Source organism: Nocardioides ginsengisoli, from assembly GCF_039537225.1.
GTDB lineage: Bacteria > Actinomycetota > Actinomycetes > Propionibacteriales > Nocardioidaceae > Nocardioides > Nocardioides ginsengisoli.
This window is the reverse complement of the sequence record NZ_BAABAC010000005.1, coordinates 1-54,747: the sequence shown is the minus strand read 5'-3', so window position 1 is coordinate 54,747 and position 54,747 is coordinate 1. Positions and strand designations below refer to the sequence as shown.

The 54,747-nt window shown below is 72.3% G+C and carries 61 protein-coding genes and 4 tRNA genes (1 of these 65 only partly in view); 24 read left to right on the top strand and 41 right to left on the bottom strand.

From position 1 onward, the window contains the following. From AB4880_RS01935 to AB4880_RS01920, 4 genes are all read right to left on the bottom strand, one after another. Positions 1–255, bottom strand: partial view of a single-stranded DNA-binding protein gene (locus AB4880_RS01935; protein ID WP_367917510.1) — the 5' portion only. It extends 153 nt beyond the left edge of the window; 255 of the gene's 408 nt are visible here — the first part of the coding sequence; its start codon is at positions 253–255; its stop codon lies off the left edge, out of view. Positions 256–415: 160 nt separating this feature from the next. Then, positions 416–2,017 carry a GTPase gene (locus tag AB4880_RS01930; RefSeq protein ID WP_367917509.1) on the bottom strand — a complete coding sequence of 534 codons (1,602 nt, stop codon included), beginning with the start codon at positions 2,015–2,017 and terminating at the stop codon, positions 416–418. Further along, complete coding sequence (locus tag AB4880_RS01925) at positions 2,014–3,768, bottom strand: GTPase family protein (RefSeq protein WP_367917508.1); 1,755 nt, start codon at positions 3,766–3,768, stop codon at positions 2,014–2,016. The genes AB4880_RS01930 and AB4880_RS01925 overlap by 4 nt, the downstream gene beginning before the upstream one ends. Next, positions 3,765–4,886, bottom strand: a complete 1,122-nt coding sequence (locus tag AB4880_RS01920; RefSeq protein ID WP_367917507.1) for a PrsW family intramembrane metalloprotease — start codon at positions 4,884–4,886, stop codon at positions 3,765–3,767. The genes AB4880_RS01925 and AB4880_RS01920 overlap by 4 nt, the downstream gene beginning before the upstream one ends. A gap of 73 nt (positions 4,887–4,959) precedes the next feature. Between AB4880_RS01920 and AB4880_RS01915 the strand changes: the two genes are divergently transcribed. The 3 genes from AB4880_RS01915 (at position 4,960) to AB4880_RS01905 (ending at position 8,418) form a co-directional block, all read left to right on the top strand. Beyond that, positions 4,960–6,378, top strand: coding sequence for an aminopeptidase P family protein (locus tag AB4880_RS01915; protein ID WP_367917506.1), 1,419 nt, complete (start codon positions 4,960–4,962; stop codon positions 6,376–6,378). A 98-nt stretch (positions 6,379–6,476) separates the two neighbouring features. Continuing rightward, positions 6,477–6,917, top strand: coding sequence for a universal stress protein (locus AB4880_RS01910; protein WP_367917505.1), 441 nt, complete (start codon positions 6,477–6,479; stop codon positions 6,915–6,917). Between the two features lie 160 nt (positions 6,918–7,077). Next, a complete protein-coding gene (locus tag AB4880_RS01905) occupies positions 7,078–8,418 on the top strand; it encodes an NAD-dependent malic enzyme (RefSeq protein WP_367917833.1) in 1,341 nt (446 codons plus the stop codon). Positions 8,419–8,430: 12 nt separating this feature from the next. On the opposite strand, the gene AB4880_RS01900 is transcribed toward AB4880_RS01905, so the two are convergent. After that, positions 8,431–8,940, bottom strand: coding sequence for a DUF4396 domain-containing protein (locus tag AB4880_RS01900; protein ID WP_367917504.1), 510 nt, complete (start codon positions 8,938–8,940; stop codon positions 8,431–8,433). 105 nt (positions 8,941–9,045) lie between these two features. Here AB4880_RS01900 and AB4880_RS01895 point away from each other — a divergent pair. The 4 genes from AB4880_RS01895 (at position 9,046) to AB4880_RS01880 (ending at position 11,335) form a co-directional block, all read left to right on the top strand. Next, a tRNA-Arg gene (locus AB4880_RS01895) sits at positions 9,046–9,122 on the top strand. 58 nt (positions 9,123–9,180) lie between these two features. Continuing rightward, on the top strand, positions 9,181–9,846 hold the full coding sequence (locus tag AB4880_RS01890; protein ID WP_367917503.1) for a FadR/GntR family transcriptional regulator: 666 nt from the start codon (positions 9,181–9,183) through the stop codon (positions 9,844–9,846). Next, positions 9,843–10,649 carry an ABC transporter ATP-binding protein gene (locus AB4880_RS01885; RefSeq protein WP_367917502.1) on the top strand — a complete coding sequence of 269 codons (807 nt, stop codon included), beginning with the start codon at positions 9,843–9,845 and terminating at the stop codon, positions 10,647–10,649. The genes AB4880_RS01890 and AB4880_RS01885 overlap by 4 nt, the downstream gene beginning before the upstream one ends. 29 nt (positions 10,650–10,678) lie before the next feature. Then, a complete protein-coding gene (locus AB4880_RS01880; protein ID WP_367917501.1) occupies positions 10,679–11,335 on the top strand; it encodes a hypothetical protein in 657 nt (218 codons plus the stop codon). 74 nt (positions 11,336–11,409) lie between these two features. Here AB4880_RS01880 and AB4880_RS01875 read toward each other — a convergent pair whose 3' ends face one another. Genes AB4880_RS01875 through AB4880_RS01865 form a run of 3 tightly spaced genes read right to left on the bottom strand, consistent with a single transcriptional unit; the run spans position 11,410 to position 13,666 of the window. After that, the gene (locus tag AB4880_RS01875; protein ID WP_367917500.1) at positions 11,410–12,429 is read right to left on the bottom strand and encodes an adenosine deaminase; all 1,020 of its coding nucleotides are present in this window, start codon (positions 12,427–12,429) and stop codon (positions 11,410–11,412) included. 4 nt (positions 12,430–12,433) lie between these two features. Continuing rightward, entirely contained in the window at positions 12,434–13,171 is a 738-nt protein-coding gene (locus AB4880_RS01870; protein ID WP_367917499.1) for a DsbA family protein, read from the bottom strand. Positions 13,172–13,174: 3 nt separating this feature from the next. Continuing rightward, positions 13,175–13,666 (bottom strand): MauE/DoxX family redox-associated membrane protein, encoded by a 492-nt coding sequence (locus tag AB4880_RS01865; RefSeq protein ID WP_367917498.1) that lies wholly within the window; start codon positions 13,664–13,666, stop codon positions 13,175–13,177. 109 nt (positions 13,667–13,775) lie between these two features. On the opposite strand from AB4880_RS01865, the gene orn reads away from it, so the two are divergent. Continuing rightward, on the top strand, positions 13,776–14,411 hold the full coding sequence (orn, locus tag AB4880_RS01860; RefSeq protein ID WP_367917497.1) for an oligoribonuclease: 636 nt from the start codon (positions 13,776–13,778) through the stop codon (positions 14,409–14,411). A 51-nt stretch (positions 14,412–14,462) separates the two neighbouring features. Continuing rightward, positions 14,463–14,538, top strand: a tRNA-His gene (locus tag AB4880_RS01855). A gap of 80 nt (positions 14,539–14,618) precedes the next feature. Here the strand turns inward: AB4880_RS01855 and AB4880_RS01850 are convergent. Beyond that, entirely contained in the window at positions 14,619–14,825 is a 207-nt protein-coding gene (locus AB4880_RS01850) for a hypothetical protein (protein WP_367917496.1), read from the bottom strand. Between the two features lie 121 nt (positions 14,826–14,946). Here AB4880_RS01850 and AB4880_RS01845 point away from each other — a divergent pair, with 121 nt between their 5' ends. Next, positions 14,947–15,807, top strand: a complete 861-nt coding sequence (locus tag AB4880_RS01845) for a bifunctional helix-turn-helix transcriptional regulator/GNAT family N-acetyltransferase (RefSeq protein WP_367917495.1) — start codon at positions 14,947–14,949, stop codon at positions 15,805–15,807. On the opposite strand, the gene AB4880_RS01840 is transcribed toward AB4880_RS01845, so the two are convergent. Continuing rightward, positions 15,804–16,757, bottom strand: coding sequence for a pirin family protein (locus AB4880_RS01840; RefSeq protein ID WP_367917494.1), 954 nt, complete (start codon positions 16,755–16,757; stop codon positions 15,804–15,806). The genes AB4880_RS01845 and AB4880_RS01840 overlap by 4 nt on opposite strands. A gap of 99 nt (positions 16,758–16,856) precedes the next feature. Between AB4880_RS01840 and AB4880_RS01835 the strand changes: the two genes are divergently transcribed. From AB4880_RS01835 to AB4880_RS01820, 4 genes are all read left to right on the top strand, one after another. After that, positions 16,857–18,416 carry a phytoene desaturase family protein gene (locus AB4880_RS01835; protein ID WP_367917493.1) on the top strand — a complete coding sequence of 520 codons (1,560 nt, stop codon included), beginning with the start codon at positions 16,857–16,859 and terminating at the stop codon, positions 18,414–18,416. 63 nt (positions 18,417–18,479) lie between these two features. Then, a tRNA-Lys gene (locus AB4880_RS01830) sits at positions 18,480–18,552 on the top strand. Positions 18,553–18,628: 76 nt separating this feature from the next. After that, positions 18,629–20,068, top strand: coding sequence for a UDP-N-acetylmuramoyl-tripeptide--D-alanyl-D-alanine ligase (locus AB4880_RS01825; RefSeq protein WP_367917492.1), 1,440 nt, complete (start codon positions 18,629–18,631; stop codon positions 20,066–20,068). Positions 20,069–20,117: 49 nt separating this feature from the next. Next, positions 20,118–20,825 carry a GAF and ANTAR domain-containing protein gene (locus AB4880_RS01820; RefSeq protein WP_367917491.1) on the top strand — a complete coding sequence of 236 codons (708 nt, stop codon included), beginning with the start codon at positions 20,118–20,120 and terminating at the stop codon, positions 20,823–20,825. Positions 20,826–20,835: 10 nt separating this feature from the next. Here AB4880_RS01820 and AB4880_RS01815 read toward each other — a convergent pair whose 3' ends face one another. Beyond that, positions 20,836–21,000 carry a hypothetical protein gene (locus tag AB4880_RS01815; RefSeq protein ID WP_367917490.1) on the bottom strand — a complete coding sequence of 55 codons (165 nt, stop codon included), beginning with the start codon at positions 20,998–21,000 and terminating at the stop codon, positions 20,836–20,838. Between the two features lie 118 nt (positions 21,001–21,118). Here AB4880_RS01815 and AB4880_RS01810 point away from each other — a divergent pair, with 118 nt between their 5' ends. Further along, on the top strand, positions 21,119–21,544 hold the full coding sequence (locus tag AB4880_RS01810) for an SRPBCC domain-containing protein (protein ID WP_367917489.1): 426 nt from the start codon (positions 21,119–21,121) through the stop codon (positions 21,542–21,544). Positions 21,545–21,590: 46 nt separating this feature from the next. Here the strand turns inward: AB4880_RS01810 and AB4880_RS01805 are convergent, their stop codons facing one another. From AB4880_RS01805 to AB4880_RS01765, 9 genes are all read right to left on the bottom strand, one after another. After that, positions 21,591–22,571: a helix-turn-helix transcriptional regulator gene (locus tag AB4880_RS01805; RefSeq protein ID WP_367917488.1), complete on the bottom strand. Its 981-nt coding sequence runs from the start codon at positions 22,569–22,571 to the stop codon at positions 21,591–21,593. After that, the gene (locus tag AB4880_RS01800; RefSeq protein WP_367917487.1) at positions 22,568–23,518 is read right to left on the bottom strand and encodes a WYL domain-containing protein; all 951 of its coding nucleotides are present in this window, start codon (positions 23,516–23,518) and stop codon (positions 22,568–22,570) included. Before AB4880_RS01800 ends, AB4880_RS01805 begins: the two co-directional genes overlap by 4 nt. Before the next feature lie 55 nt (positions 23,519–23,573). After that, on the bottom strand, positions 23,574–26,000 hold the full coding sequence (locus tag AB4880_RS01795) for a penicillin acylase family protein (RefSeq protein WP_367917486.1): 2,427 nt from the start codon (positions 25,998–26,000) through the stop codon (positions 23,574–23,576). A 62-nt stretch (positions 26,001–26,062) separates the two neighbouring features. After that, complete coding sequence (locus AB4880_RS01790; protein ID WP_367917832.1) at positions 26,063–26,362, bottom strand: GroES family chaperonin; 300 nt, start codon at positions 26,360–26,362, stop codon at positions 26,063–26,065. Positions 26,363–26,400: 38 nt separating this feature from the next. Next, positions 26,401–26,649 (bottom strand): DUF3618 domain-containing protein, encoded by a 249-nt coding sequence (locus tag AB4880_RS01785; protein WP_367917485.1) that lies wholly within the window; start codon positions 26,647–26,649, stop codon positions 26,401–26,403. Next, complete coding sequence (locus AB4880_RS01780) at positions 26,646–27,416, bottom strand: energy-coupling factor ABC transporter ATP-binding protein (protein WP_367917484.1); 771 nt, start codon at positions 27,414–27,416, stop codon at positions 26,646–26,648. The genes AB4880_RS01785 and AB4880_RS01780 overlap by 4 nt, the downstream gene beginning before the upstream one ends. Then, a complete protein-coding gene (gene cbiQ, locus AB4880_RS01775) occupies positions 27,413–28,105 on the bottom strand; it encodes a cobalt ECF transporter T component CbiQ (RefSeq protein WP_367917483.1) in 693 nt (230 codons plus the stop codon). The genes AB4880_RS01780 and cbiQ overlap by 4 nt, the downstream gene beginning before the upstream one ends. Before the next feature lie 3 nt (positions 28,106–28,108). Beyond that, complete coding sequence (locus AB4880_RS01770) at positions 28,109–28,417, bottom strand: PDGLE domain-containing protein (protein ID WP_367917482.1); 309 nt, start codon at positions 28,415–28,417, stop codon at positions 28,109–28,111. Further along, entirely contained in the window at positions 28,414–29,100 is a 687-nt protein-coding gene (locus AB4880_RS01765) for an energy-coupling factor ABC transporter permease (RefSeq protein ID WP_367917481.1), read from the bottom strand. The genes AB4880_RS01770 and AB4880_RS01765 overlap by 4 nt, the downstream gene beginning before the upstream one ends. Positions 29,101–29,224: 124 nt before the next feature. Here AB4880_RS01765 and bcp point away from each other — a divergent pair, with 124 nt between their 5' ends. Continuing rightward, positions 29,225–29,716 (top strand): thioredoxin-dependent thiol peroxidase, encoded by a 492-nt coding sequence (gene bcp / locus AB4880_RS01760; protein ID WP_367917480.1) that lies wholly within the window; start codon positions 29,225–29,227, stop codon positions 29,714–29,716. Between the two features lie 27 nt (positions 29,717–29,743). Next, a complete protein-coding gene (locus AB4880_RS01755) occupies positions 29,744–31,000 on the top strand; it encodes a hypothetical protein (RefSeq protein WP_367917479.1) in 1,257 nt (418 codons plus the stop codon). Positions 31,001–31,069: 69 nt separating this feature from the next. Here AB4880_RS01755 and AB4880_RS01750 read toward each other — a convergent pair whose 3' ends face one another. Next, the gene (locus AB4880_RS01750) at positions 31,070–32,290 is read right to left on the bottom strand and encodes an amidohydrolase (protein WP_367917478.1); all 1,221 of its coding nucleotides are present in this window, start codon (positions 32,288–32,290) and stop codon (positions 31,070–31,072) included. 29 nt (positions 32,291–32,319) lie between these two features. On the opposite strand from AB4880_RS01750, the gene AB4880_RS01745 reads away from it, so the two are divergent. Further along, a tRNA-Leu gene (locus AB4880_RS01745) sits at positions 32,320–32,401 on the top strand. Positions 32,402–32,410: 9 nt separating this feature from the next. Here AB4880_RS01745 and AB4880_RS01740 read toward each other — a convergent pair. From AB4880_RS01740 to AB4880_RS01690, 11 genes are all read right to left on the bottom strand, one after another. Then, positions 32,411–33,562 carry an ABC transporter permease gene (locus tag AB4880_RS01740; RefSeq protein WP_367917477.1) on the bottom strand — a complete coding sequence of 384 codons (1,152 nt, stop codon included), beginning with the start codon at positions 33,560–33,562 and terminating at the stop codon, positions 32,411–32,413. Between the two features lie 32 nt (positions 33,563–33,594). Continuing rightward, complete coding sequence (locus tag AB4880_RS01735; RefSeq protein WP_367917476.1) at positions 33,595–34,290, bottom strand: ABC transporter ATP-binding protein; 696 nt, start codon at positions 34,288–34,290, stop codon at positions 33,595–33,597. A gap of 17 nt (positions 34,291–34,307) precedes the next feature. Further along, positions 34,308–34,718, bottom strand: coding sequence for a hypothetical protein (locus tag AB4880_RS01730; RefSeq protein WP_367917475.1), 411 nt, complete (start codon positions 34,716–34,718; stop codon positions 34,308–34,310). Continuing rightward, positions 34,715–35,560: a hypothetical protein gene (locus AB4880_RS01725; protein ID WP_367917474.1), complete on the bottom strand. Its 846-nt coding sequence runs from the start codon at positions 35,558–35,560 to the stop codon at positions 34,715–34,717. Before AB4880_RS01725 ends, AB4880_RS01730 begins: the two co-directional genes overlap by 4 nt. A gap of 75 nt (positions 35,561–35,635) precedes the next feature. Next, entirely contained in the window at positions 35,636–36,487 is an 852-nt protein-coding gene (locus tag AB4880_RS01720) for a hypothetical protein (RefSeq protein WP_367917473.1), read from the bottom strand. 34 nt (positions 36,488–36,521) lie between these two features. After that, on the bottom strand, positions 36,522–36,914 hold the full coding sequence (locus AB4880_RS01715; RefSeq protein WP_367917472.1) for a hypothetical protein: 393 nt from the start codon (positions 36,912–36,914) through the stop codon (positions 36,522–36,524). A gap of 151 nt (positions 36,915–37,065) precedes the next feature. After that, entirely contained in the window at positions 37,066–37,683 is a 618-nt protein-coding gene (rdgB, locus tag AB4880_RS01710; RefSeq protein WP_367917471.1) for an RdgB/HAM1 family non-canonical purine NTP pyrophosphatase, read from the bottom strand. Continuing rightward, positions 37,680–38,384 carry a ribonuclease PH gene (gene rph / locus AB4880_RS01705; protein ID WP_367917470.1) on the bottom strand — a complete coding sequence of 235 codons (705 nt, stop codon included), beginning with the start codon at positions 38,382–38,384 and terminating at the stop codon, positions 37,680–37,682. The genes rdgB and rph overlap by 4 nt, the downstream gene beginning before the upstream one ends. A 21-nt stretch (positions 38,385–38,405) precedes the next feature. Further along, a complete protein-coding gene (locus AB4880_RS01700; RefSeq protein ID WP_367917469.1) occupies positions 38,406–38,819 on the bottom strand; it encodes an SGNH/GDSL hydrolase family protein in 414 nt (137 codons plus the stop codon). Between the two features lie 223 nt (positions 38,820–39,042). Further along, on the bottom strand, positions 39,043–39,837 hold the full coding sequence (locus AB4880_RS01695; protein ID WP_367917468.1) for an ABC transporter permease subunit: 795 nt from the start codon (positions 39,835–39,837) through the stop codon (positions 39,043–39,045). Beyond that, positions 39,834–40,772, bottom strand: a complete 939-nt coding sequence (locus tag AB4880_RS01690; protein ID WP_367917467.1) for an ABC transporter ATP-binding protein — start codon at positions 40,770–40,772, stop codon at positions 39,834–39,836. The genes AB4880_RS01695 and AB4880_RS01690 overlap by 4 nt, the downstream gene beginning before the upstream one ends. Positions 40,773–40,901: 129 nt before the next feature. Here AB4880_RS01690 and AB4880_RS01685 point away from each other — a divergent pair, with 129 nt between their 5' ends. Both AB4880_RS01685 and AB4880_RS01680 read left to right on the top strand, forming a co-directional pair. Further along, positions 40,902–42,116, top strand: a complete 1,215-nt coding sequence (locus tag AB4880_RS01685) for a sensor histidine kinase (protein ID WP_367917466.1) — start codon at positions 40,902–40,904, stop codon at positions 42,114–42,116. Beyond that, the gene (locus AB4880_RS01680) at positions 42,113–42,778 is read left to right on the top strand and encodes a response regulator (protein WP_367917465.1); all 666 of its coding nucleotides are present in this window, start codon (positions 42,113–42,115) and stop codon (positions 42,776–42,778) included. The genes AB4880_RS01685 and AB4880_RS01680 overlap by 4 nt, the downstream gene beginning before the upstream one ends. Positions 42,779–42,790: 12 nt before the next feature. On the opposite strand, the gene AB4880_RS01675 is transcribed toward AB4880_RS01680, so the two are convergent. Together AB4880_RS01675 and murI are read right to left on the bottom strand one after the other, a co-directional pair. Beyond that, entirely contained in the window at positions 42,791–43,615 is an 825-nt protein-coding gene (locus tag AB4880_RS01675) for an MBL fold metallo-hydrolase (RefSeq protein WP_367917464.1), read from the bottom strand. Beyond that, entirely contained in the window at positions 43,612–44,445 is an 834-nt protein-coding gene (gene murI / locus AB4880_RS01670; RefSeq protein ID WP_367917463.1) for a glutamate racemase, read from the bottom strand. The genes AB4880_RS01675 and murI overlap by 4 nt, the downstream gene beginning before the upstream one ends. Before the next feature lie 82 nt (positions 44,446–44,527). Between murI and AB4880_RS01665 the strand changes: the two genes are divergently transcribed. Next, the gene (locus AB4880_RS01665; RefSeq protein WP_367917462.1) at positions 44,528–45,583 is read left to right on the top strand and encodes an alkaline phosphatase family protein; all 1,056 of its coding nucleotides are present in this window, start codon (positions 44,528–44,530) and stop codon (positions 45,581–45,583) included. 3 nt (positions 45,584–45,586) lie between these two features. Here AB4880_RS01665 and AB4880_RS01660 read toward each other — a convergent pair whose 3' ends face one another. Genes AB4880_RS01660 through AB4880_RS01630 form a run of 7 tightly spaced genes read right to left on the bottom strand, consistent with a single transcriptional unit; the run spans position 45,587 to position 51,512 of the window. After that, complete coding sequence (locus AB4880_RS01660) at positions 45,587–46,426, bottom strand: DUF3152 domain-containing protein (protein ID WP_367917461.1); 840 nt, start codon at positions 46,424–46,426, stop codon at positions 45,587–45,589. Continuing rightward, positions 46,423–47,400 carry a PLP-dependent cysteine synthase family protein gene (locus AB4880_RS01655; protein ID WP_367917460.1) on the bottom strand — a complete coding sequence of 326 codons (978 nt, stop codon included), beginning with the start codon at positions 47,398–47,400 and terminating at the stop codon, positions 46,423–46,425. Before AB4880_RS01655 ends, AB4880_RS01660 begins: the two co-directional genes overlap by 4 nt. A gap of 10 nt (positions 47,401–47,410) precedes the next feature. Next, positions 47,411–47,689 (bottom strand): MoaD family protein, encoded by a 279-nt coding sequence (locus AB4880_RS01650; RefSeq protein WP_367917459.1) that lies wholly within the window; start codon positions 47,687–47,689, stop codon positions 47,411–47,413. 1 nt (position 47,690) lies between these two features. Continuing rightward, positions 47,691–48,134, bottom strand: a complete 444-nt coding sequence (locus AB4880_RS01645) for a M67 family metallopeptidase (protein ID WP_367917458.1) — start codon at positions 48,132–48,134, stop codon at positions 47,691–47,693. A 43-nt stretch (positions 48,135–48,177) separates the two neighbouring features. After that, positions 48,178–49,119, bottom strand: a complete 942-nt coding sequence (locus AB4880_RS01640) for an acyl-CoA desaturase (protein WP_367917457.1) — start codon at positions 49,117–49,119, stop codon at positions 48,178–48,180. 39 nt (positions 49,120–49,158) lie between these two features. Further along, on the bottom strand, positions 49,159–49,854 hold the full coding sequence (locus AB4880_RS01635; protein ID WP_367917456.1) for a response regulator: 696 nt from the start codon (positions 49,852–49,854) through the stop codon (positions 49,159–49,161). Further along, the gene (locus AB4880_RS01630; RefSeq protein WP_367917455.1) at positions 49,851–51,512 is read right to left on the bottom strand and encodes a sensor histidine kinase; all 1,662 of its coding nucleotides are present in this window, start codon (positions 51,510–51,512) and stop codon (positions 49,851–49,853) included. Before AB4880_RS01630 ends, AB4880_RS01635 begins: the two co-directional genes overlap by 4 nt. Positions 51,513–51,623: 111 nt before the next feature. On the opposite strand from AB4880_RS01630, the gene AB4880_RS01625 reads away from it, so the two are divergent. From AB4880_RS01625 to AB4880_RS01615, 3 genes are read left to right on the top strand one after another with little or no spacing between them, the layout of a single operon-like run. Continuing rightward, positions 51,624–52,613, top strand: coding sequence for a Bug family tripartite tricarboxylate transporter substrate binding protein (locus AB4880_RS01625; protein ID WP_367917454.1), 990 nt, complete (start codon positions 51,624–51,626; stop codon positions 52,611–52,613). Beyond that, entirely contained in the window at positions 52,610–53,173 is a 564-nt protein-coding gene (locus tag AB4880_RS01620) for a tripartite tricarboxylate transporter TctB family protein (RefSeq protein ID WP_367917453.1), read from the top strand. Before AB4880_RS01625 ends, AB4880_RS01620 begins: the two co-directional genes overlap by 4 nt. After that, entirely contained in the window at positions 53,173–54,699 is a 1,527-nt protein-coding gene (locus AB4880_RS01615; RefSeq protein WP_367917452.1) for a tripartite tricarboxylate transporter permease, read from the top strand. Before AB4880_RS01620 ends, AB4880_RS01615 begins: the two co-directional genes overlap by 1 nt. Positions 54,700–54,747: the final 48 nt, after the last annotated feature.

The following is a 54,747-nucleotide window of genomic DNA, read 5'->3' as shown; positions in this document are numbered from 1 at the left end:
GTGGTGGGTGAGGCGCCCGTGCACGATCACCGGGTCGCCCTGGTGGAGGGACTCGGCGGCGTGGCTGGCGAGGCGGCGCCAGGCACTCACGCCGTACCACTGGGTCTCGCCGTCGACCCACGCCCCGGCGGTCTTGCTGAAGTGGCGGGGCGTGCAGCCGATGCGGAAGTTGAGCACCGGCACACCGCCGATCTCGCGCAGGGTCGGGGTGGTGCCGACCCAGCCCTGCATGGTGACCAGCGTCGCGTTGGTCATGACCTGCTCCTCTCGTCGCGCCGGCCGCGGATGGGCCGGTCGTGACGAGTACACGTCAGGAGGAGGGTGGGGCGGGAGCGCGGCGGTGGAGCCTGGGGAGGAAGAGCCGCCGCGGAGCGCCCTGTGGACAGCTCCGGGACGCCGGTGTGACCGGTGGGACTCAGGAGCCGCTGGCGGCGGAGATCCCCCGGCGGAAGGCGGCGTACGACGTCAGCTCGGCGCCGATCGGACGGACCACCTCGCTCTCGAGCACCTGGTGCACGATCCCCCGCAGCCGCTCGTCGGCAGCCTCGGCCCGCTGGCGGGCGAGCCCGCCCACGAGCATCCGGCCGACGGCGGCGAGCAGCAGCCCGAGGACCAGCCCACCGATGCCGATCACGGCAGGCAGCGGCAGCCCGGCGATCTCGGTCAGGTCGCCGGTCGTGCCCTGCACGGCGGCCACGACCCACCAGGCGAAGCCACCGACAGCCGCGAGCAGGAGCAGCCAGTGCAGCACCCGGACGAGCGGCACCCAGGCCGGCAGCCGGACGCCGAGGTCGACGCCGCGCAGCTCGCGGTCGAGCCGCTCGCCGGTCGCGTCGAGCCCCGTCGTGGCGGCGGCGAGGACCCGCGGGGTCCAGGCGTGGCCCACGCCGGCGGCAGCCTCGTCGGCCAGTGCGCGGACGGTGGTGTCGAGGCCGGCCCGGTCGAGCGGCGCGACCCTCGGCTCTCCGGACAGGGCGGCGTCGTCGGAGCCGCGCCCCGCGAGCAGCGCGAAGGGCGGCCAGGCGACGGCCCGGCGGGCCTTCTCGCCGACGGTCCGCTCGATGCCCTCGACGACGGCGGAGACGCCGGCGGCGTCGGCGACGCGGTCCTCGACGGCCTCGATCCGGCTGCCGGGGAGCTCAGCGGCGGGCGTGGTGCCGCCGGCCTGCTCGAGCCGGCCGGCAGCGGCGGCGATGTCGGCCTCGACGCGCAGCGAGGTGCTCCGCTTGTCGCGGACCCGGCGCAGGATCTCGGCGCGGAGCTCGGCCATGCCGATGCCCTCCTTCGCGGAGATCCCAAGCACCTGGACGTCGGGCAGGCCGTCGGCCGCGAGCAGCCGGCGTACGTCGTCGATCATCGCCTGGCGCCGGTCGGCCGGCACCGTGTCGATGTGGTTGAGCGCGACCAGGATGACGTCCTGGTGGGTGCTCATCGGCTTGAAGTAGCGGTCGTGCACGGCCGCGTCGGCGTACTTCTGCGGGTCGAGGATCCAGACCATCAGGTCGGCGGTCGCGACCAGCCGGTCGACCTCGAGGTGGTGGGCCACCTCGGTCGAGTCGTGGTCGGGCAGGTCGAGCAGGACGACGCCGTCGAAGTCGGACTCGTGCGGGGTGTCGAGCATCGAGTCGCGCATGGTCTGGTGGCGCGGCGGGATGCCGAGCCACTGCAGCAGCCCGTCGGCGCCCTCACTGCCCCACACGACCGCCGTCGCCCACGAGGTCGTGGGCCGGCGGATGCCGACGGAGGAGAGCTCGAGCCCGGTCAACGCGTTGTAGGTCGAGGACTTGCCCGAGCCGGTCGCCCCCGCGATCGCCACGACCGTGTGGCGCGCGGACAGCCGCAGCCGGGCGGTCGACTTCTCGACGGCGGCGGTCACCTCGTCGAGCAGCGGGTCGGGCACCCGGCCGCGCGCGGCCTGGGCGGCCGCGTCGAGCCCGGCGACCAACGTCTCGATCACCGTGCCGCGCGTGGCGAGGTCCGTGGGGACCTGTGTCGCGTCGTCGAGTGCCTCCGTCACAGGTGTCCACCCATCCCCTTCTTCGCTGCGGCGAACCGCAGGTCATCCACGCGACGCGCGGCCTGCCGGAGCTGGTCCGGCGCGTCGGGCTTGAGCTCCCACTGAGCGGCGGGCGCGAGATAGCGGGCGCGCTCGGCGCCCATCAGCGTCGTCAGCCGGCGCGCGAGCGTGCCGCGCGCCTGGTCGACGACCCGCTTCGCACCGGCCGGCCCGAGCGTCGTCGCGAGGAGGCTCTCCCCCAGCCTCACCGACTCGGCCGACTCGCCCTGCGGCGTCGGCCCGGCCAGCGCGACGACGCCGAGCGCCACCGCCAGACCGCGCACGCCGAGGGCGAGGAAGCGCGCGCTGTGGCGGGCGTCGCCCGCCTCCTCGCGCACCAGCTCCTGGAGCTCGTCGTTCCAGCCCCGGATCTCCTGCTCGGCCCGCGTCCGCAGCCCCCGGCCCGCACGGGTCAGGTCGTCGGTCGTGGCCTGGAGCAGCGCGTCGCCGTAGTCCTTCTCGCGCCAGCCGGCGGCGGCCGCGGCGGCCGCCCGCTCGGCGTGGTCGACGACGAGCGTCTCGAGCGCCATCTCGATGGCGAGCCCGACCCGCTCGGCCTGCTGCGGCTTGCCCTTGATCGCGTTGACCAGGCGCTCGCGGACGAAGCCGACCTTGGCCTCCAGCGAGCGCACCAGCTCGCCGCTGCCGACGAACTCCTGCCAGCGCGCGAGGAGGTCGCCGCGCAGCAACGTGCCGTCGCCCGCGGCGGTGAGCAGCCCGGCCTGGGCGCCGTCGTAGACCTGGTCGGCGTGGGCGAGCAGCTCGCCCATGGCGCCGACCTGCAGGGCCACGGCGTCGGCGATCGGGAACGCCTTGCGGGTGACGGTGCGCACCGCGCCGGCGACGGTCTGGCTGACGACCTCGCGCTTGGTGGCCGAGTCGGCGGCGAGCGCGTCGAGCCAGCCCTTGATCTCGGTGCCGTACGACGCGGGCAGCAGCCCCTCGTCGCTCACGACGCCCTGCGGTACGGCGAACAGCGGGCTGTCCTTCAGCCCGCGCGCCGCCATCATCCGGGCCAGGTGGACCGACACCGTCGCGACGTCCTCGGCCGGCGTCCGGCTGAGCACCAGTGCGACCGCGGTGTTGCGCTCGACGGCGTTCTTGAGGTGGTCCCACGGGACCTGGTCGGAGTAGCGCGCGGCCGAGGTGACGAACAGCCACAGGTCGGCGGCGGACAGCAGCTGCGCGGCCAGCTCGCGGTTGCGCTCGTCGACCGAGTCGACGTCGGGCGCATCGAGGATCGCCAGTCCGCGCGGGACCTCGGCGCTCGGCACCAGCTGGATCGAGCGCTGGTCGGTGGTGGGCTGGCTGACCCGCGCGAGCTCGGGCAGCAGCCGGTCGGCGCCGAACCAGCCGCCGTCGTCGGGGTGGTGGACCAGGACTGGCGACATCGTCGTCGGCCGCAGGATGCCGGGCGTGGTGACCTTGGTGCCGATCAGGGTGTTGACCAGCGTGGACTTGCCGGCGCCGGTGGAGCCGCCGACGACGACGAGCAGCGGCGCCTCGGTCTCGGTCAGCCGCGGAATGATGTAGTCCTCGAGCTGCTCGATGATCTGCTCACGGCCCACGCGCAGCGCGCCGACCCCGGGGAGGTCGAGCGGCAGCGGGGCGCTGAGCAGGGAGCCGTGCAGGCGCACGACCTCGGTCAGCATCCGGCCCCCGAGCTGGTCGACGAGGTCGGCGCCGAGGAGGGGCTGGTGTCCGGGTGTCATCGCTGAGGTACCACCTGTCCGGGAAATGCGATTCGCGGACGGGCCGCCTGGATCCGACCGAGGAAGTCCTGTCCGCGGGTCTGCCAGTCACCGGGCGCGGTGCCGCGCAGGATCCGGTGATGCAGGTAGCCGAGCTCGATCGCGGCCTGCTGGTAGTCGCGCATCGCGCGCTCCGCCTGCGGGCCGCCGGCCTGCCGCGCGTACTGCCGGGCCTGACGTCGGGCCCGCAGGTCGACGACCCAGCCGATGTCGGTGGCCGGCAGCAGGCCGCGCTGCGCGGCGTCGGAGAGCGCGACGCGCAGCACGTGCGCCTCGGTCTCGCGCGACCACCAGGCCAGCGCGATCATGCCGAGGAACGCCGGGGCCATGATGACGACGTAGACGACGGCGAAGCTGCCGAAGCCGAAGACCGTGGAGCCGTTCCAGATCGCGTGGGCCAGGACGGCGAGCAGGTAGCCGCCGAGCGGCGCGAGCCAGCGCACCGGCTTGCTGCGCGAGGAGACCGCGAGGCCGACGCCGACGCCGGTGAACGCGGTGAAGAGCGGGTGGGCGAACGGGCTGAACACGCAGCGCACCAGGAAGGTGCCGGTGACCGCGCTGATGCCGCCGGGGCCCATGCCGTCGGTGCCGTTGTAGGCCGACGCGAGATAGAGGATGTTCTCGGTGAAGGCGAAGCCGACGCCGACCATGCCGGCGTAGACGATGCCGTCGAGGATGCCGTCGACCTCGGCGCGGCGCCACCACAGCAGCAGCACCAGGAAGAGGCCCTTGCTGGCCTCCTCGATGACGGGCGCGGCGACGGCCAGCGAGGTGTGGTCGGTGAAGCCGACGAGCAGGCCGCCGAGGCCCTGGATCACGATCGCCGCCATGGTCGCGACGAAGGCGCCCCAGGCCAGGCCGGCCACGAGCAGCGCGCGCGGCTCGGGCTCGTAGCGGTCGAGCCAGAGGTACGCCGCCAGCACCGGGCCCACGGGAAGCGCGGCGAGCGCGGTGGCGAGCAGTGTGATCGTCGGGGCCCCGGACAGGGCGAGCACGAGTAGAGTCAGCAGCGCGCCGAGCACCACCGCCACGGTCACGACGACCGTGAAGGCAACGCTGTTGCGACGTGGGGCTGACATGGGCGGCAGCCTATCCGCAGCCGGCCCTGCGCCCTCGATCGCCATGTCCTCGCGCGCGCGTACAGTGGGCGATGTGAGCGCCGACACCCCCACGAACGCACCCAAGACCGAGCAGCACGACCCCGCCGTCTCCGACGCCTATGCGGCGTTCATGCGCACCGGGTGGGACGACCGTGACGACGCCGTCGCCCGGCACGCGGTCGCCGACCGCGCGGCTGCCCGCCGTACCCGTCTGGCCGAGGCGTTCCCCGGCGAGCGCCTGGTGATCCCCGGCGGCGGCTACAAGGTCCGCGCCTACGACACCGACTACCGCTTCCGCCCCGACACCGCGCACGCCTACTTCACCGGCAACCAGACCTCCGACGCGACGCTGGTGGTCGAGCCCGACGGGACGTCGGTCCTCTACGCCCGGCCGCGCTCGGGTCGCGACTCCGACGAGTTCTTCCGCGACCGCACCTACGGCGCCCTGTGGGCCGGCAAGCGCCCGTCGGCCGGCGAGCTGGAGGCTGCGCTCGGCCTCACCGTCAAGCACGTCGACGACCTGCCCGCCGACCTCGCCCGCGGTGCCAAGACCCGCGTGCTGCGCGGCGTCTCGTCGTCCATCGACGCGCTGGTACCCGGCGACGAGGCCCGCGACGGCGATCTCGAGCGGGTGGCGTCCGAGATGCGCCTGGTCAAGGACGACTGGGAGATCGGCCAGCTGCAGGCGGCGGTCGACGCCACCGCGCTCGGCTTCGAGGACTGCGTCCGCGAGTGGGACCGGGTGATCGAGCACGGCGAGCGCTGGCTCGAGGGCACCTTCTTCCGCCGCGCGCGCACGATGGGCAACGACCTCGGCTACGACTCGATCGTCGCCAACGGCTCCCACGCGACGACGCTGCACTGGATCGAGAACTCCGGCCCGGTCGTCCCCGGCCAGCTGATCCTGTGCGACATGGGCGTCGAGGGCGCCAACCTCTACACCGCCGACATCACCCGCACCCTGCCGGTCGACGGCACCTTCTCACCGCTGCAGCGTGACCTCTACACGCTGGTGCTGCGCGCGCAGGACGCCGCGATGGCCGCGCTCGCGCCGGGCGCAAGGTTCCTGGCGGGCCACGAGGCGGCGATGGTGGTCCTGGCCAACGGTCTCGCCGACCTGGGCCTGCTGCCGGTCTCGGTCGACGAGGCGCTCTCGCCGGAGTCGAAGGTCTACTCGCGCTGGACGCTGCACGGCGTCAGCCACATGCTCGGCATGGACGTCCACGACTGTGGCAAGGCCGCGCCGGAGGCCTACCGCGAGGCCGACCTGGTCGAGGGCATGGTCCTCACCGTCGAGCCGGGCCTCTACTTCCAGGCCGACGACCTGCTCGTCCCCGAGGAGCTGCGCGGCATCGGCATCCGGATCGAGGACGACCTGGTCGTCACCGCCGACGGCGTCCGCAACCTGTCCACGGCGCTCCCCCGCACGCCCGAGGCGATCGAGGAGTGGATGGGGTCGCTGCGCGGCTGACATCCGCTCGATCGGGTGGTGTGACGGACCCTCTCCGGACCGCTACGTTTGCACCCAGACGACCGGCGTGTGACGCCTGCGACGAAGGAGTGGACAAGGTGACGGACAAGGTTGTGGTGACGGGTGTCGACGGCAGCGAGACCGCGGCGGCCGCGGCCGAGCGGGCGGCGTACCTCGCCGAGGCGCTGGGCGCCCGGCTGCACATGGTGAGCGCGTACGGGAAGTTCGAGTCCGAGACCGTGAAGATCGGCAGCGACACCCTCATGCTCAGCACCGAGAACGAGGCCGAGAAGGTGGCCGACAAGGCCGCCGCCGTGGTGCGCGCCGCGCACCCGGGGCTCGAGGTCACCACGGCCGCGGCCGAGGGCAAGCCCGGCGAGGCGCTGGTCAACACGGCCGACGCGCTCGACGCCGAGCTGATCGTGGTCGGCAACAAGCGGGTGCAGGGCATCGCCGGGCGGGTGCTCGGCAGCATCGCGCGCGACGTCGCGGCGCACGCGTCGTGCGACGTCTACGTCGCGCACACCCACACGCGCTGAGTCCCCGACGGGGTCGTGTGCCTGAGAACACGGATATCCGGGTTCTCAGGCACACGACTCCGCGACGCGCGGGGCTGCCGACTTCCGAGTAACCCCGGACCGGGACGAGACTGGGGCCGTGCCCACCAAGACCGCCACCGCCTCGTCGTACTCGATCACCATGCGCCTGCACACCACCGTCGACCACGGGGTGGTCGGTGAGGTCGCCACCGCGATCGCGAGCGCCGGCGGGATGGTGACCGCCATCGACGTCGCCGAGTCGAGCACCAGCCGGCTCACCGTCGACGTCACCTGCTCCGCCGCCGACGCCGAGCACGCCGCCGAGCTGCAGCAGGCGGTCGCGGCGGTCGAGGGCGTCGAGGTCCACAAGGTCTCCGACCGGACCTTCCTCATCCACCTCGGCGGCAAGATCGAGGTCGCCTCGAAGGTGCCGCTCAAGACCCGCGACGACATGTCGCTCGCCTACACCCCCGGCGTCGGCCGGGTGTCGATGGCCATCTACGAGAACCCCGACGACGTCCGCCGGCTGACCATCAAGGGCAACGCCGTCGCCGTCGTCACCGACGGCTCGGCCGTCCTCGGCCTCGGCAACATCGGCCCGGGCGCCGCGCTGCCGGTGATGGAGGGCAAGGCCGCGCTGTTCAAGCGCTTCGGCGAGATCGACGCCTGGCCGATCTGCCTCGACACCCAGGACACCGACGAGATCGTGCGCGCGGTCGAGCTGATCGCCCCCGGCTTCGGCGGCATCAACCTCGAGGACATCGCCGCCCCGCGCTGCTTCGAGATCGAGGCGCGGCTGCGCGAGCGGCTCGACATCCCGGTCTTCCACGACGACCAGCACGGTACGGCGATCGTCGTCCTCGCCGCGCTGACCAACGCGCTGCGCGTCGTCCGCAAGCAGGTCGGTGAGGCGCGCGTCGTCGTCTCCGGCGCCGGCGCCGCGGGCACCGCGATCGTCAAGCTGCTCCTCGCCGCGGGCGTCGAGGACGTCATCGTCTGCGACCGCAACGGCGCGCTGGCCGCGGGCGACGACTCCCTCTCCCCCGCCCACCAGGAGCTCGCGGCGCTCACCAACCGCGACCGCCGGGTCGGCGGCCTGCAGGACGTCCTGGTCGGCGCCGACGTCTTCATCGGCGTGAGCGCCCCCAACATCCTCAAGCCGGAGTGGATCGAGACGATGGCGACCGACCCGGTCGTCTTCGCCCTCGCCAACCCCGACCCGGAGGTCGACCCGGCGCAGGCCGCGCGCTACGCCGCCGTCGTCGCCTCGGGGCGCTCGGACTTCCCCAACCAGATCAACAACGTCCTCGCCTTCCCCGGCGTCTTCCGCGGACTGCTCGACGCGCGCGCGTCGGAGGTGACCGTGGAGATGTGCCTGCGGGCGGCGGACGCGATCGCCCACGTCGTCCACGACGACGAGCTGAACGCCAGCTTCATCATGCCGTCGGTGTTCCACCCCGAGGTCCACCACGCGGTGGCCGCGGCGATCAAGGGCGCCTGAGCCCCTCCCGCGTCAGCGCGCCTGCCCCGACCCGTGGTCGGGGTGGGCGTGCTCCTGCGCGTGCTCGCCATGAGCGCCGTGAGCGCCGTGAGCGCCGTGGTGGAGCGCGTGGCCCTTGCCCCGGTCGATGAGGTAGCGGTTGACCGGGAAGGCCGCGACGAAGGCGGCGCCGAGCGAGATCAGCATCCCGATCCAGAAGATCGCGTCGAGGAGCCCGGCGTCCATCGCGCCCGGGATGACCGCCATCACCAGGTTGTCGACGATCTCCATCACGATGATCGAGACGGTGTCGGCGGCCAGCACGATCGTGAGCGCCCGGCGCACGCCCATCCCCGAGCGGACCAGCGGCAGCGACGACAGCCCGTAGCCGAAGACGAACGCCAGCCCGATCGCGATCACGATCGTCTGCGCATTGCTCAGCCCGGAGGCGGTGCCGATCATCAGGCCGGCGACCTCGCCGATCGCGCAGCCGGTCACGCAGTGCAGCGTGGCACTGGCGGCGATGGCGTTGCGCGGGTTCATGGGAGCTCCTCTCGACGGCGTCCCTCGCACGATACCCATAGGGGGTATAACGGGCAAGGGGCGGGACGGGCTCATCGCGCCCGCGGGCGATACCCTGACGCCCAGGCCTCCGTAGCTCAATTGGATAGAGCCGCCGGTTTCTACCCGGCTGGTTGCGGGTTCGACTCCTGCCGGGGGCGCCAGGCATGCCGTGATGACCTAGACTCGTCGCAACTCCTCAGACAAGTAGACAGGTCCCCGATGCAGGTACGACGCGAGCCGCTGGCCGACCAGGCCGCCGAGCTGCTCCTCGGCCGGATCCGCGCCGGCGAGTGGCAGCTCGGCCAGCGCCTGCCCGGCGAGACCACCCTCGCGCCGCAGCTCGGGGTCGGCCGGTCGACGCTGCGCGAGGCGATCCGGCAGCTCGCCGGAAGAGGCGTGCTCGCGTCGCGGCAGGGCGCGGGCGTCTTCGTGACCGCGGTCGACGTCCCCGAGGACTGGGACCTGGTGCTGCGCCGGGTCGACATCGTCGCGGTGATCGAGGCGCGCCTGGCGATCGAGGCCGAGGCGGCGGCACTGGCCGCGGAGCGGCGGACGCCGGTCGAGCTGCGCGCGATCCGCCGTACGCTCGCCGAGCGCGCGGAGCCGCACACCGACGTCGAGCAGCACGTCGACGCGGACCTGGCGTTCCACCGGGCCGTCGTCGTGTCCGCCCACAACCCGCTGCTGGTCGAGCTGTTCGACAGCTTCGTGCCGCGCAGCCGCACCGCGATGGTCGCGATGCTGCGGCTGCGCACCGGCTTCGACCACGCGGCCGACCACGACGTCCACGACCTGCTCCACCGCGCGATCGCCGACCGCGACACCGAGGCCGCCGCGCGGCTGAGTCGCACCCACCTGCAGTCCCTGAAGGAGAGCCTGACGTGAGCCCGACCGTCCTCGACCTGAGCGAGGTCACCTTCCGCCGCGCCGGCAACCAGATCCTGCACGGCATCGACCTCACCGTCCGCGAGGGCGAGCACTGGGCGCTGCTCGGGCCCAACGGCGCGGGCAAGAGCACGGTCCTCAGCTTCTGCGGCGCGCAGGTGCACCCGACGTCCGGCACCGTCGACGTCCTCGGCCGGCGGCTCGGGCGGGTCGACGTCCAGGAGCTGCGCCGCGACATCGGGCACGTCAACCCGCGTCACCCGCTGCAGTCCGCGCTCACCGTGCGCCAGGTGGTGCTGACCGGCATCACCGGCACCATCGAGCTGCCGATGCGCTGGACCGCGACGCCCACGCAGGAGCAGCGCGCCGACGAGCTCATCGCCGAGGTCGGCCTCAGCCACCGCCGCGACGCGCGCTGGCCGAACCTGTCCCAGGGCGAGCGCGGCCGCGCGCTCATCGCCCGCGCGCTCCTCGCCGAGCCGCGCCTGCTGCTCCTCGACGAGCCGACCACCGGCCTCGACGTGGCCGCGCGCGAGCAGCTGCTGTCGGTCCTCGACCGGCTCGCGCACACCGCGCCCGAGGTGGCGTCGGTGCTCGTCACCCACCACCTCGAGGAGCTCCCGACCACGACCACCCACGCGCTGCTCCTGGCCCACGGCCGGGTCGTCACGGCCGGGCCGGTCGGCGAGGCGGTGACCACGGAGATGATCACGCAGACCTTCGAGCACCCGATCGAGGTCGACCGCGACGGCGGACGCTGGCGCGCGCGGGCGCTGCCGCCGGCCCGACTGCACAGCGCCTGACCCTCGGATCGCGGGGTACCGCGGGGTGCATGACGAACTCCGTGCTCACCACCGCAGCCGATCTCGCCGGCCACGCGCTCGCCCGGGTCACCGAGGGCGTCGCCGCACTCCGGCGTCCCGACAAGCCGCTCCACCCCGACGGCGAGCTGTACGCCGGGAGCCTGGTTCGGCCCGGCTCCGACTCCCCGATCGGCGTCCCCTGGATCGACCAGAGCGGCGTGGACGAGGTGACCGTCCGCGTGTCCCGCGCGATCGGCCTCCCCGGCCCGCTGCCGGACGTGGCCGGGCTGGCCGTGCGCCTACGCAAGGGCCAGACCCGGTACGGCGACCTGCTCCTCGCCAGCACCGGCTGGGACCCGATCACCCGCCACCTGCTCATGCCCGCCTGGAACGACCGCCGCCCGCTCACCTCGCTGCTGCCCTACCGCAGCCCGATCGGGGCGATCGTGATCGGCGCCCGGCCTCGCGGCGAGCTCGCCTACGAGCTGTGCTGGGCGCCCGTCGGCGGCGGCTGGCGACCGCTCGGCGAGCTCACCCTCGAGATGCCGCTGCCCCCGGAGGACGAGGTGTCCTTCGACCCGATCCTCAACACGCTGCCCGGGCTGCAGCACTACGCCTGGGTGGAGCGGCTGCGCGAGCAGTCGTACGCCGTGGCCCGGCGGGTGCGGCGCGCCTCCGAGGGCTGACCGGCCGCCCGCCGTACAAAAGGGATCGGCCCCGCGAGAGGTATGAGCCTCGCGGGGCCGATGCGTTCTCCCGCCTACGCCGGGTGCGCCGCGATCTCGCCGCGCAGCCGCGCCGTGACCTCGTCGGGCGCGAAGGACGCGTCGACCGCGGCCGTGGCCAGCTCGGCCAGCCCGGACTCGTCGAGACCGAGCAGGTCGGCCGCGATCTCGTACTCGCGGTTGAGAGTGGTGCCGAACATCGGCGGGTCGTCGGAGTTGATGGTCACCACGACCCCGGCCTCGACGAACCGCGGGAGCGGGTGCTCGGCGAGCGAGCCGACCGCGCGGGTGGCGACATTGGACGACGGGCACACCTCGAGCGGGATCCGATGCTCGGCGAGATAGGCCAGCAGCTCGGGGTCGGCCGCCGCGGACGTGCCGTGGCCGATCCGCTCGGCCCCGAGATCGCGCAGCGACGTCCAGATCGTCTCGGGGCCGGTGGTCTCACCGGCGTGCGGGACCGAGTGCAGGCCCGCGGCCCGCGCCGCCTTGAAGTGCGGGATGAACTGATCGCGCGGGACGCCGATCTCCGGCCCGCCCAGCCCGAACGCCACCAGGCCCTCGGGCCGGTGGTCGAGCGCGAACCGCAGGGTCGCGTCGGCGGCCGGGATGCCGGACTCCCCCGGGATGTCGTAGATCCAGCGCAGCTCGAGGCCGAAGTCGCGCCGCGCCGCGAGCCGTGCGTCCTCGATCGCCTCGGTGTAGGCCTCGATCGGCATGCCGCGCTCGGGGTCGTCGGGCAGCACCGAGGTGTACGGCGTACAGGTCAGCTCGGCGTAGCGGACCGCCTGCCCCTGGGCGAGCTCGCGGCCGATCTCGTAGGTCAGGTAGCGCACGTCCTCCGGCGTCCGGACCAGGTCGACGACCGCGAGGTAGACCTCGATGAAGTGGGCGAAGTCGCGGAACGCGAAGAACTCGCGCAGCCGATCGGGGTCGGACGGGACCGTCCCCGGGTGGCGCTCGGCCAGCTCGGAGACGATCCGCGGCGACGCGGAGCCGACGTGGTGGACGTGGAGCTCGGCCTTGGGCAGGCCCGCGATGTAGTCCTTCAGCACAGGGTCATCCCACCTGGTCGAGCAGGTTCTGCGCCAGCTCGTCGACGGTGCGGCCGTCCTGGTAGACCTTGCCGTCGAGCAGGATCGTCGGCGTGCTGCTGACGCCCGCGGCCTGCGCCTCGGCCGTCGCCTTCTGGACCCACGCCTCGCCGTCGCCCGCCTCGATCGCGGCCTTCACGTCGCTCTCCTTGGCGCCGGCCTCGACGGCCAGCTTGACCAGGTCGGAGTCGGGACCCTCGGCGTCGGCGTTGGTCTCCGAGGGCTGGTTCTCGTAGAGCAGGTCGTGGAATTTCTTCGCGACCTCGGGGCCCGCCTTCTCCAGCACGATCGAGAAGGCGCCGGCCGCGCGGATCGGGTAGGTGCGGCCCTGGGCGCCGAGCAGGTTGAACGGGCGGTACTCGACGTAGACCTTGCCGTCGGCGGCGAGCGAGGCCAGGTCGGTGCGGGTCTTGGACTCGAGCTCGCGGCAGTAGGGGCAGAGGAAGTCCTCGTAGATGACGACCGAGTGCGGGGCGCTCTTCTTGCCGATGGTGATGCCGTAGGCGCTGCCACCGGCGCTCGCCGCGGTGACGTCCTTCTTGTTGAGGACGCTGACCAGGATCGAGCCGCCCACGATGAGGGCCATCACGATCGCGACACCGGCGATGGTGAGGATCCGGCGACGCGACTCCCGCCTCTTCTGGGCGGCACGCATCTCGGCGGCCTTCTGCTGGCGGGCATTGGCCTTCGAGTTGGAGGACATCGACTACAGAGCTCCTTCAGCGACGTCGTCGTGACGCCGGTCGAACAACACGGAATCCAGGGAGAGCCGGGTACGTCGTACCGCGGCGACGAGGAGGGAGGCCAGCAGCAGCGCCGTGTCGCGGACGATCTCCCACGGGTAGGCGGACGCGGCGCCGGTCTTGACGCCACCGCCGCCGAAGCAGCCACAGTCGATCTCGATGCCGCGCGCCCACACCGACGAGATGCCGATGATGAAGGCGATGAACAGCAGCGCCGACAGCAGCGCGGCTCCTCGGGCGAACACGCCGAGCACCAGCGCCAGGCCGACGACCAGCTCGATCGCGGGCAGCGCGATGCCGACCGCCTCGGCCACCGACGAGGGCAGCAGCTGGTAGGCGCGCACCGCGTTGATGCTCGTGTCGGGGTGGGTGATCTTGAGCGCGCCCGCCACGATCCAGACGCCGCCCGTCACCACACGGGCGACCAGACCCACCCATGCCAGTGCTCCGTTCACGCCGCCGAGGCTATCCGGCCGCGCTGAGCGGCTCCTGAGAACGCACACCAAGCAGCGCAGGTCGCCGTTGTGACCACGGCGTCGGCTCGTCGGCGTAGGGTGCACCTTCGTGAATGAACGACTCGTCTGGATCGACTGCGAGATGACCGGCCTCGATCTCGCCAACGACGCGCTGATCGAGGTGGCCGCCCTGGTGACCGACTTCGACCTCAACGTCCTCGGCGAGGGCGTCGACGTCATCATCAAGCCCCCGGCCGAGGCCCTCGACCAGATGATCGAGTTCGTCCGCACCATGCACGAGACCTCCGGCCTGCTCGCCGAGCTCGAGCACGGCGTCACCCTGCGCGAGGCCGAGGAGCAGGTGATGGCCTACCTGCGCGAGCAGTGCGGCCCCGACAGCCGTCCCCCGCTCGCCGGCAACTCCGTCGCCACCGACCGCGGCTTCCTCGCCCGCGACATGGCCGAGCTCGACGGCTTCCTGCACTACCGGATCGTCGACGTCTCCTCGATCAAGGAGCTCTCCAAGCGCTGGTTCCCGCGCGCCTACTTCAACGCGCCGACCAAGCGCGGCAACCACCGCGCGCTCGCCGACATCCAGGAGAGCATCGAGGAGCTGCGCTACTACCGCGACACCGTCTTCGTCCCTCTCCCCGGCCCCGACAGCGACGCCGCCAAGGACGCCGCGGCGCGTCACGGCGGCTCGATCACCGGCCTCGGCACGCCGTCCGCCGATACCGATTCCTGATTCCGGGGCGGTTGGCCCTACACTCGTCCCCGGCTCGGTGACGAGTCGATGGTGGGTATAGCTCAGCTGGTAGAGCGCTGCGTTGTGGTCGCAGATGTCGCGGGTTCGAGTCCCGTTACTCACCCCATGCAGAGCGAGGCCCGGCCTCCGACCGACAGGTCGGGGCCGGGCCTCGCTGCTGGTCCGGCGTCTCGGACGGAGCCGGCGCTACATCCCGCCCGTGCCACCGCCCGGCATGTTGCCGGGCCCGAAGCCGCCCAGGGTGCCGCCGCGGTACATCCCCTCGGCGTGGTTCTTCTCGCGCAGCTTGGCGTCGTCGTCGATCGTCGCGCGGCGCGGCCGCACGATCGACACCACGGTGGAGCCGACCAGCAGCACGCCGAGCACGATCACGGTCCAGGTGAACCAGTTCATCGCGATGACCCGCTCTCTCCCGGGGCGTCTGCCCGGGAGAGCACCCTAGATCAGGCCGGAGGCAGATCGGGGCAGATCACTCCAGATCGACACACCTCAGGTCTCTGACTAAGGTCAGAGAATGCTCACCGACGTGCTGCGCCGCTTCAACCGGACCTACACCCAGCGCATCGGCGTGCTCGACGAGTCCTTCCTCGGCAGCGGGCGGCCGCTGGCGGTGTCGCGGCTGCTGTTCGAGGTCGGCAGCGACGAGGGGGTGAGCGTGCGGGCGCTGCGCGACCGCCTCGAGCTCGACTCCGGCCACCTCTCGCGACTGCTGCGCCGACTCGAGGGCGAGGGCCTGGTCGCGACCGCGCCCGACCCCGCCGACCGCCGGCGGCGGGTGGTCGAGCTGACACCCGCCGGCCGGACGGCGTACGACGACCTCGACCGCCGTTCCGAGGACCGCGCGGCCACCCTCGTCGCGCCCCTCACCACTCGCCAGCGCGAGCGGCTCGCCGAGGCGCTGGCGACGGCCGACCTGCTGGTGCGCGCGGCGACGGTCCGGCTGTACGAAGTCGCGGCCGACCACCCCGACGCCCGCGAGGCGACCCGGCGCTATGTCGCCGAGCTCGACGCCCGCTTCCCCGGCGGCTTCGACCCGGGCGGTCCCGACGCGCCCGACCCCGGCTCGACGTACGTCGTGGCGATGTCGGACGGCGAGCCGGTCGCCTACGGCGGCATCCGGCCGGTCCTCGACGACGAGACCGCCGAGATCAAGCGGATGTGGGTCCACGGCGACTGGCGCGGAGCCGGTCTCGGCGCGCGGATGCTGCGTCACCTCGAGGGGCTCGCCGCCGCGCACGGCCACCGTCGCGTCGTCCTCGACACCAACGGGACCCTGCGCGAGGCGATCGCGATGTACGAGCGCGCCGGCTACACCCGGATCGAGCGCTACAACGACAACCCCTACGCCGAGGCCTTCTTCGAGAAGAGGCTCTAGCCGCCGATCGGCAGCCCGAAGCGCCCCTTCTGGAAGTCCTCGTAGGCGGCCATCACCTCGGCCTTGGTGTTCATCACGAACGGCCCGGCCCACGCGATCGGCTCGCGGATCGGCTGCCCGCCGACGACGATGACGTCGAGCTTCGGCGAGCGGCTCTCCTGCGTCCCGTCGGCGGCGATGGTGAGGAAGTCGCCGGCACCCATGACGGCGGACTGGCCCATCCGGATCGGCTGCGGGTCGGTGGTGCCGACCGCGCCGGAGCCGTTGAGGACGTAGACGAGCGCGTTGTAGTCGACCTGCCACGGCAGGTCGAGCTTGGCGCCGGGCTCGAGGGTGGCGTGCACCAGCGACATCGGCGTGTACGTCGAGCCGGGGCCGTCGTGACCGTCGACGCTGCCCGCGATCACGCGGACCAGCGTGCCGGCGTCGTCGCTGGTCATCAGCGCGACCTGCCCGGAACGGATGTCCTGGTAGCGCGGGTCGTTCATCTTCGAGTCGCGCGGCAGGTTCACCCAGAGCTGGATGCCGTGGAAGAGGCCGCCCTGCTGGACCAGCCACTCCGGCGGCGCCTCGATGTGGAGGAGCCCGCTGCCGGCCGTCATCCACTGCGTGTCGCCGTTGGTGATCGTGCCGCCGCCACCGTGGCTGTCCTGGTGGTCGAAGGTGCCGTCGATGATGTAGGTGACGGTCTCGAAGCCGCGGTGCGGGTGCCACGGCGTGCCCTTGGGCTCACCGGGCGCGTACTCCACCTCGCCCATCTGGTCCATCATGATGAACGGGTCGAGGCGCGCCATGTCGATGCCGGCGAACGCACGCCGCACCGGGAAGCCCTCCCCCTCATAGCCCTGCGGAGCAGTGGTGACCTGCCAGACCGGGCGCGGCTGGTCGCCGAGGCCGGGCGTCTTCAGACGCGGCAGGACAGTGAGGTCGTCGACGGTGATCGCGGGCATTGCAGCCACCTCCAGGTGGGCCAGTGGGTTAGTTGCCATGTCAACCATAACAGTGCGCCGATCATTCCGCCAGAGGCCGGGGGCCTCTAGGGTCGGGACATGACCCGCTACGACGCCGTCGTCGTCGGCGCCGGCCACAACGGCCTCACCGCTGCCGCCTACCTCGCCCGCGCCGGGCTCTCGGTCCTCGTCCTCGAGCGCCTCGACCACGTCGGCGGCGCGGCGATCTCCGCGCAGGCGTTCCCGGGCTTCCCGACCCGCCTCTCCCGCTACTCCTACCTGGTCTCGCTCCTCCCCCAGCAGGTGATGAGCGACCTCGGCCTCGACCTCGACCTGGTCAGCCGGGCCACGGCGTCGTACTCACCGACGGTGCGCGCGGGCCGCGCCACCGGGCTGCTCGTCGAGCGCAGCGAGGGCGAGGCGACGCGGACGTCCTTCCGCGAGCTCACCGGCAGCGACGACGAGTACGACGCCTGGCGGGCCTTCTACGCCGGCGTGGCCGGGCTCGCCGAGCGGGTCGCCCCCACCCTCACCGAGCCGCTGGTCACCGACCTCGCGATGCGCGAGGGCGTCGACCCCCAGGTCTGGGCCGACGTCGTCGAGCGCCCGATCGGCGAGGCGATCGGGCGCCGGTTCCGCGACGACCTGGTCCGCGGGGTCGTCGGCACCGACGCGCTCATCGGCACCTTCGCCTCGCTCCACGACCGCTCGCTGGTGCAGAACCGCTGCTTCCTCTACCACCTGATCGGCAACGGCACCGGCGAGTGGCGCGTCCCCGTCGGCGGGATGGGTGCGGTCACCGACGCCCTCGCGAAGGCGGCGCTCGACGCGGACGCGACGATCGTGACCGGCGCGGGCGTGAGCGCGATCCGGCCGGGCGCCGGCGGCGCCGAGGTCACCTGGCACGACGGCGCGCGCGAGCACACCGTCGAGGCGACGTCGGTGCTGGCGAACGTCGCGCCGTGGGTGCTGCGGATCCTGCTCGGCGAGGGCGAGGACCCCACCACCAAGCCGCAGGGCGCCCAGCTCAAGATCAACCTGCTGCTGTCCCGGCTGCCGCGGCTGCGCTCCGGCGTCGACCCGACGGTCGCGTTCGCCGGCACGCTCCACCTCGCCGAGTCGGCCTCCGAGCTCGAGGTCGGGTGGGCCGCGGCGACGCGGGGCGAGCTGCCGGACCCGCTGCCGGGCGAGGTCTACTGCCACTCCCTCACCGACCCGTCGATCCTCGGCGACGTCCCGCCCGGCACCCACACGCTCACCTACTTCGGGCTGCACACGCCGGCCACGCTCTTCGAGAAGGACCCGGTGGCCACCAAGGCCGAGGCCGTCCGCCGCGCGATCGCCTCGCTCGACGCCGTCCTCGCCGAGCCGATCGACGACGTCGTCCTGCGCGACGCCTCCGGCGCCCCCTGCATCGAGGCGAAGATCCCTCAGGAGATCGAGGCCGACCTCGCCATGCCCGGCGGCCACATCTTCCACGGCGACCTCGACTGGCCCTGGGCGCCGCACCACACCCGGCTCGAGTCCCCCGCCGAGCGGTGGGGCGTGCAGACCGATCACGAGTCCGTCGTCCTGTGCGGATCGGGTGCCCGGAGGGGCGGCGCGGTGTCCGGGCTGGGCGGCCACAACGCGGCACAGGCGGTGCTCGAGACGCGCTGATGCGATGCCGATTTCGCCCGTTCGGACGTACGCTGGTAATGTTTCATCTCGCGTTCGACGCAAGCGCCATTAGCTCAATTGGCAGAGCAGCTGACTCTTAATCAGCGGGTTCGGGGTTCGAGTCCCTGATGGCGTACAAGACAGAGAAGCCCAGTCCCGAGGACCGGGCTTCTTGTCGTTTCAGGCCCTGAGAGATGCGCGAGGTCCGGACCGTGATCGATGCCACCACGCTGTCCGCCCTGACCGCGGCCGTCCTCGCCGGACCGGCCACGACCAACAGCACCGAGGTCGGCCCCGGCTCGGTCTTCTTCGCGCTCGTCGGCGCGCGCGACGGCCACGACTTCCTCGACGACGCGGTCCGCGCGGGTGCGGGCGCCGTCGTCGTCAGCAAGCCCTACACGCCTCCCGTCGACGGCGTCGAGGTGATCTCGGTGCCCGACACGCTCGAGGCGCTGCAGGCCGCGGGAGGCGCGGTCCGGCAGCACTACGACGTCGACGCGCTGGCCGTGACCGGCAGCGTCGGCAAGACCACCACCAAGAACCTGCTCACCCACCTGCTCGCCGCGAGCCGGCCGGTGCTGAGCAGCCCGAAGAGCTTCAACAACCACCTCGGCGTGCCGCTGACGCTGCTGAGCCTCGACGCGTCGTACACCGACCTGGTCGCCGAGATCGGCACCAACCACCCGGGCGAGATCGCCGCGCTGGTCCGCCTGGTCCGGCCGCGGGCCGCGCTGGTCACCAATGTCGGCTTCGCCCACCTCGGCAACTTCGGCTCCCGCGAGGCGCTGGCCGACGAGAAGGTCTCGCTGTTCACCGGCGTCGCGCCCGACGGCGTGTGGTTCGTCAACGCCGACGACCCGATCCTGCTCGACGCCGTCGGCCGGCTCGACCGCCCGGCCACGACGCGGGTCGTCACCTTCGGCACGGCCGCCGACGCCGACGTCCGGGTGAGCGACGTCGCCGTGACCGAGTCCGCCACGACGGGCGTCGTCCACGTCGGCGGCGAGAGCCTGCCGTTCACCTTCCCGCTCGTGGGACGGCACTTCGGCGGCACCGTCGCCTCCGCGGTCGCGATCGCCGTCGAGCGCGGCATCCCCGCCGCCGACGCGGTCGCCCTCCTCGCCACCTTCCCCGGCTCCGAGGGCCGGGCGTCGGTGTCGACGATCCGCGACGGCGCGATGCGGCTCATCGACGACAGCTACAACGGCAGCCCCGACTCGATGCTGGCCGCGCTCGACACACTGTCCACCTTCCCGGAGGACCGGCGGATCGCGGTCCTCGGTGAGATGCGCGAGCTCGGCGACTGGACCGAGGCGATGCACACGACCGTCGGCACCAAGGCCGGCTCCTCCGCCACCGACCTGGTGTTCATCGGCCCGTCCGAGCCCGTCGTACGGCGCGCGGCCACGGCCGCCGGGCTGCCCGACGACCGGATCCACGCGGCGGCGTCCGCGCCCGAGGCGGCTGCGCTGGTCGAGGCGCTGCTGGCCGCCGACCCGGGCGCGACCAGCGCGGTCCTGGTGAAGGGCTCACGCTTCGTGCACACCGAGCGGGTGCCGCTCGTGCTCGACGGGACGCCGGTCGGCTGCATGCTAGCTCTCTGCGAGCTCTACATCCACTGCAGCAAGTGCCCGAAGGTGCTGACGGGCTGATCGCCCCGCGCCGGGGTACCGACGGGACCATCCATCCCAGGAGGTCTCCGTGTCCCTCGACAGCAGTCCCGTCGCGACGGCCCTGACCGACGCCGCGCGGGCGATCAACAGCCACCGTTCGCTCGACGACACCCTCGACGCGATCGTCCGCGCCGCCCAGCAGACGGTGCCCGGCTTCGAGCATGTCGGCATCTCGATCACCCACGGCAACGGCACGATCGAGACCCGCGCCGGCACCGGTCCGCTCGTCTGGGAGATCGACGAGCTGCAGTACAAGCTGCACGAAGGCCCCTGCTACGACGCGATCCGGCACGGCGGCGTCACCGTCCTCCACGACGTCGCGACCGAGACCCGCTGGCCCCGGTACGTCGCGGAGGCCTCCGCGCGCGGCCTGCGGGCGCAGATGGGCCTGCAGCTGTTCACCGAGTCCGGCACGCTCGGCGGCCTGAACCTCTACTCCTACGCGGCCGGCGTCGACCCGGACGCCATCCAGCTCGCCGAGCTGTTCGCCGCCCACGCTGCGATCGCCCTCGGCCGCGCCCGGCACGAGCACCAGCTCAACGAGTCGGTCGCCTCGCGCCAGGCCATCGGGACGGCGGTCGGCATCATCATGGAGCGCTATCGGATCCCCGAGGACCGCGCCTTCCAGTTCCTCGTGCGGGCGTCGTCGACGAGCAACCTCAAGCTGCGCGCGATCGCGCAGGAGGTCGTGGAGACGGCGAACGAGCGGTTCCTGGCCGAGGCGTCCGCGGAGTAGCCCGCCTGCCTCAGTCGGGGACGGTGACCTGCTCGGCGGCCACCCAACGGGTCTCGACGTGGCCCTCGAGCTCGAGAGTGACCAGCGCCTTGAGCCGCTCGCGGCTCCACTTGAGCAGGAGCGCGGGGACGGGGACGCCTTCGACGGCGACGAGGACAGGGACATGCTCGGACACGGGTACTCCTGCGGGCCGGGGTCAGGGGGACCCCGATGACGCGGCCCGCGTCTTGAGCTGCACTCCCGACTGTACCGGCACGACGGGTGCGTCCCGCGGTTCCGGGTACCGGCCGGGCATGACCGAGCAGAGCGCCATGACCACCGTCCAGGTCTCCGCCTCCCCCGCCCAGGTGTGGCAGGCCCTCACCGAGCCCGAACAGATCCGTGCGTTCATGTTCGGGGCGGACGTCGACACGACCTGGCAGCCGGGATCACCGATCGCCTGGCGCGGCGAGTACGAGGGCCGCGCGTTCGCCGACACCGGAACCGTCCTGGAGGTCGACCCCGGCATCCGGCTGGTGGTCACCCACTACAGCCCGCTCTCGGGCCGTCCGGACACCGAGGAGAACCACCACCGGCTCGTCTGGAGCCTGCGCGACGACGGCGAGAGCACCCAGGTCACGCTGGAGCAGACGCTGCTCGAGGGCGAGGACGCCGAGGAGGCGCAGCAGAACTGGGCGACCGTGCTGGGCCAGCTCAAGGAGCACGTGGAACGCGGCTGATCTCCTGCTGGCCGGTCACCCGTCGTACCGGGCCGAGGCAGACCGGCTAGCGCGCGTGGTGGACGAGCAGCTCCTCGGCCAGCACCACGCCGGCGTCCTGCAGCTCGGCCGGCTCGACGACGAACGCCGTCGGCCCGGCCGCGAGCAGCAGCATGCCGACGCGCTTCTCCAGCGGCGGCAGTAGGTCGAGGTCGACGACGACCTCCTGCTCGTCGTCCTGGACGAAGGTGACCCGTTCGGCGTAGAAGTCGGCGGCCCAGCGGGCGTCCTGCGGGAGCAGCACGCGCACCGTCGTGGTGACCCGCTGCGCGTCGAGGAGCGCCGGCAGCCCGTCCGGGACGTCGAAGGTCCGATCGAGCAGCCGGACCTCGCGGATGTTGGAGAGCAGGTAGGTCCGCAGCCGGCCCTGTGCGTCGGGCGGCCCGGCGTCGACCTCCCAGCCGCGGCGGGTCTGGACCAGGCTGTAGGGCTCGATCTCCCGCTCGGAGACGCCCGGCGACCAGGCGCGCGAGTAGACGATCCGCGCGGCGCGGCGGGTCTCGCGGGCCTCCTGCAGCAGCGGGAGCGAGCGGTTCCAGTCGGGGACCTGCGGCAGGTCGCCCGGGACGCCGAGCATGGTCTCGGTGAGCACCTCGATCGCGGAGGCGAGGTCGGCGTTGTCGGGCTCCATGTCGAGCAGCGCGAGCGCGGCGGTGTGGACGAGGGCGAGCTCGGCGGCGTCGACGTACTCGACGCCGAGCTCGCCGGTCTCCTCGACGAAGCGCACCACCTCGGCCTCGTTGGGGTCGACGTCGTCGCCGTCGGCGCCGAGGAACTCCAGGACGTCGGGCCGGGTCAGGCCGAGCAGCCAGTCGGAGGAGACGTCGGCGGTGTAGAAGGCGAGCAGGTCGTCGCGCAGCTCGGCGACGGGGACGTCGAGATCGGCCGCGAGATCGGCCAGCGGGAGGCCGTCGGGGTGGGCGGCCAGGCGCTCGAAGACGCGCGGCAGCCGGGCGATCCGGGCGGCGTAGCGCGGGATCTCGCTCATGACGCCTCCCCCACGCCCGCGGCGGCGGCCAGCGCCGCGACCAGCTCGTCGCGGACCTCCTGCGGCCCGAGCACGGTCACCCGGGTGCCGAGCTCGTAGAGCCGCGCCCGCAGCGCCTCGCGATTGGTGACGCGATAGGTCAGCACCACCTGGTCATGGTCGTCGCCGTCGGCCTCGACCCCGAGCGGCTCGCCGAGCCACCGTCGTACGTCGGGCTCGAAGCGGGCCGGCGTACGCAGCGCCACGTCGACCGGCGGGTCGAGCTGCCAGGTCATCGGGTGGAGGCCGGTGTGGCGAACCGCGTCGACCCGCGCCGCCGACCCCGCGGGTCCGGCCTCGGGCGCGGACATCCGGGCCACCACGAACGTCTTGACCGGTCCCCCGTCGGCGAGGACGGCGTCCTCGATGCCGCGCAGGTGCCAGATGCCGTTTTGGGTGCGCAGCGACTCGGGGTGGACGACGCGCGGCGTGCCCTTGTAGCCGAAGCGCAGCACGCAGCGGTCGCGCACCGCGCGGACCACCTCGGACAGCGCGGCCTCTGCCGTACCGCCGACGACCGGGACCGGCGGCGTGACTTCCGCCGGACGCGCCTCGTCGGGCAGCCCCAGCCGCTCGACCAGGTCGTCGCGATCGGCCAGCAGCACCGCGCGCCGCAGCGCCGACTGCTGCTCGGGCGTGAGCCGGACGCGCAACCGGTTGTCGACCGTCGTCATCCGGTAGAGCGCGTCGTCGCCCTTCTCGGCGACATTGTCGATCAGCCAGCCCAGGCGGTTGAGGTGGCGCAGCTCGCGGCTGAGCTGGGTCGGCCCGTCGGCTCCGACGAAGCCCGCGATCTCGAGGAGCCGGTCACGGCGTACGCCGTCGTCGCCCGCGGCGCGCAGCACCGCCGCGATGCGCACCAGCCGCTCCATGGGGGCGCGCTGGTCGCGCCCCGACGCCTTCGCCACCTCGTCCTCGCTCTCGTCTCCGGACGCGTCGAGAGTAGCGGTCGGGTCAGCGCGATCAGCGCCCCCGCAGCGTGATCGTGCGCACCAGCGCGGCCCGCACCTGCTTCGCCGTCCACGGGAAGCGCACCCAGCGCTCCTTCGAGTAGAGCCGGGTCTGGTCCGACGACCACGGCGAGCGCGGGTTCTCGTACTGGCTGTAGGTGAGGATGGTGCGCGCGTCGACCCGCCCGTCGGCGAGGTACGAGACCGCCTGGATGTGCGACGAGCCGTAGCTGATCGGCTTGTAGCGCCCGGTGTTGGCGGCCGGGTGCTCCGACGCGAGGGCGTTGGCGTTGCCGGCGAGGTCGCCGTCCCCACCCCCGAGCGGGTACGGCGGGGCGCCGCGGTCGCCGGCGACCTGCAGCGACCCCCAGGTGGCGTCGAAGCGCACGCCCGCCTTGCGTACGGCGTCGATCGCGGCCTGCAGTGCCTTGACCACGCCCGCGTCGGTCTTCATGTCGCGCGGCGTGTTGAACGGATCCTTCGCGTCGAAGGTGACCTGCCACAGGTTGCCGCGGGTGGGGGCACGCTTCACGAACTCCTCGAACAGGTGATAGCCGACCGAGGTCGCGTCGGAGTGGCCGTCCCAGGCCTTCAGCACCGCACAGGCGCGGGTCTCCCCCGTCTTCGCGCACGCCTCGTCGAGCCGGCCTCCGGCGCGCATCACCTCGGCGGCGCGCACCCGGTTCTCGTACTCGTGGCCGCGCAGCGAGGCCGGCGTCTCCTTGCCCGCGCGCAGCCGGTCGATGACGTACTGCGACACCATGCGGGTCCGCATCGTCCGCTCGCACTTCTCGCAGCCGATGATCGACGCGTAGCCCTCGAGCCGGACCTTGTCGTTGGGCGTCCAGTACGAGTCGTTGGCGTTCATCACCCAGTCCCGGCGGACGACGGCCGGCAGGTGCGACGGGCCGAGGATGCCGGGGCGCTGGGCGTCGGGGTCGGTGCCCCAGGCGCAGGCGCCGTCGGCGAGCAGGCCGTTGAGGCCCGGCAGGCCGGCGACGGTCTTGAGCAGGAGGCCCACGGGCGTCAGGCAGCGGTTGACGAGCGCGTCCGGGACGTTGGGGACGACGCTGTGGTCGGCGTACAGGACCTCGCCGCGCCGGTCCGCGGCGGTCGTGTTGACCCACGGCATCCCGCCACCGGCGTCCTGGCGGCGGAGCAGGTCGCGGGCGCTGGTCGCCTCGCCCATGCCGAGGAACGTGTCGATGGTGCGCAGATGCTCGGCGTTGGCGTCCCGGATCGCCCAGAAGCTCGTCGGCGACCAGCCCATGAACTGCGACGGGCTGTCGATGACATAGCCCTGCGGCGTGCGCCAGAGATCCTCGCGGACGTTCTTGATCGAGCCGTCCGGCTGCTTCGTCGCGATCGTGACCCAGCGCTGCTCGGACTTCCTCAACAGACCGTTCGCGGTCAGGTACATCGGGCCGGGGCCGACCGTGAGGTACTCGTACGGCGTGAACCGGTAGGCCGTCGAGACCGTGTGGCTCCACGCGACGTCCTTGTTCCAGCCGATGTTGACGGCGGGCGAGCCGATCAGCGACGCGCCCGCGACGTCGTACCTGCCTGGGATGGTGAGGTGCTGCTGGGTGAACTTGTAGCGACCCACCCACGGGAAGTGCGGGTTGCCGAGCAGCAGGCCGCGGCCGGTCGAGCTGCCCTGGCTGCCGATGGCGGTCGCGTTCGAGCCGAAGTCGCTGTCGCGGCCGAGCGAGCGGAGCAGGGCCTCGCGGTCGACCTTCGCGGCGTACGCCGGCACCTCCGCCTTCGTCGTCGGAAGCGGCAGGTCGATCCCGAGGTCGGGCAGGCCCGGGTCCTGCGGCGTCGGCGGGTCGGCCTCGACGATCTCTTTGACGAACACCCCCGAGGACGCGATCTGGTTGGCCAGGTAGACGCCGTACCAGAGGTCGATCTCGGTGGCGTTCGGCTTGATCCACGACTGCCGGCGGCAGGCGGGATCGGTGATCCGGTGGTCGCGCAGCCACCGGTTGATGCCGGCGGTGTAGCCCTTGACCATGGTCCGCGCTCGGTCACTCGGGCCGGCCGGCGAGGCCAGCAGGTGCTCGACGACCCGGCGGTTGCGTAGGTCGGTGACGAAGGCGTCGATCTGCAGGTTGCTGGCGTCCATCGAGACGCCGTCGCGGTAGCGGCCGTTCGGGCCGAGGTAGCGCGAGCGCTGCCCGCGCGCGGTCAGGACGGTGTCGGCGAGGTTGCAGATCGACGAGCTCGCGGTCGCGTAGCCGCTGCCGTAGCCGAGCGAGCCCCAGTCACGCGCGGTGATGTGCGGGATGCCGTGCTTCGTGATCCGGATCTTCGCGCGGTACGTCGGTGCGGGCGCAGCAGCGGCAGCGGTGGGCGCGGCGGTGTGCGCGGGCCCGGCCGCGGCCAGGGTCGGCGCCACGAGGGCGGCGGCGAGCAGCGTCAGCAGGCGGGGGGTGCGCACATCGCGTGCAACGAGGTGCACGCGGCGTGCGTTACGTCACACCGCGCGGCGCGGGAGCGCGCTCAGAGGTAGAGGCCGGCGGCCTCGTCGGCGAGCCGGTCGGCGGCCACTGCGTGGATGTCGCGCTCGCGCATGACGACGTAGACGTCGCCGGAGACCTCGACCTCGGCCTTGTCCTCGGGGTCGTAGAGCACCCTGTCGCCGGCGACGACGGCCCGACAGTGCGGGCCGACGGCGACGACGCGTGACCAGGCCAGGCGCCGGGCTCCCATCGCGGCGGTCGCCGGGATGACGATGCCGCCCGAGGACCGGCGCTCGCCGGCCTCGGTGTCGGTCTCGCACAAGATGCGGTCGTGCAGCATCTTGATGGGGGTCTTGTCGGACACGGGGGCGCTGAGTCCTAGTTGGTGATCTTGCGCAGGACGACGCCCAGCGCGATCACGCCGACGATCACACCCACGGTCTTGAGGATGTTGTCGGTGCGGGGCTCGCCCGTCTCGACGTCGATGTAGTGCGCCTTCACCTGCGCCACCTCGCGACTCACGATCGTCTTGGGGTGCGATCGGTAGAGCAGCTGGTCGATCGTGCCCGCGAGGCGCTCGCGCGCCTCCTCGATCTCACGCTCGATGTCAGAGGGAGTCTCACTCACCCGGGCAGGCTATCAACCGCGATGGTGCGCGGGTCGAACCCCCAGGGGAGTTCCAGCCGGTGGGCATGCATCAGGGCCTCGTCGGTGAGGACGTCGTAGGTCCTGCCGTCGGCCACGACCTTGCCGTCGCTGAGCACCACCGCGCGCGGGCAGAGCTCGAGCGCGTAGGGCAGGTCGTGGGTGACCATCAGCAGCGTCACGTCGAGGCTGCGCAGGATGTCGGCGAGCTCGCGGCGCGAGGCCGGGTCGAGGTTCGAGCTGGGCTCGTCGAGGACCAGGATCTCCGGCTCCATCGCCAGCACGGTCGCCACCGCCACCCGTCGGCGCTGCCCGAAGGAGAGGTGGTGGGGCGGGCGGTCGGCGAAGTCGGCCATGCCGACCCGGTCGAGCGCGTCCATCACCCGCCGCTCGAGCGCGGCGCCCTTGAGGCCGAGGTTGGCCGGCCCGAAGGCGACGTCGGCCCGGACCGAGCCCATGAACAGCTGGTCGTCGGGGTCCTGGAAGACGATGCCGACCCGCCGCCGGATCTCGAGCAGGTTCTTCTTGGTGACCGGCAGGCCGCTCACCGCGACCCGGCCCTCGCCGTGGCCGGTCTCGCCGGACAGGATGCCGTTGAGGTGGAGCACCAGCGTGGTCTTGCCGGCGCCGTTGGGGCCGAGCAGCGCGACCCGCTCGCCGGCGTGCACATGGAGGTCGACGCCGAAGAGCGCCTGGTGGCCGTCGGGGTAGGCGAAGGCGAGGCGCTGGACGTCGAGCACCGGCGTCACCGGACCGCCTCCGGGAGCTTTCCGTCGTACCCCCGGGACAACATGGCCAGATGCACCCGCTCGCCCCTCTCGTAGGACCTCACGAACAGCGCCCCGAGCGTACGCGCCAGCGCGGGCCAGTGCCGCGGCGACCGCGGGTCGACGCCGCGCGAGCGCATCGCGGTGACCATCCGCCCGAGGTCGCCGGTGACGACGTCGACATAGCGGATCATGAAGCCCATGATCTGCACGAGCAGATCGGGGAAGCGCAGCCGCTGGAGGCCGCGCAGCACGTCGGTGGGCTCGGTGGTGGCGGCCAGGGTGAGCGAGGCCAGCACGCCGAGCGTGCCCTTCGCGACCAGCCCCCAGGCGGCGAGCAGGCCGTGCTCGGACAGCGAGAGCTCGAGCCCGCCGCCCAGCGCTACGACGACGCGCGGGCCCTCCGCCACGAACGGCACCAGCGCCGCGAAGAGCAGGAAGGGGACCTCGATGACCATCCGCGGCAGGAGGTACGACAGCGGCACCCGTGCGGCCAGCACGACCGCCACGACGAGCGCGAGGTAGCCGGCGAAGACCGGGTACCACTCGCGCGGCGTGGCCACCACGACGAGCACGAACCCGAGCAGCAGCAGGATCTTCAGGTGCGCCGGGGCGCGGTGCACCACCGAGTGTCCGTGGAAGTGCAGCCGATGGCCGTGCCCGGCGCCCACGCGTCAGTCCCGCTGCTCGGCCGGCGTGCGCCGGCGCAGGACCCAGAACAGACCGCCGCCGATGCCGAGCGTCAGCAAGACGCCGGCCACGCCCGCGATCCCCCCGCTCAGGCGCGCGTCGTGCACACCCTCGGTGCTGTAGCCCTGGAACGGACTGCCCGTGTCGACCGGCTTCTTCTCGTGCTCGATGAAGCCCGTCTGCTCGGCCACGTAGTTGAGCCCGTCGGGGTGGCTGCTGGCGTAGTAGCTGCCGACGCCGGCGATGAGCAGCGCGACGAGCAGTCCGGCGAGCAGGAAGCGGCGGTTCTTCACGCGGAGACCTCCTCGGTCACGAGGGTGCGTCGTCCGGCGAGCCCGCGCGCGCCGCGCACCAGGTCGGGCCGCGACGCGACGACGGCGCTGATCACCAGGCCGGTGATGATCGCCTCGCCGATGCCGATGACGACATGCCAGCCGACCATCGCGGCGAACACCTTGCCGGGCGCGATGTCGGCGGTGCCGCCGATCGCGAAGAGCAGGCTGAAGGCCGCGGCCGCCGTCGGCACCGAGACCAGGGCCCCGACCGCGGCGGCCAGCGGCACCGAGCGCACCCGCTTGGGGAGCACGGCGAGGGCGAGCCGGAAGACGCCGTAGCCGACGACGACGCCGACGACGCCCATCAGCGTGATGTTGGTGCCGAGCGCGGTGAGCCCGCCGTCGGCCATGAACAGGCCTTGGACGAGGAGGACGACGCTGATGCACAGCATGCCGGTCCACGGGCCGACCAGGACGGCAGCGAGGGCGCCGCCGAGCAGGTGGCCGCTGGTGCCCGCGCCGACGGGGAAGTTGATCATCTGGCCGGCGAACACGAACGCCGCGACGAGGCCCGCCATGGGGGCCGTCCGGTCGTCCAGCTCGGAGCGCGCCTTGCCCAGCGCGAGGCCGACGCCGACGGCCGCGACGACGCCGGTGGCCACCGACGTGGGGGCGTCGAGGAATCCGTCCGGGACGTGCATGGTTGCTCCTCCACTCGATCCGGAGTTCAGATCACCGACGCCGGGGTAGTTAGATGGTCACGAGCACGTCCACCTTATTGCATGCCGTTTGCAACAACGCAACCCTGTCAGGAGTTGGCACCCCATGAGCGACCAGACCCGCCTCGCCCCCGGCGACACCGCTCCCGACTTCACCCTGCTCTCCGACGAGGGCACCGAGGTCAGCCTCGCCGGGCTGCTCGGCGAGGGCCGCAAGGTCATCGTCTACTTCTACCCGGCCGCGATGACCCCCGGCTGCACCAAGCAGGCCTGCGACTTCACCGACTCCCTCGACGCGCTGCAGGCGGCGGGCTACACGGTGGTCGGGATCTCCAAGGACGCGCCGGCCAAGCTCGCCAAGTTCCGCGAGCGCGACGGCCTCACCATCACCCTGCTCTCCGACACCGACCTGGCCACCCATAAGGCCTACGGCGCCTACGGCGAGAAGAAGCTCTACGGCAAGCTCGTCCAGGGCGTCATCCGCTCCACCTTCGTGGTCGGCACCGACGGTCGGATCGAGCTCGCGCAGTACAACGTCAAGGCGACCGGACACGTGGCGAAGCTCCGCAAGGACCTCGGCGTCGCCACGCCCGCCTGACCACAGCCCCGCTAGAGAAGGACAACCATGACGCTCCATCAGGCGCTCGCCGACCTCGCCCGCGACCACGGGACCGACCTGTTCCGTGACGCCGCCGCCTTCCGCGGCTCGCTCGACGACTACCTCGACGAGGGCCAGGCCTCGAGCGGGACGATCAACCTCCTCACCGACGCCGTCCGGCTCGGCGCGCTCGACGGCATGGTGACCATGCTCGACAGCGGCGCCAGCCCGGGCGACGCCGTCGAGTCGGCCGGCCAGCGGCTGGCCCGCGACCGCGGCAGCGCCGACGTCCGCGGCTGCCAGTGGGCGCTCGCCGTCCTGGGCTACGCGCTGGGCAAGGTCCCCGAGTCCCTGGTCAGCGGCCTCGACCCGGACGCCGGCACGGCCGCGCCGCCGTCGTACGGGCCCGGAGGGACGGCGCCCGCGCAGCCGGTGCCGCCGCCGCCCGCGCCGATGACCTCCCCGATCAACTCGCCGATGGCGCCCCCGATGAGCTCGCCGCAGCCGATCATGTCGCCGCCGCACCCGGCCCAGGCCGGTGGCGCGGGCTACGGCGCGCCGACCTACCCCGGCGGCGGCTGGTCGCAGCAGCCCCAGGCGCCGAAGAAGAGCAAGACCGGCCTGATCGTCGGCGCGATCGTGCTCGCGCTGGTCGTCATCGTCGGCGGCATCATCGGCATCGTCGCGCTGTCCGGCAACGGCAGCGACAAGAAGGCCGACGACACCAAGACCGAGAAGACCACCGACGGCCCGACCACCGGCTCGACCGACGGCACCGACACCCCGACCGACAGCGGCACCGACGTCCCCGACATCGGCGGACCGACCATCACCGGCCTCGGCTACACGGTGCAGATCCCGACGGGCTGGAACGACGGCACCGCCGACTTCGTGAAGCAGAACCCGGGCCTGACCACCCTCGACAAGGTGTTCCTCTGGGGCGACACCTTCAACACCGCGCGCGGCAACGTGATCGTCGAGACGCAGTCGTCCTACGGCAGCACCGACCCCAACGACCTCAAGGACAACTGGAAGACCGCCCTCACCCAGGGCGACAGCTCCGCCCAGGTCACCGACATCGCCGACACCACCATCGGCGGCCAGACCGCCCTCGGCGTCGACATCGCGCGCACCAACGACAGCGACGTGAAGGTCAGCCAGCGCTCCTACCTCGTCATCAACGGCGACAAGGGCTACTCGATCACCGTGTCGCTGCGCGAGGGCGACAACGCGGTGCTCCAGAAGTTCGACCAGATCCTCAGCACCTGGCGCTGGTCCGAGTGACCCTCGCCTGACGCGCGCGAACCCCGCCCGGCCTCGGCCGTGGCGGGGTTCGTCGTTTTCACCGGCGGCTCAGGCCAGCCAGGCGCGGGCACCCGCGACGAGTGCGGCGACGCCGGACTCGATCGCCGGACGGGCGGACGGCGCGAAGCGCGGCGAGTGGTTGGACGGCAGGTCGTCGATGACCGCGCGGATCTGGTCGATCGTGGTCGCCCCCGCGAAGAGGGCCGGGTCGGTGCCGCCGAGCAGCCAGTAGGCGCAGGGCGCGCCGGCGGCATCGGCGAGGATCCCGACGTCCTCGCTGCCGGTGACCGAGCCGGGGTCGACGACCAGGAAGCGCCCGGCGGCGGCGAACGCCTCCGACGCACGGGCGCAGGCGGCGGCGTCGTTGACCACCGCCGGGAACGAGCTGATCGCCACGATCTCCGGCTCGGTCGGCGCGCCCGCCGCCGCGGCCTCGCCGCGGACGATCCGCTCGATCGCGGCCAGGACCTTGGCGCGCACGCGCGGGTCGGTGGTGCGGATGTTGACGTCGAGGGTCGCCCGGTCGGGGATGACATTCGACGCCGTACCCGCGTGGAAGGACCCGACCGTCACGACCGCGGTCTCGCTCGCCGCGACCTCGCGCGACACCACCGTCTGCAGCCGCAGCACCACGGCGGCGCCGAGCACGATCGGGTCGACCGTCGCCTCGGGCCGCGAGCCGTGCCCGCCCGCGCCGTGCAGCGTGATCCGCAGGCTGTCAGACGCCGCGAACGCCGGCCCGGCCGTCACCCCGAGGATGCCGACCGGCATCGGCGCGACATGCTGCCCGAGGACGACGTCCGGCGTGCCGAAGCGGTCGAACAGCCCGTCGTCGACCATGCTCTGCGCTCCGTTGCCGCCCTCCTCGTTGGGCTGGAACACCAGCAGCAGCCGGCCGCTCCAGTCGCTCGCCGCGGCCAGCTCCGCCGCCGCGCCGAGCAGGCAGGTCACGTGGACGTCGTGCCCGCAGGCGTGCATGACGGGGACCGTCTCGCCGGCGGCCGTCTCGGTGGTGGCGGTGCTCGCGTAGGGCAACCCGGTCCGCTCGAGCACCGGCAGCCCGTCCATGTCGGCCCGCAGCAGCACGGTCGGCCCGCTCCCCCGCTCCAGGACGCCCACCACGCCGGTGATGCCGACGCCCGTCGTGACGTCGTATCCGAGGGCGCGGAGGCGGTCGGCGACGACGCCTGCGGTGCGATGCTCCTGGTGACCGAGCTCGGGGTGGCGATGGAGGTCCTCGTAGGTCGCGACCAGGTCGTCGATCGTCATGGAGGTCACCCTAGACTCGTGCCGCTCACGCCGGAGTGGTGGAACTGGCAGACACGCAGGTTTTAGGTACCTGTGCCTTCGGGTGTGCGGGTTCGAGTCCCGCCTTCGGCACCGAACGCGCTACGAGCGCATGGCTGTCATGGGTGGCGTCGACGCTGCGAGGTAGGCGGGGATGAGGCCGCCGACGAGGCTCGCGGTGAGTCCCGCGCCGATGGCGGCGAGGGGAAGCCACGGGGCGAGGATCAGCTCCCAGTGCTGGAGATGGCTCCAGATCGCCGCGACGCCGAGCCCCAGGCCGACGCCGAGGATGCTCGCCACGATGCCGGCGGTCGCGGACTCGGTGAGGACGAGGACCCCGATGCGGCGGCGCTTCCAACCCATCGCGGAGCGGAGACCGAGTTCGCGGCGGCGCTGGTAGACGGCCATCATCAGCGTGTTGGCGACGGTGATCATGCCGACCAGGCCCATGAAGCCACCGAGAGCCGCTCCGATCCGGCGCAGGTCGGATCCGACCTTGCTGAGCAGGATCTTCCCGTCGGGCGGGGTCACGTCCTCCAGCGTCAGCTCGCGGTGGGGGTCGAGCCCGGCGACCATGTTGTCGCCGACGGCGCTCGCCGATCCCGGGCGCACATGGGCGATGACGCGGACGTTCTCTCCGGCGCCGCCCAGGACGGCCACCGCGGTCGGACGCGAGACCAGGACGCCGGACGACGCGTAGCCGAATCCGTCGTCGTTGGCGACGATCCCGGCCACCTCGAACGGGATGCCGCGGACCAGCACCCGGGTGTCGGCGAGATCGGAACCCGGGGCCACCCCGAGGTCCTGCGCGAGGCGCTCGCCGATCCAGGCGACGGGCCCCCGCGCCGCCGCGAGGTCGTCGCCCGGGGCACCCGCGACGACACGTGTGTCGGTGGCACGCAGCCCCGCCGCATCGACGACGAGCAGCGGGCGGCTGCTGCGCGCCGCGCCGTCCGTCCGGGAGACGGTCACCGCACCGGACCAGATCGAGAACTCCCCCGCGTCGACCACCGGCTCCAGCTCCTCCACCGCGGCCACCCGCTGGGGGTCGAATCCGGCCTGGGTCGGCGAGAAGGAGCGCACCACGACCCGGTCGGAGCGTTGCAGGTCGAACTGCCGATCGATCTGCACCTGCTGGGTGTCGGCGATCACCACGATGCCGACGACACCGGCGACGCCGAGCGTGATCCCGGCGATCATCCCGATCGTGTGGCCGGGGCGCAGCAGCAGCGACGCCGCGGCGTCCGCGGCCATCCGACGGATCGTCTCGATCCTGCGCCGCCACGTCATGAGTGCGCCTCATCGACGAGGCGGCCGTCGACGATGCGGTGCACCGCGTCGACGTACTCGGCGGCGCGGGGATCGTGGGTCACCAGGATCACCGTGGCGCCGTGGACCGTCGCATTCGCCAGCAGCTCGAGGATTCCGCGCCCGGTCTCCTGGTCCAGCGCCGCCGTCGGCTCGTCGGCGATGATCAGACGCGGTGACTTGACCAGTGCCCGGGCGATCGCGACCCGATGCCGCTCCCCGCCCGAGAGGAATCCGCTGCGCCGCGCCGCGAGAGCCGCCAGCCCCACCCACTCCAGGGCGGTGGTGCACAGGTCGGCGCGTTCGGCGCGGGACAGGTCGGCGCCGACCAGGCCGAGCTCCACATTGGCCGTCACGCTGCGCTCCTCGATCAGGTGAGAGTGTTGGAAGACGAAGCCCACGTCGCGCGCGCGGAACTCGGCGAGCCCCGCCCTGGACATGCCTGCGATCTCCTTGCCATCGAAGCGATAGCTGCCCTCGGTCGGCTGCTGCAGCGCCCCGATCAGGGAGGCCAAGGTCGTCTTGCCTGCGCCCGACGGGCCCACGACCGCGACCGCCGTCGCGGCCGCGATGTCGAGGTCCAAAGGGTGCAGGATCCGGGTCGCGACGGGCTCCGAGACCTCCATGCCCACCCCTCGCAACGCCACCAACGATCCGCTCACCGTGCCGGCCACCTCTCCACTCATCCGGCTCACGCACCGATGCGGGGCGGAGCGTCCGCCTCGTCCGGGGCGACGAGCTCGACCAGGTCGCCGGCCCGCAGGCCATCCCCGGTCACCTCGGCCAGCTGCGGCAGATCGGAGCGCACCTCGTGCACCTGCACCCGGTGTGAGCGACGACCGGTCCACACGCGCACCCAGGTGCGGCCGTCCCCGTCGGTCGCGATCGCCCCGCGGGGAAGCGCCAGCACCCCCGCACGCGAGCCGCCCGTGACCGCCATCGTCGGCGGCGGCAGGTCGGGAATCGCGCGCTGGGCGCGCGCCTGCCCCGGCGTCGTCGCCGTCGCCAGCAGCACCGCGAGCAAGGCCAAGGAGACCACGACGCCACCGAGCACCGTCATCGCGAACCGGCGCCCCTGCCAGCCCGCGTCCGCCCCGCTCACGGGACATATCCGATCGCGACGAGCTCACGGGCGAACCGCTCCAGCAGCTCACGGTGCCGCTCGATCATCGCCGGCCGCCGCGCCTCCAGGAGCGCCTGGGTGCGGGCGAAGTACCGCCTTCCGCACCGCACGTACAGCCGCGGAATCAGGCGTTTGTTCTCGCGAACGGTCAACTTTCCGAGATACGAGGCCAGGTCCGACTGCGAGAGGAAGGTCGGCGCCGGGTCCTCGTTCGAGACCACGATGCCGGTGCCCTTGGTGCCCTTGCGCAGGCACTGCGCGAAGGGTGCCTTCAAGGCCACCACACTCGGATCCTGCTCCACGGTCGTCACCACGTCGTCCCACGGCTCGCGCAGATTCATCGCGTCATTTCGCGAGGGCACCCGCTCGAACAGATTGCCCTTCGAACGGGCGTCGCAACCCTTCCGGAAGCCCGGCGGCGGGGAGACATTCCCCTTCCGATCGGCTCGGGGGTTCACTTCGACGAATCCCTTGGTACGGATCAGCTCCAGATCAGGGAACACGTCCTGTTCGAATCGTTCCAGGGTCCGATCGATGGACAGACGCTCCGTGGACCCGCAGGTGATGCTGATGAAGTCGCCGATGAAGTTCGACACCCGCATCATCCGGCGCACGCTCGGCCCCGGGGCCGGGAACACCATGGCCGCGACATCGTCCAGCACCTGCGGGTCGACAGCGCCACCACCGGTGGCCGCGCTGTCGGCCTTCGTCGGCGTGGTCGGTCTGCCGGTGGTGTCGGAACTGCACCCCGACACCACCAGCAGACCCGTCACCAGGCCCGCCAGGAGCAGCTTCGACATCCCCCAGGTGGAATCAGCCATCGGATCCCCCCGCCTGGCCCGGAACCACGAGCTCGACCGCGAACGTTCGCTCCTGCCAGCCCCACATCCGCCCGCTCACGGGACATATCCGATCGCGACGAGCTCACGGGCGAACCGCTCCAGCAGCTCACGGTGCCGCTCGATCATCGCCGGCCGCCGCGCCTCCAGGAGCGCCTGGGTGCGGGCGAAGTACCGCCTTCCGCATTTCACGTAGAGCCTGGGTATCCGGCGCTCCCGGTCGCGCGTCGATATCTTGTGACGCGCGTAGGCCAGGTCCGTCTGTGTGAGGAAGGTCGGCGCCGGGTCCTCGTTCGAGACCACGACGCCCGTGCCCTTGGTGCCCTTGCGCAGGCACTGCGCGAAGGGTGCCTTCAAGGCCACCACACTCGGATCCTGCTCCACGGTCGCGACCACGTCATCCCACGGCTCGCGCAGATGCATCGCGTCAATACGCGAGGGCACCCGCTCGAACAGATTGCCCTTCGAGCGGGCGTCACACCCCTGCCGCAGGCCTGGCAGCGGGAGGGGGTTCCCCTCCCGATCCACCCGGGGGTCCTTCTCGACGAGTCCCTTCGTGCGGATCAGCTCCAGATCAGGGAACACGTCCTGCTCGGCGCGTTCCACGGTCCGATCGATCGACGGACGCTCGGTCGCCCCGCAGGCGATGACGATGAAGTCGCCGATGAAGGTCGACACCCGCATCATCCGGCGCACACTCGGCCCCGGGGCCGGGAACAGCGTGGCCGCGACATCGTCCAGCACCTGCGGGTCGACAGCGCCACCACGGGTGGCAGCGCTGTCGGCCTTGGCCGGCTTGGTTGGTCTGCCGGTCGGGTCGGAGCTGCACCCCGACACCACCAGCAGACCCGTCACCAGGCCAGCCAGGATCACCCTCGAAAAGCCCGCCGCCCATGCGGATTCGGCCATCGGATCTCCCGTGCCTCGGCTCCCGTGGTCGGCCCTAGTACCAGAGCAGGACGCCCTGGCGCGGCCCCCAGCGAAGCCACGCGCGCAGCGGCTCACCGTCCTTCAGGTCGAGGACGATCTCCTTCGCCGCCGGGTCGGTGGTCGTCTTCTTCCACCCGGCCTGGCTGTTGGTCCAGACGCCGTTCTGCTTGTACTGCCCCCTGACGTCGTCGTCCCAATACTCCGTCTCGACCGACCACATATTCCCGCAGGTGTTGGTCGCGGCGACCTGCGGCGTAGAGGTCTGTTGCCACAAGCCGACCGCGACCCAGTTGTGCGTGCACAGCGTGGCCGCGTCGGCGCTCATGGCGCCCGTCACCACCGGCGTCAGCACCGTCGACGCCGCCAGCGCAGCCGTGCACGCGACCTTCATCATCAGCTTCTTCATTGCCTGCTCCCATCCCGGATAGGGGAAGGCGGGTGCCTCCCGAGGCGGGGACGGTAACCCGCATGACGAAGCCGGGGAAGGCCAAGGCGGCAACGCTGCCGCGAGCCCGTGGCGGCGTCCGTGGCGGCGGCGCCGGATCGTCGGCAGAGGGTCAGGCCAGCAGGTCCGCGACCAGCGGCGCGATCTCCCGCAGCGCACGGCCGCGGTGGGAGATGGCGTCCTTGTCCTCGCGCGAGAGCTCGGCGGTGGTGAGGCCGGGCCGGTCGTCGGCGACGAAGAGGACGTCGTAGCCGAAGCCGCCGCTCCCCCGCACCTCGCGGATCACCCGGCCGTCCATCCGGCCCTCGACGACGAGCTCGCGCCCGTCGGGGAGGACCAGGGCGACGGCGCACGCGAAGTGCGCCGTACGACGCTCGTCGGGGACGTCGTTGAGCTGCGCGAGGAGCAGCTCGTTGTTGCGGTCGTCCTGCCCGTCCTTCGAGCCCAGCGCTGGGCCGGACCAGCGCGCGGAAAGCACCCCGGGCATGCCGTTGAGGGCGTCGACGCAGAGGCCCGAGTCGTCGGCGAGGGTGGGCAGGCCGGTGGCGACGACGCCGGCGCGGGCCTTGAGGAGGGCGTTGCCCTCGAAGGTGGGCTGGTCCTCGACCGGCTCGTCGAACGGCGTGACGTCGTCGAGCCCGACGACCTCGACGGTGGTCATGTGCTCGGCGAGGATCCGGCGCATCTCCTCGAGCTTCTTGGCGTTGCGCGAGGCGACGAGGACCTTCACGCGCGCGCCGCCAGCTGCAGCCGGGTCAGGTCGGCGCAGCCCTTCTCGGCGAGCGAGAGCAGGGCGTCGAGCTCGGCGCGGTCGAAGGGCGCGCCCTCGGCGGTGCCCTGGACCTCGACGAAGGCGCCGGCGCCGGTCATCACGACGTTCATGTCGGTCTCGGCGCGCACGTCCTCGACATACGGCAGGTCGAGGCGCGGGACGCCGTCGATGATGCCGACGCTGACCGCGGCGACCGAGCCGGTCAGCGCCTGGGGCACGCCGAGCTTGGCGCAGGCATCGGCCAGGGCGACGTAGGCGCCGGTGATGGCGGCGGTGCGGGTGCCACCGTCGGCCTGGAGCACGTCGCAGTCGATCTGGATGGTGTTCTCGCCGAGCGCCTTGTAGTCGATGACCGCGCGCAGCGACCGACCGATCAGCCGGCTGATCTCGTGGGTGCGCCCGCCGATGCGGCCCTTGACCGACTCGCGGTCGGAGCGCGTGTTGGTCGACGCGGGGAGCATCGCGTACTCCGCCGTCACCCAGCCGAGGCCCGAGCCCTTGCGCCACCGCGGCACGCCCTCGGACGCCGACGCGGCACACAGCACGCGGGTCCGCCCGAACTCGATCAGCACCGATCCCGCCGGGTGGTCGAGCCAGTTGCGGGTGATCGTGATGGGGCGCAGCTCGTCGTCGGCGCGGCCGTCCTCGCGGGTGCTCATGGCGCCCAAACTACCGGCACCTCAGCGCGCGACCGCGAGCGCCCGGCGTACCGCCCAGGGGCCGAGGTCCCGCGCCCGTCGTCCGAACCACGGCGCGCCCTCGGTCACCATCCAGGCGACGTCGCGCCGCCGGCCCGGCGGGCAGCCGCCGCACGGGTCCAGCCCCGGCAGCGGCAGCTCGAAGCCCGCCTCGCGCAGCCGCTCCGCCCACGCCCGGGCGAGCGCCCGATGCCCGCGCTCGAACGGGTGGAAGCGGTCGATCGACCAGCAGGCGCGGTCGGTGACCTCGGGGCGCAGAGCGAGGTCGAGGCGCAGGCCGCCGTACGTCGCATAGAGCTCGTCGTCGACCTCGTTGAGGACGGCGATCCGCTCCTGCATCGGCCGGACCACCACCCGCGGCCGCCCCAGCACCGCGCCGTGGTCGTGCCACCGCACCGTCATCAGCGTCGCGCCGCCGTCGACCAAGCGCCGGCAGCGACTCGACCAGCAGCCGCGCCCAACCCCGCCAGCCCCCACCGGGCACGGGATCACCCAGGCCGACCGTGGTGCTGTCGCCGAATGCCGTTGCCCACGAAGACGACCGTGGCGGAGTCCGCTACGCGCAGGCTCCGCCACGGTGACGTGTCCGGCAATCTTCGGTGAAGCGCCGGGGTGGGGCTTACTTGAACTCGATCCGCAGCAGGCGCTGGATGCCCAGGAACAGCGGCAGGACGAGCCAGACGAAGCCACTGGTCGCGATCTGCGCCCACTCCTCGGCCGAGGGCCGGAAGTCACCGCTGAACAGCGGGGTCTGGGCGGTGTTGAACTCGATCCAGGGCGCGACGTCGTGGAAGCCCGAGCTGAGCCCCCCGAGGATGCCGACCGCGATCGGCAGCACCAGGCTGTAGATGAAGTAGACGACGATGCCGGCGGGCGTGTTCATCAGCAGCATGGAGATCGCGAAGCCGATGAAGATGCCGAACAGGTTGGCCAGGATGAAGCTGTTGAAGACGAGCGTGCCCTCGACCGCCCACTCCGGCGAACCGCCACCGATCGCGACGAATCCGGTGAACAGCGCGGCGAGCAGCGCGGCGAGCACCATCACCAGGGCGGCCAGCGCGATGCCGGCGAGGAACTTCGCCACCACGACCCGCGAGCGCTTCGGCTCGAGGGTGAACGTGACGAGCCCGTTGCGCTGCGACTGCTCGCTGGTCACCAGCATGACGATGAGGATCGGCAGGAAGTAGCCGAGGACCCCGCCGGCCACCTGCAGCAGGTCGCCGAAGTCCTTGTTCCCGGCGGGCGCGACGAGGGTGAAGATGAGCAGGACGACGAGCACCAGGCCGACGATCGAGCTCGCGAACCAGAAGCCGGCGCGGGTGTCGACCGCCTTGCGGAACTCGACGCTGACCAGCCGGCTCAGCGGCGTGCGCGGCGTACCGGAGACGTCGAGGGTGGGAACGGTCGTGCTCATGCCGGGATACCTCCGGGGGTCGGGGCGCCGAAGCCCGGGACGGCCTCGCGGGCCGTGGCCGAGGTCAGCTCGAGGAACAGGTCCTCCAGGCCGGCGCCGCCGGACCGGAGGTCGGTGAGGACGACGCCCGCGGTGAGCGCGATCCGCCCGACCTGCTCGGGCGAGGCCTGCACCTTGAGGCCGGGGCCGGCCGGCTCGACGCCGTGGCCGGCCGCGCTCAGCGCACCGCCCAGCGTGGCGTTGTCGAGCGAGGTGACCATCGTGACCGGCGTCCCGTTGGCGCCCGCGAGCAGCGTCTCGCGGTCGCCCTGGGCGACGATCCGGCCGCGACCGATGAGGATCATCTCGTCGGCGATCTGCTCGACCTCGTGGAGCAGGTGGCTGGAGAGCAGCACCGTGCCGCCACGGTCGGCGTAGCCCTTGAGCAGACCGCGCATCCAGCGGATGCCGGCCGGGTCGAGGCCGTTGGCGGGCTCGTCGAGGATCAGCACCGACGGGTCGCCCAGCAGCGCGTGGGCGATGCCGAGGCGCTGCTTCATGCCGAGGGAGTAGTTGCGCAGCCGGCGGCCCGCCTCCTGGTCGTTGAGGCCGACCAGCGCCAGCATCTCGTCGACCCGGCTGCTCGGCAGACCCATCGTCTTGGCGGCGATGGTCAGGATCTCGCGGCCGGTGCGGCCGACGTGCTGCGCCGAGGCGTCGAGCAGCGTGCCGACGTGACGGCCCGGGTTGGGGATGTCGTGGTAGCGCAGACCGCCGATGGTCACCTGGCCCCGCGTGGGCAGGGTCAGGCCGACCATGACGCGCATGGTGGTGGTCTTGCCCGCGCCGTTGGGACCGAGGAAGCCGGTCACCCGTCCGGGCTGGCAGACGAAGCTGACGTCGTCGACGGCCGTGTAGGGGCCGTAGATCTTGGTGAGTCGATCAACGGTGATCATGACCCCACCCTGCCCGAGGAGAACCCTCCGCACATCGAACCCCCGTCGCGAGTCGACCCGACCAAAGTAGGTGTCGGTCCGGTCCGCGGGCGCTGCCGGGTCCCGGTCCGCAGGCTCTAGCCTCGACCCATGGACGAGTGCGACCCGGGCCGCTACCAGCCGCGCCTGCGCTGGTACAGCCAGCTCTGGCGCTATGCGCTGGCCCTCGCGCTCGGCATCCTGGTCTGGTCGCCGGCGATGGACGCGCAGCTCGACAAGCACCCGCTGCTCTTCTGGCTCGACCTCGGGCTGGGGCTGGTGTCCTTCGTGCTGGTCGGGTTCCGGCGGCGCTGGCCGTTCGCGATCGCGGTCGCGTGCGTGCTGCTGGCGCCGTTCAGCTCGCTCTCGGCCGGGCCGGCGACGCTCGCGACGGTGTCGATGGCGACGCGGCGGCGCGGGTGGCAGATCATCGCGGTCGGCGTGCTTAACGTGGTGCTGAGCTGGGGCTACTACGTCTTCCAGCCGATGGTCGACACCGACCCGTGGTGGCTGACCATGACCGTCACGGTCGCGGTCACCACCGCGATCCTCGCCTGGGGCATGTACGTCGGCTCGCGGCGCGAGCTGATCTGGACGCTGCGTCAGCGCGCCGAGACCGCCGAGGCCGAGCGCGACCTGCGCGCCTCCCAGGCCCGCAGCAACGAGCGGGCGCGGATCGCGCGCGAGATGCACGACGTCCTCGCCCACCGGATCTCGCAGATCTCCATGCACGCGGGGGCGCTGACCTTCCGCGAGGACCTGTCCGCCGACGAGATGCGCAGCAGCGTCGCGGTCATCCAGGCCAAGGCGCACGAGGCGCTCAGCGACCTGCGCGAGGTCCTCGGTGTCCTGCGGGACGTCGAGACCGCAACGCCGCTGACCGGCCCCCAGCCGACGTACGGCGACCTCGACACGCTCGTCGCCGACGCGCGGGCCGCCGGCGCCGCCATCGACTACGACGACCGGCTGGCCGCGCCGCTGCCCGACCTGATGGCGCGGACCGTCTACCGGCTGGTCCAGGAGGGCATCACCAACGCCGGCAAGCACGCGCCCGCCGCGACCCTGCGGATCACGGTGAGCGGCTCCCCCGCCGACGGCGTCGACGTCGTCCTCGCCAACGCGCTCGGCTTCGGGCCGACCCGCACGCCCGGCGCCGGGCTCGGCCTGGTCGGGCTCACCGAGCGCGCCGAGCTGCGCGGCGGCACGCTCAGCCACGGCATCGAGCGCACCCGCGAGCCGGGCGTGGGCGTGGTGGAGCAGTTCGTGCTGCGGGCCTGGCTACCGTGGGCGGCCGAGACCGCCGAGGCCGAGGAGGTGCTGTCGTGACCGACCAGATCCGCGTCGTCGTCGTCGACGACGACCCGCTGGTGCGCTCGGCGCTGTCGCTGATGCTCGGCGGGCAGTCCGACATCGCGGTGGTCGGCGAGGCGGCCGACGGGCGCGCGGGCATCGCGCTGGCCCGCGAGCTCACGCCCGACGTCGTCCTGATGGACATCCGGATGCCGGTCCTCGACGGCCTCGCCGCGACCCGCGTCCTGCACGCCGACCCGCAGCCGCCGCGGGTGATCGTGCTGACCACCTTCGACGCCGACGACTACGTCGTGGGCGCGCTCGCCGCCGGCGCCGACGGCTTCCTGCTCAAGGACACCCCGCCGATCGAGATCGTCGCCGCGCTGCGCAAGGTTGCCGACGGCGACCCGATGCTGTCCCCGTCGGTCACCCGGACCCTGATCGACCGGGTCCGGACCGAGTCCGGCGACGGCCGCGCCGCCGACGCGCAGCGCCGCCTCGACCGGCTCACCGAGCGCGAGCTCGAGGTCGCCGGCGCGGTCGGGCGCGGGCTGTCGAACGCCGAGATCGCGCGTGAGCTGCACCTGTCGGTGCCGACCGTGAAGGGCCACGTCTCGCGCCTGTTCGAGAAGCTCGAGACCACCAACCGGGTCCAGATCGCGCTGACCATCCGCGACGCGGGACATCCGGTCGAGTAGCCGCCGTCGGGCTCAGAGCACGTAGACGGCACCCTGCGCGGCGAGCTCGGCCGGGCCGTCGTAGGTCTCGACGGCCTCGGCGAAGATCGTCTGCGCGTCGTGCCACGGCGGCACGTGGGTGACGATGAGGCGCTTGGCGCCGGCCTTGGTGGCGACGTCGCCGGCCTCGGCGCCGGTGAGGTGCAGGCTGGGCGGGTTGTCGTCGCAGGAGCGGAAGGACGCCTCGCACAGGAACAGGTCGGCGTCGGCGGCGACGTCGTTGAGGGCGTCGATCGGGCCGGTGTCACCGCTGTAGGCGACGACCTTGCCGTGCGCCGTGATCCGCAGCGCGTACGCCGGCACCGGGTGGTCGACCTCGTAGGACTCGACCGTGAACGGCCCGACGGTGACCGGGTCGCCGTAGCGGCGGAAGGAGAACTCCTCGTCCATGCCCGGCTTGCGCGGCAGGTCGTAGGCCTTCGCCAGCCGCTTGCCGGTGCCCTTCGGGCCCCAGACGGGGATCTTCGGCTGCGAGCCGGAGGGGTGGTACTTGCGCAGCACGTAGTAGCTCGTCATGTCGACGCAGTGGTCGGCGTGCAGGTGGCTGAGGAAGACGGCGTCGACCTGCAGCGGGTCGACGTAGCGCTGCAGCGCACCGAGCGCGCCGTTGCCCATGTCGATGACCAGGCTCCAGGTCCGCAGCCCGTCGCCGGCCTGCACCAAGTAGCAGCTCGCCGGGGAGTCGGGGCCGGGATAGGAGCCCGAGCAGCCGACGATGGTCACCCGCACCGACCGGTCGTCGCCGTCGACCGGGACCCGCAGCCGGGTCGTCTCCGGCGCCACCACGTCATCACTCATGCAAGACCCCCTGCGAACTGTCCGGCCGCCACCAGCTCGGGGCCGAGGAACCGGCGCCCGATCGTCTCGAACTCGGCGGGTGATCCCGTCGTCGCGAAGGTGTACGACGGCTCGCCGCCCGGTCGCATCAGGCCGGTGTCGGCCAGCAGCCGGTAGACGTCCTTGGCGCACTCCTCCGCACTGCTCACCAGCGTGACGTCGTCGCCCATCACGTAGGAGATGACGCCGGTGAGCAGCGGGTAGTGGGTGCAGCCGAGGATCAGGGTGTCGATGCCGACCTCGGTGAGCGGGTCGAGGTACTCGCGGGCGACGGCGATCAGCTCGTCCCCGCCGGTGACCCCGGCCTCGACGAAGTCGACGAAGCGCGGACAGGCGCGGGTGGTCAGGGAGATCTGGGGAGCGGCGGCGAAGGCGTCGTCGTAGGCCATCGACTCGGCGGTGGCGCGGGTGCTGATGACGCCGATCCGGCCGTTGCGGGTGGCGGCGACGGCACGGCGGGTGGCCGGGTAGATCACCTCGACCACCGGGACGTCGTAGCGCTCGCGGGCGTCGCGGAGCATCGCGGCGCTGGCGGAGTTGCAGGCGATGACGAGGGCCTTCACCCCCTGGTCGACGAGATGGTCGAGGCACTCGAGCGCATACTCGCGGACCTCGCCGATCGGCTTGGGCCCATAGGGCTGGCGGGCCGTGTCGCCGACGTAGGTGATCGACTCGTGCGGCAGCTGGTCGATCACCGACCGGGCGACCGTGAGTCCGCCGAAGCCCGAGTCGAAGATCCCGATCGGAGCGTCGACGTCGGCGCTGGGGTCGAGATGGTCGAGGTGCCGCACCCGCCCAGACTACGGCGTCGAGGTGCTGCCAGTCGGCATTCCGGGACCGAGATCACGTCGCGCACCACGTAGGGTGGGCCCGGTGATCTCGACGCGCCGTGCTCGGCGGCTTCTCGTCCCCACGCTCACTCTCGCCGCGCTGCTCGGCGGCTCGCTCGCCGCACCGGTCGCGGCCGAGGCCCCGACCGCCTCCGCGACCACGGCCAGCAGCGCGCCCGCGCGCCGACTCGACGGCACCCATGTCGTGGCGATCTCCATCGACGGGCTCAACCCGCGCGCGCTCAACCGCCTGGGCCGCGCCGGGACGCCGTACCTCCACCAGCTGCTCGACCAGGGCGCCGGCACGCTCAACGCCCGCGCCCAGCTGGAGATGACGATCACCCTGCCCAACCACACGAGCATGGTCACCGGCCGCCGGATCAACGCGGCCAAGGGCGGCCACGGCGTCACCTGGAACGACGACTCGGTGACCAGGACCGTGCGGCAGGCGGCAGGGCACGACGTGTCGTCGGTGTTCCGGGTCGTGCACGACAACGGCGGCACGACGGGGGTCTACGCGACCAAGTCGAAGTTCCAGCTGTTCAAGCGCTCCTGGCGCACGGCGGTCGACACCAATGTCATCGCGGTCGAGAAGAACGCGGCCGTCGTCCGTGCGCTGCGCTCGGACCTGGCCACCTCGCCGCGGACGTTCTCGTTCCTGCACCTCGGCAAGCCCGACCAGATGGGCCACAAGTACGGCTGGCTCAGCCCGACGTACCTCAGGGCGGTCAGCACGGTCGACCGGCTGGTCGGGTCGATCATGAACCAGATCCGCAACACGCCTGCGCTGAAGCGCTCGACGGTGATCGTGCTGACCTCCGACCACGGCGGCGTCCCCGGCACCACCCAGCACGCGGACGCGAAGAACCGCGAGGACTACCGGGTCCCGTTCGTGATCTGGGGGGCCGGCGTCCGACACGCCTCGCTCTACGCGATCAACCCGACCCGCGCCGATCCCGGCCGCGGCCGCCCCGGCTTCAGCGCCCGGCGCCAGCCGGTCCGCAACGGCGACCTGGCCAACCTCAGCCTGTCGCTGCTCTCCCTCGGCCCGGTGCCCGGCAGCCTCTGGGACCGCCGCCAGGACCTCACCTGGCGCTGAGCGTCACGTCCGGCGGCGCAGCTCGCGCAGCGTCGGCCAGGGGTTGAGCCGGCAGCCGTCGGTGCCCTTCGACTGCTGCATCATCACCGGCGCGAGCGCGCCCGGGCGCGGGCACGAGGCGTGGTGGTAGCCGAGCCAGTGGCCGGTCTCGTGGTTGACGACCATGTGCCGGTAGTCGCGCATCGAGCGGCCCGCGCGATTCCACGCCGGCGAGGCGTGCTGCCAGCGGGCCACGTTGACGACGACATTGCGCCCGACCCGGCACGACCACGTGGCGCTGCACTCCCCCGAGAACGACGGCACCCGCCGCGCCGTCGACAGCCACAAAGTGAACGCGCCCCCGCGCCGCACCGGCACGAACCGGACGCCCTTGCCGCGCCAGCCGCGCGGGTCGTCGTAGGTCTGCTGGGCCAGGCGCCGGAAGGCGCGGACGTCGGCATGGACCTGCCCCCGGACGCGGAACGAGTAGCGCACCGTACGGCGGACGTCGACGCGGTGCCTGATCACCCCGAGCGCGACCCGCGTCGTGGTGTCGGCGTAGCCCGGCGCGGAGACCGTGACCTGGAGGTCGAGCCGGTGGCCGACGTCGTCGGGGGCGATCGGGTGGCGGACGCCGGTGGCGGCGGGCACGCCGTCGCGCAGCCAGACGTAGGCGGCGCGGCTCGGCGCGGGCGTCCAGCGGCCGGGGTCGGCGACGAGCGTGCCGCCGTAGCGCCGGACGCCGTCGACGGACGGCGCGGAGACCATCGTGAGCGACGGCGGGTCGTCGGCCGACGCCGGTCCGCTCGGCGCCGTTAGCGCTCCGGTGAGCGCCAGCGTGAGGCCGAGCAGCAGCCGGATCATGCCCAGAGCTGGCCTTCGAGCCGGTCCTCGGCGTCGTCGATGGTGCCCTCGTAGGCGCCGGTGGAGAGATACTTCCAGCCGCCGTCGGCGACCACGAACGCGATGTCTGCCGACTCGCCGGCCTTCATCGCCTTGGCGGCCTGGCCGAGCGCCGCGTGCAGGATGGCGCCGGTCGAGATGCCGGCGAAGATGCCCTCGAGCTCGAGCAGCTCGCGCACCCGCCGTACGGCGTCACGCGGGCCGACCGAGAACCGGCTGTCGATCAGCTCGGCGTCGTAGAGCTCGGGCACGAAGCCCTCGTCGAGGTTGCGCAGCCCGTAGACCAGCTCGCCGTAGCGCGGCTCGGCGGCGACGATGCGCACCTCGGGCTTGGCCCGGCGGAAGAACCGCGAGACGCCCATCAGCGTGCCGGTCGTGCCGAGACCTGCGACGAAGTGGGTGATCGACGGCAGGTCGGCCAGCAGCTCGGGGCCGGTGCCCTCCTCGTGGGCGAGGGCGTTGGCGGCGTTGCCGTACTGGTAGAGCATGACCCAGTCGGGGTGCTCGGCCGCCATCAGCTTGGCGACCCGCACCGCCTCGTTGGAGCCGCCCGCGGCCGGCGAGGAGACGATCTCGGCGCCCCACATCCGCAGCAGCTGGCGCCGCTCCTCGGAGGTGTTCTCCGGCATCACGAAGACGGTGCGGTAGCCCTTGAGCTTGGCCGCCATCGCGATCGAGATGCCGGTGTTGCCGGACGTCGGCTCGAGGATGGTGCAGCCGGGACGCAGCGTGCCGTCCTTCTCCGCCTCCTCGATCATCCGCAGCGCCGGCCGGTCCTTGATCGACCCGGTCGGGTTGCGGTCCTCGAGCTTGGCCCAGATCCGGATCCCCTGGCCGTCGGGAGCATCCGCGGCGTTGAACGGCGCCGACAGTCGCGGCAGCCCCACCAGCGGCGTGTTGCCGACGGAGGTCAGGAGACTGTCGAAGCGAGCCATCGGTCGAGGATCAGCGCGCGCCGCCGGCGACGGCCGGCAGGATGACGACCTGGTCGCCGTCGGAGAGCTCGGCCTCGAGGCTGCCGATGAACCGGACGTCCTCGTCGTTGATGTAGATGTTCACGAACCGGCGCAGGTCGGTGCCCTCGATGAGGCGGTCCTTGATGCCGGGGTGGTTGGCCTCGAGGGAGTCGATGAGCGCGCTCAGCGTGGCGCCGTCGGCGTTGACCGCCTTCTCGCCACCGGTGTAGGTGCGCAGGATGGTCGGGATCCGGACCTCGATGGCCATGTCAGCTGCTCTCCTCTGCTGCATTGTTTCCGACGACCGTGACCTCTTCCTCGGTCACGACGCCGTCGATGATTCTGTAGGACCTGAACTCCACCGGGCCCTCGTTATTCCCGTGCTCCCGCGTGCTGACCAGCACGTAGTGGGCGCCGGGCTCGCCGGCCAGGTTGATGTCGGTCACGCTCGGGTAGGCCTCGGTGGCCGAGTGGGAGTGGTAGATCACCACCGGCTCCTCGTCGCGGTCGTCGAGGTCGCGGTAGAGGTGCAGCAGGTCGGTCGAGTCGTACTCGTAGAACGTCGGGCTGCCCGCCGCGTTGACCATCTCGATCAGGCGCTCCGGCCGGTCGCTGCCGATCGGTCCGGCCACCATCCCGCAGGCCTCGACGGGGTGGTCCCGCTTGGCATGCGCGACGATCGCGTCGTAGGTCGCCTGGTCGATCTGCAGCACCGGTCCAGGGTAGGGCGTCGGCCCCATCCCGACCGAACCGGGCTCACGCCACGGACTTGGCCTGGATCCGCTCGGGCGTCGGCCAGCGCACGTCGCGCACCCAGCCGGCCTTCTCCAGCAGCCAGATGATGCGCGCGGAGGTGTCGAGCTGGAAGCGCTTCACGCCGTGGCGCGCGGACGTCGGGTCGGCGTGGTGGAGGTTGTGCCACGACTCGCCGCCGGAGGGGATGGCGAGCCACCACACGTTGCCGGAGAAGTCGCGCGAGGCGAAGGGCCGGTCGCCGAGGGTGTGGCAGATGGAGTTGATCGACCAGGTGACGTGGTGGATCAGGCCGATGCGCACGACGGTGCCCCAGAAGAAGGCGGTCAGCGCGCCCTGCCATGACCAGGTGAGCAGGAAGCCCAGCACCGGCGGCAGCAGGATCGAGGTCAGCACCCACACCCAGAAGGTCCGCGAGATGCGGATCAGGTCGCGGTCCTTGGCCAGGTCGGGGGCGTACTTCTCGATCGGGGTCTGCTCGGGGTCGAACAGCCACCCGATGTGGGCCCACACGAAGCCCTTGGTGAGCCCCCGCAGGCTGTTGCCGTAGCGCCACGGCGAGTGCGGGTCGCCGTCGCGGTCGGAGTACTTGTGGTGCTTGCGGTGGTCGGCGACCCAGCGGATGACCGGGCCCTCGATCGCCATCGAGCCGAGGATCGCGAGGGTGATCTTCACCGCGCGGTTGGGCTTGAACGACTTGTGCGTGAAGAGCCGGTGGAAGCCGACGGTGATGCCGTGCAGGGTCAGGCCGTACATCACGAAGGTGATCGCGACGTCGCTCCATCCCAGCCAGCCGCCCCACGCGATCGGTACGGCGGCGAGGATCGCGACGAAGGGCACCGCGATGAAGAGGGCCAGCGCAACGCGCTCCCAGAACCCCTGGGTGTCGGCCCCCATGGTGGCCCGCAGGGCGGGAGGCGCGGGGCGGTCGTCGATCGCGGTCATGGTTCTGCTCCAGGGGTCGGCGGACTCGCTGGACCCAGCCTACGGCGCGACCCGATACCGGCGCTCCGGGCGTCCAGTACCGCCGTACCGCAGCCGGACCTCGGCCACACCTGCGTCGACGAAGTGCTCGAGGTAGCGCCGCGCCGTCACCCGGGACAGGCCCACCTCCTCGGCCGCCTCGGACGCCGAGATCTCCCCCGCCCGCCGGGCCGCCTCCAGCACCAGGTCCGCGGTCTCGGAGCTCAGTCCCTTCGGCAGCGCGGTGGGCAGGTCGGCGGAGCGCCCGGTGCCGAACGCCCGGTCGATCGTGGCCTGGTCGACCTCGTCGGCCGGGCCGGCGCTCGCGCCGCCGAGGGTGGCGAGGGTGGCGGCCACCCGGCGCAGCCGGTCGGCGAGGTCGTCGTACTCGAAGGGCTTGACCAGGTACTGCAGCGCGCCGCCGTGGAGCGCCGCGCGCACCGCCGCGGCGCCGCGCTCGGCCGTGACCATGACGACCGCGACGTCGTCGCCGCGGCCCCGCAGCCGCTCGAGCACCTCCAGCCCCGACAGGTCGGGGAGGTGGACGTCGAGCAGCAGCAGGTCGGGACGCATCAGCTCGGTCAGCTCGAGCGCCTCGCCGCCGGTGCGGGCGGTGCCGACGACCTCGAAGCCCTCGGTCTGGTCGACGAACCTGCCGTGGATGCGCGCGACCATGAAGTCGTCGTCGACCACGAGCACCCGGAGAACGGCCGTCACGATCCACCATCATCGCCGAGCGCCGGCCCGAGCGGCAGCACCACGCGGAACTCGGCGCCGTCGCGCACGCCCGGATCGGCGTCGTCGACGACCACCTCTCCCCCGCGCTGGACGCAGATCAGCCGCACCAGCGGGAGGCCGATCCCGCGGCCGCCGAGGACGTCGTCCTTGGTGGAGAAGCCGCGCACGAAGACCGCGTCGCGCAGCTCGGGCGGGATGCCCGGCCCGTTGTCGCGCACCCGCACGTGGACGTCGTGGTCGTCGGCGTGCAGCCACACCTCGACCAGTGCGTCCGGTCGGCCGGCGCACGCGTCGACGGCGTTGTCGACCAGGTTGCCGAGGACCGTCGTCACGTCGGCGCCGAGGTCGGGCGGGAGCTGGGGCAGCCGGGATCCGGGGTCGAGCTCGAGGGTGACGCCCCGCTCCTCGGCGACGGCGTGCTTGGCGATGACGAGGGCGGCCACGGCGGGGTCGGCGACCCGCTTGGCGACGTACTCGCCGACCTCGGCGCGGTGGCGGGTGAGCGTGCCGACGAGCGCGGCCACCTCGTCGTACTCGCCGAGCTGGACCAGGCCGGAGATGGTGTGCAGCCGGTTGTCGAACTCGTGGGTCTGCGCGCGCAGGGTGTCGGTGATCGAGAGGTTCGAGCTGAGCTGGCTCTGCAGCGACACCAGCTCGGTGCGGTCGCGCAGGGTGGTGACCGTGCCGATGCCGCGCCCGCCGGACGAGGCCTGGCCGCGGTTGAAGACGACGACGCGGGTGCCGACCAACGCCAGCGCGTCGCGTACGTCGGCCCCGTCGCCGGTCAGCAGCGCGACCACGTGCGGGTCGAGGCCGAGCTCGTCGACCCGACGCCCGACCGGGTCGGCGCCGCTGTCGAGGCCCAGGGTGGTGCGCGCGGCGTCGTTCATCGCGGTCACCCGGAGATCGGTGCCCACGCCGACCACGCCCTCGCGGATCGCGTGCAGCAGCGCCTCGCGGTGGTCGGCGAGGTTGGCCAGCTCGGTGGTGCCGAGCCCGCGCGTCGAGCGCCGTACGACGCGCGCGACGAACCACGTTCCGGCCAGCCCGAGCAGCGCGCCCAGGCCGAGGAAGAGCACCAGGTCGGGGGCGGCCGTGGTCACCTGGTCGGCGAGCGAGGGGTACTCCACCTCGGCCGCCACGATCGCCAGCAGGCTGCCGTCGGTCTCGGAGATGACCGGCGCGTGCGCCGCGACCGCGCGATGGCCGCCGGGACTGACGTCGCCGCTCCACCCGCGTCCCTGCAGCGCGTCACTGCTCCCGAGGTCGGCGCGACGGCCGACCCGGCTGGGGTCGGTGGCCGCCAGCACCACGCCGTCGAGCGAGACCACCATCACCGTCGAGGCGCCGGACAGGCTCACGCCCCAGTCGGCGTACGGCGCCAGGGCGCGCGGCGTGTCACCGGCCGGGTAGCGCCCGTCGCGGACGCCCTGCAGCCGGTCGCGGACCGAGGGCAGCGCGGCGACGTACTCGGCGACCGAGCGCATCTGCGCGCCCCGCTCGTCGGCGAAGTCGGCCGTCGACGTGCGCACGCTCAGCACGCCGACCGCCAGGAGCAGCACCGCGATGACGGCGACCTGGAGGAGCAGCACCTTCGCCGCGAGCGTCAGCTCACCCCGGCGGAACGGCGACCACAACGACCACAACCTCCTCTACGTCCGCAAGCGTGACGACCACCACAGCCCACCGACATGCTGGCACGGATCGCAGGTGACGGCGGTCACGACCCACACCGCACGGAGGTTCCCATGCATGCGCGCAGAGGCCGCGTCCTCGTCGCACTCCTCACCGTCCTGACGCTCGGCGTCCTCGTGAGCGGCTGCGGCGTGACCCGCGGCTCCGACGACCCCGACAACCGGCGGCTGCGGATGTTCATCCCCAACAGCCCCGGCGGCGGCTACGACCTCACCGGACGCGCCGCGGCGCGGGCGATGCAGGACAACGACCTGACCGGGCGATTCGAGATCCGCAACGTCCAGGGCGCGAGCGGCACGGTCGCGATGCAGCGGCTGCTCAACGAGAAGGGCTCCGACGACCTGATGATGATCATGGGTCTCGGCGTCGTCGGCGCGGTCTACACGAACAAGTCGCCGGCCACCCCGCTCGAGATGACGCCGATCGCCCGGCTGGTCGAGGAGCAGGAGGGTATCCTGGTGCCCGCCGACTCGCCGTTCAAGACGCTCGGCGACCTGGTCGCCGCGTGGAAGAAGGACCCGGGCGGCATCACCGTCGGCGGCGGCTCCGGCAACGGCGGCCCCGACCACCTCTTCCCGATGCAGCTCGCCGCCGCGATCGGCGTCGCGCCCAAGAAGGTCCGCTACATCTCCTACGACGGCGGCGGCCCCCTCACGACGGCGCTGCTCGGCGAGAAGATCGACATCGGCATGTCCGGCCTGGGCGAGTTCGAGGCGCAGATCGAGGAGGGCAAGCTCCGCGTCCTCGCGGTCTCCGGCGCGAAGCGGCTCGACGGCATCGACGCGCCGACCCTCACCGAGGCCGGCGTCGACCTGGTCTTCACCAACTGGCGCGGCGTCCTCGCGCCGCCCGACATCTCCGCCCAGCAGCGCGCCTACCTGACCGACCTGCTCACCAGGATGCACGCCACGAAGGAGTGGCAGCAGGCCCTCGTCGACAACGGCTGGAGCGACAACTTCGCGACCGGCAAGGAGTTCGAGGACTTCCTCGTCGAGCAGGACGCCCGCGTCGCCGACACCCTCAAGGAGCTGGGACTCGCATGACCACCCCACGACGTTCTTCACTTCCCACGGGCGATTCCGCTACGACGCCGCACCCCTCCACCACCACGCCTCCCGCCACCGTGATCGACAAGGCCCAGTACGGTCTCGCGGCCTTCCTCGTCCTGGCCGGCGGCTACGTCCTCTACGACGCCTCGACGCTCGACCGGGCGTTCGCCGACCAGCCGGTGCAGCCCTACGCGCTGCCCTTCCTCGTCGGCGGGGCCCTGGTCCTGCTCGGCGTCCTGCTCGCCATCGCCACCGCGCGCGGCGACCGGCCCGAGGCCGAGGAGGGCGAGGACATCGACCTCAGCCAGGGCACCGACCTGCGCACGATCGGCCTGCTGGTCGGCGTCCTGGTCGCCAACCTGCTGCTCATCGACTGGCTCGGCTGGGCGATCACCGGCGCGCTGCTGTTCGCCGGTACGACGTACGTGCTCGGCAGCCGGACGTGGGTCCGCAACCTCGCGATCGGCGCCGCCCTGTCGTTCGGCAGCTGGTACGGCTTCTACGTCGGGCTCGGCCTGCCCATCCCCGCCGGCATCCTGGACGGAGTGCTCTGATGGACCTGCTGCTCGACGGCTTCCAGACCGCCCTCACCCCCGAGAACCTGCTGTTCGCGCTGATCGGTGTGCTGCTCGGCACCGCGGTCGGCGTCCTCCCCGGCATCGGGCCCGCGATGGCCCTCGCCCTGCTCCTTCCCGTGACCTACAGCGTCGGCGTCGACAGCGCGATCATCATGTTCGCCGGCATCTACTACGGCGGCATGTACGGCGGGTCCACCACCTCGATCCTGCTCAACACACCGGGTGAGTCGTCATCGGTGATCACCGCGATCGAGGGCAACAAGATGGCGAAGTCGGGGCGCGCCGCGCAGGCGCTCGCCACGGCCGCGATCGGCTCCTTCGTCGCCGGCACCATCGGCACCGTCCTGCTCTGGGTGCTCGTACCCCGGGTCGCGGACGTCGTGGTGACGCTGGGCGCGCCGTCGTACTTCGCGGTGATGGTGCTCGCCTTCTTCGCGGTCACCATGGTGCTCGGTTCGTCGAAGCTGCGCGGCTTCATCTCGCTCTTCCTCGGCCTCGGCATCGCCCTCGTCGGCACCTGGACCGGCCAGCCGCGACTGACCTTCGGCAGCGCACAGCTCGCCGACGGCATCGACGTCGTGGTGGTCGCGGTCGGCATCTTCGCGATCGGCGAGGCGCTCTGGGTCGCCGCGCACCTGCGCCGCAAGCCGCTGGAGATCATCCCCGTCGGCCAGCCGTGGATGAGCCGCGAGGACTGGAAGCGCTCGTGGAAGCCGTGGCTGCGCGGGACGGCGTTCGGCTTCCCGTTCGGGGCCGTGCCGGCCGGCGGCGCCGAGGTGCCGACCTTCCTGTCGTACGCGACCGAGCAGAGGCTCGCCAAGCGCCCCGAGGAGTTCGGCAAGGGTGCGATCGAGGGCGTCGCCGGGCCGGAGGCCGCCAACAACGCCTCCGCCGCCGGCACCATGTTGCCGCTGCTGACGCTCGGCCTGCCGACCACCGCGACCGCGACGATCATGCTGCTCGCGCTGCAGAGCTACGGCATCCAGCCCGGCCCGCAGCTGCTCAGCAACGAGCCCCAGCTGGTCTGGGGCCTGCTCGCCAGCCTGGTCATCGCCAACGCGCTGCTGCTGGTGATCAACCTGCCGATGGCGCCGCTGTGGGCCCGGCTGCTGCAGATCCCCCGCCCGCAGCTGTACGCCGGCATCCTCTTCTTCGCCACGCTCGGCGCCTACACCGCCAACTTCGAGCCCTTCGACCTCGCGCTGCTGGTCCTGCTCGGCCTGCTCGGCCTGGCGATGCGCCGCTTCGGGCTGCCGGTGCTGCCGCTCATCGTCGGCGTCATCCTCGGCCCGGCGCTCGAGCTCCAGCTGACCACCGCGCTGCAGATCTCCGCGGGCGACGTCAGCACGCTGTGGAGCGAGCCGGCCGCCGTGGCCGTGTACGCCGTGATCGGGCTGATGCTCGTCGCGATGGCGGTCGGCGCGCTGCGCGGACGCCGCGGCGGCGCGGCGCCGACGACCCAGACCGAGAACGACGAGACCGAGGAGCTGGTGAACCGATGAGTTGCCCTGTGTCAACCTCCGCTGTTTCAGGCGGCGTTGAGCGAGTCC

Bases quoted from the DNA above. Each gene is read 5' to 3' on its own strand.
- AB4880_RS01835 (WP_367917493.1), top strand. From the start codon at position 16,857: ATGACCCGCTACGACGCCGTCGTCGTCGGCGCCGGCCACAACGGCCTC.
- AB4880_RS01845 (WP_367917495.1), top strand. From the start codon at position 14,947: ATGCTCACCGACGTGCTGCGCCGCTTCAACCGGACCTACACCCAGCGC.
- AB4880_RS01890 (WP_367917503.1), top strand. From the start codon at position 9,181: ATGCAGGTACGACGCGAGCCGCTGGCCGACCAGGCCGCCGAGCTGCTC.
- AB4880_RS01625 (WP_367917454.1), top strand. From the start codon at position 51,624: ATGCATGCGCGCAGAGGCCGCGTCCTCGTCGCACTCCTCACCGTCCTG.
- AB4880_RS01880 (WP_367917501.1), top strand. From the start codon at position 10,679: ATGACGAACTCCGTGCTCACCACCGCAGCCGATCTCGCCGGCCACGCG.
- AB4880_RS01615 (WP_367917452.1), top strand. From the start codon at position 53,173: ATGGACCTGCTGCTCGACGGCTTCCAGACCGCCCTCACCCCCGAGAAC.
- bcp (WP_367917480.1), top strand. From the start codon at position 29,225: ATGAGCGACCAGACCCGCCTCGCCCCCGGCGACACCGCTCCCGACTTC.
- AB4880_RS01740 (WP_367917477.1), bottom strand. From the start codon at position 33,562: ATGGCCGCGGACGCCGCGGCGTCGCTGCTGCTGCGCCCCGGCCACACG.
- AB4880_RS01925 (WP_367917508.1), bottom strand. From the start codon at position 3,768: ATGACACCCGGACACCAGCCCCTCCTCGGCGCCGACCTCGTCGACCAG.
- AB4880_RS01655 (WP_367917460.1), bottom strand. From the start codon at position 47,400: ATGGCTCGCTTCGACAGTCTCCTGACCTCCGTCGGCAACACGCCGCTG.
- AB4880_RS01675 (WP_367917464.1), bottom strand. From the start codon at position 43,615: ATGAGTGATGACGTGGTGGCGCCGGAGACGACCCGGCTGCGGGTCCCG.
- AB4880_RS01715 (WP_367917472.1), bottom strand. From the start codon at position 36,914: ATGAAGAAGCTGATGATGAAGGTCGCGTGCACGGCTGCGCTGGCGGCG.
- AB4880_RS01870 (WP_367917499.1), bottom strand. From the start codon at position 13,171: ATGTCCTCCAACTCGAAGGCCAATGCCCGCCAGCAGAAGGCCGCCGAG.
- AB4880_RS01905 (WP_367917833.1), top strand. From the start codon at position 7,078: ATGCGCCTGCACACCACCGTCGACCACGGGGTGGTCGGTGAGGTCGCC.
- AB4880_RS01650 (WP_367917459.1), bottom strand. From the start codon at position 47,689: ATGGCCATCGAGGTCCGGATCCCGACCATCCTGCGCACCTACACCGGT.
- AB4880_RS01695 (WP_367917468.1), bottom strand. From the start codon at position 39,837: ATGAGCACGACCGTTCCCACCCTCGACGTCTCCGGTACGCCGCGCACG.
- AB4880_RS01920 (WP_367917507.1), bottom strand. From the start codon at position 4,886: ATGTCAGCCCCACGTCGCAACAGCGTTGCCTTCACGGTCGTCGTGACC.
- AB4880_RS01805 (WP_367917488.1), bottom strand. From the start codon at position 22,571: ATGAGCGAGATCCCGCGCTACGCCGCCCGGATCGCCCGGCTGCCGCGC.
- AB4880_RS01840 (WP_367917494.1), bottom strand. From the start codon at position 16,757: ATGCCCGCGATCACCGTCGACGACCTCACTGTCCTGCCGCGTCTGAAG.
- AB4880_RS01720 (WP_367917473.1), bottom strand. From the start codon at position 36,487: ATGGCCGAATCCGCATGGGCGGCGGGCTTTTCGAGGGTGATCCTGGCT.
- AB4880_RS01690 (WP_367917467.1), bottom strand. From the start codon at position 40,772: ATGATCACCGTTGATCGACTCACCAAGATCTACGGCCCCTACACGGCC.
- AB4880_RS01725 (WP_367917474.1), bottom strand. From the start codon at position 35,560: ATGGCTGATTCCACCTGGGGGATGTCGAAGCTGCTCCTGGCGGGCCTG.
- AB4880_RS01765 (WP_367917481.1), bottom strand. From the start codon at position 29,100: ATGCACGTCCCGGACGGATTCCTCGACGCCCCCACGTCGGTGGCCACC.
- AB4880_RS01900 (WP_367917504.1), bottom strand. From the start codon at position 8,940: ATGAACCCGCGCAACGCCATCGCCGCCAGTGCCACGCTGCACTGCGTG.
- AB4880_RS01810 (WP_367917489.1), top strand. From the start codon at position 21,119: ATGACCGAGCAGAGCGCCATGACCACCGTCCAGGTCTCCGCCTCCCCC.
- AB4880_RS01755 (WP_367917479.1), top strand. From the start codon at position 29,744: ATGACGCTCCATCAGGCGCTCGCCGACCTCGCCCGCGACCACGGGACC.
- AB4880_RS01850 (WP_367917496.1), bottom strand. From the start codon at position 14,825: ATGAACTGGTTCACCTGGACCGTGATCGTGCTCGGCGTGCTGCTGGTC.
- AB4880_RS01685 (WP_367917466.1), top strand. From the start codon at position 40,902: ATGGACGAGTGCGACCCGGGCCGCTACCAGCCGCGCCTGCGCTGGTAC.
- AB4880_RS01750 (WP_367917478.1), bottom strand. From the start codon at position 32,290: ATGACGATCGACGACCTGGTCGCGACCTACGAGGACCTCCATCGCCAC.
- AB4880_RS01660 (WP_367917461.1), bottom strand. From the start codon at position 46,426: ATGATCCGGCTGCTGCTCGGCCTCACGCTGGCGCTCACCGGAGCGCTA.
- AB4880_RS01640 (WP_367917457.1), bottom strand. From the start codon at position 49,119: ATGACCGCGATCGACGACCGCCCCGCGCCTCCCGCCCTGCGGGCCACC.
- AB4880_RS01790 (WP_367917832.1), bottom strand. From the start codon at position 26,362: ATGCTGCACGACCGCATCTTGTGCGAGACCGACACCGAGGCCGGCGAG.
- AB4880_RS01620 (WP_367917453.1), top strand. From the start codon at position 52,610: ATGACCACCCCACGACGTTCTTCACTTCCCACGGGCGATTCCGCTACG.
- rph (WP_367917470.1), bottom strand. From the start codon at position 38,384: ATGAGCACCCGCGAGGACGGCCGCGCCGACGACGAGCTGCGCCCCATC.